Raw genomic sequence first — 57,671 nt, forward strand, 5'->3', positions numbered from 1 at the left:
TATGAGTTTTCCAAATAATAGTCTTTAACACTGCCCGTAGCTCCACCAGTAGTGTATCCCACCTCATTGAATAGAGCATTAAATTCAGCTTGAGTTTTTACAAAAGGTCTATCGGTATATCCAATTAGTATGCATATTAATTTACGGTCTCCAGTCGTTGGGAATGCTCTACTTGACTTTTCCTCTTCGGCTTTTCTAATTGCAATTGCCTGTTGTACGATTGACATTTGGCTTTCGCTATAGAACATTTTTGTTTCTAAAGTCGATAAAAACAGTTGTTCAGCTTGCGATCTTAATTCGGGGTTGTGTGCAATCACTTCTGATAAAACTAAATCGCCATAGGAATCTTTTACCATATAAACGTAGTCTCCAATAGCATTGCGTTTTATTGTATAGTCATCTGTAGTTCTTGCCCAGCTAAAATACTCATCTCCATACAGATAATAATTTAAAGTTGTGCCATCTGACTGAGTTTGCTGTATTATACCCGGATATGCAGGCACAGCCTTTAGTGTACTGAGAGTCGATACTCCAACAAATGTCAAGAGTAACAGTTTAATTAATCGTTGCATAATTATATTAGTTATTTGTTTTTATATTTTTAAAATCGCTCGTAAATATACTTTAATTTTACATCTTTTCAATGTTGCTGCGTAAGATACCGCAATTTTTAAACCATATTGGAATTTGTCATGATTAAAAAGCAGATAAGGTCAAAAATAGAGACAAAACACATTCTGTCCATAGCGTACAATATTTGCAAATCCGTTAAATAAGTGTTCTACAACAATATAGCACAAAAAAAGGGGATCATATCGTTTTAAAATAACCCCCTTTATTATTTTCTCAATACATTTGGTTATTGCTTAATAAACTTGTGTGTAGTAGTGTTATTAACTCCTATTATTCTTACAAAATAAGAACCTGAACTTAACATTTCAACATCCATATTAGTAGTAACATCCTCAGTTTTCATTGTACTGATTAATGCCCCACTACTGTTGTATAGTTCAATAACAACTTCGTTGCTATTGTTGCGCTCAATTGTCAATGTGTTTCCAACCGGATTAGGATAAAGTCGTACGTAACTATCAACAAATCCGCCAATGCCTGGAATCATCGATAAATTAACTGTCTGATCGGCATTATCAACAACTAATGATCCTTCTACATCATTATATCCTGACTTAACAGCTTTGTAAGTGTAACTTCCGTTAACTAACTGTGCTATAGCATTACCTTGAGCATTAGTCGTCAATACTTTACCATCAACAAGAATTGTTACTCCTTGCAATGGTGCTCCATCGTGATCTACATGGAAAGTAATTGCAAATGGAGCTAGTTCCATACTAACAGCTTCATTAACCTCAGCATTAAATACCTCAAATGAACCTGTAACGTCAGCGTATCCTAATTTCGTTACTGTATAGGTGTACTCACCATTAGCCAAGTTAATTGTTGCTACTCCCGAAGCATCAGTTGTAATCTCTTGGCTATTAACAGTTACTACAGCACCTTCAAGAGGTTGCTCGTCACATGTTACAGTAAATGTTACTGCAAAATCTGGTGGATAAACTGTAATAGGATTTGAATAAACTATTGAAGATGAGCCTGCAGTATATACTGACTGAACACCTATAGTATGATCACCAACAGGTATATCGGTAACTGTGTATTGGTTTTCTGTTAAACCTGAAGCAACTTCCTGATCATTTAGATATACTTTATACCCTACAAAATCTTTAGAGTCGTTAGATTTAGAACCTCCAATAAAGATGTCATCAATCATTAGAACGAACGAGTCATCTGATACGCAATTAATAGCTAGGTAAACATCCTGTCCTGCATATGCATCTAAATTATATGTGTATTGTGTCCATGCATCAGGTGGTGCAACATAGCCTGATCCTGTTATGAACGTAAAGTCAGCAGGTTCTGTACCTGTTGTCGAAACACCTATTTTAAAACGATCTGGTCCATAAGAAACTGTTAAGGATCTTGCCCAGAAAGAGAAGTTCATTCCAGGAAGGATTGACACCTGATGTGTAATTAACCAGTCGTTATTTGGACCCGATGTCGCAGCAAAACAGGCTAAATATTTACTTCCACTGTGTGGAGTCCAATTGTCTGATAATGCCGGAGTAGCACCGGATGGATTAAATACAATATATGAACCAGTATAACCACTGTTCGGGAATGTAACGTTTTGAATTCCATATGATGGTGAACCATCTACGTCAACAAGAGTATAATTACCAATATTTGCAATTATGAAATCTTCGTAACTTTCAATGCTGTCAACAAAACTCTCTGGATAAGTGTTCCAAGTTACTAATGCTTGATTATTATTAACAACTGCAGCTGTTACGTTGAATGGAGGTTCAATTTCAAAATTAGCTGTTATAGTTTCAGTTGCTACAACAACATGTAAATATGTTGCTGATGTAGACAGAACTTCGTTTGCTTCATTTGTCCAGTTTACAAATGAATAATCAGCATTTGGAGTTGCCACTAACTCAATTTCTGTTCCCTGAAGATATTCTCCTCCTCCTGAAACAGTACCACCTTCAGTCGGATTAGCTACCAATGTAACTGTACTCTTTTGACCAATAATAATCTCGTCAACAAAAATGTTGGTTCCCCAGTCGCTTGTGGCTAAAAAAACAACGTAAGAGAGGTTTGAAACATATTCTGCTGGTATTTCAAAATCATAATCGTACCAGCCTTGCTCAGTAACAACTGGTTCGTAATCTGTATATCTATAAATAGTACCTAACAGGGTTCCACCTGTTGTGTCTGGCGATGTATTTGCATAAACATCAACTCTGTCATGTGCATTAGAATATGTACTATAGTTGTCTCGAAACATTTTAAATCCAACACTATAATTTCCTGTGCCCATATTTAAACGACGAGTTACAAGGGTACCTTGATTACCAGAACTTATACTAAAACAATTATATCTTATCATACCTACACCAAATGGATCACATGAGGGATTTGTACCATTTGTAACTCTATCCCATGGACGAGTGCCTAAGCTTAGCCAACCTAGTGGTGGAAACAGATCCTCATCAAATGTTTCAATAAATGGGAATTGTGTAACTGTTAGATCAATTGCATTACCATTTATCGCTATAGTTTTAGAACCTGCAGTACTGTTAACATTTATTGTTGCTGTTTTTTCTCCAACTGTAGTTGGATTAAATACCACAGTAAAGGTTGCTGTTTCGCCAAGACCTAAAGTATCAGGATTTTCAATAGTTGTTAAAGTAAATAGATCTGCATTTGTTCCCGTAATTGTAATATCCGATGGATTAACTATAAGTTCTCCTGCTCCGATATTTTGAATTGTAAAGGTTTGTGGAGCAGATGACATATCAATATGTGTATCCGGGAAAGTAAAAGTATCAGGTGTAACTTCTAAAATCGGTGGAGCAAGAGTCATCGTTACATCAACGGTCATATCTGTAGTTGTAACAACAAGTGACACGTCATTTTGTGGGTTGTAACCAACAGCAGTAACAGAGTAAGTGTAGTTACCGGCAGCTGTATATATTTCAGCTAACCCTGACGCATTACTTTCGGCTGTTCCAATAACAGTTTCTCCCTGCTTAACTGTTACAGTAGCACCTTCAATAGGATTTGTTCCATCTGAAACATTAAAAGCAACAATAGTTTTTGGAGTTAAGTCCATTCTTAAGCTTATATGACCAAAACCTAATATCTTAGCACTAAATTTTGCAGGATTAGCTTCATTATTAGCTCTAAGAATATAGCCATGTTCTGCATTGTCATATGCTATAGCAATATTAGTAGTAGTGGTCTGTTTCATAGCCAAAACATATAATCCTTGCTGAATGACAGTAGGACGAACCGGAATATTCATAGTTTGACCTGCTTGCGATTGATCACGCTGATATGTATCTGTTTGAAATATGGGAGGATTTTGAACATTCAAATCAGCAGTACTATCCACCCTATATAACGCTAACTGATATGAAGCCGTTGCTTCGGAAAGTAAAGCTGGCCACACAAATTGAACTCCAGTTACAGTTGCTGCGCTTTCAATTGCGTATAGATTACCAAAAGTTATTCTTGAAGAAGATCCAACTCCATTTTCGGCAAACACACCTACATCACGTGCATAGATATAATCGTTTACCGAGAAATTAAAGCTATCGGTATTGTCGGTTGGATCGGCATCTGCAGCATAATCAGCAGTATGCGTATATGAGTAATCACCAACTGGTAAGGTTGTTGCATCAAAAGGCGTAGCTGCCGAGACAGTTTGAGTTGCACCATAGTTTAGCCCTGTCAAAACATCTGTCGTGGTAAACACCGTTTCGTTACTTGCATTTTTAACAGCTGCTATTACGTTAACATTTTCTGTAAGATCTACACCTTTATTTGTAACAATTGTATTAAGAGTTAACGCGCTATTTAGCTGAGATAAAGGTATCAACCTATAATCTTTATTACCTCCTGTAACTGCAAGGTTTGTTGGAGGTATATAAACTTCTGGTCCAACAAAATCATCAACATACAGATAGTACGCATTTAATGAAGTTGCTTGAACAGCAAAATAGACCGTATCACCATGATATGCACTCAAGCTGTACGCAAAAGTTTGAGCAGCTGATGTTGTAGAAATAGGACCAGCAAGCTGGGTAAAATCTTCCTTGTTATTACCTGTATTTGATACCCACACATAGAATTCTTCTGGGTAAGAGGATCTGTGCTTTGCACTAAATGAAATGCTGTCATTTCCTGCTACAGGCAATAAAGGAGGAGTAATTAGCCAGTCATCATGTGCAACACTACTATGGTACCTAATACCGGCACTGGCGGTACCTGATATAATATAAGAATCCGCAAATCTATCCCAGGTATAAGTATCGCCATCATTAATAACTTTCCATCCAATTGGAGGAAAATCAGTACCTTCAAAACCTTCGTTTAAAGCTCCTCTTACAGAAGAGTTTTCAACAATTTGGCTTGTGCTAAAGTCGGATAAATCAATAACCGTTTTTTCGTTAATATCCATAAAGAGCTCTTTTTCTGGAGCTTTTTGTCCCATTGACCATGTTACTGTCAATATCGACAAAAGGACTAAAAGTAAATTTTTCTTCATAAGTGTAAGTTTTAATTAAACAAAATATTATTTCTAAATTCTAATATCCAGCTAAGATAATGAAATAAATTAGAATATTAAATATCTAACAAAATAAAAATTTGTAAAATAATTAGCAATTATTAACTAACTGACTAAAAATCAGTAAAAATACCACTTTATAATATCTCTATTTTAAAATGGAAATAACAACGGTAGTACAAAAATCATAATTATCATTAAAATTGTTTGTAATGGAAGTCCCACTTTAACATAATCCATAAACTTATATCTACCTGCCGACATAACTAAGGCATTGGGTGGAGTGGAAAATGGACTTGCAAAACACATACTGGCGGCTACCGTTACCGCAAAAAGGAAAGGATATGGGCTTACACCCAATGTTAGAGCTGTTTGCATGGCAATAGGTGCAAAAAGCACAGCTGTAGCTGTATTGCTAATAAACATAGTTAAAAACGATGTTGCTAAATATATTCCCGCCATAACCAACACAGGACCGTAGGGATTAAGAGCGCCCACAATCCCGCCCGAGATAGCCGCAGAGGCTCCTGTCTTTTCCATAGCAATAGCAAGCGGAATCATAGCTGCAAAAAGAAAAATACTCTCCCAATTAATAGTGCGGTAAGCTGCTTCTACGTTTCTGAAACATCCTGTAAGAATCATAGCCAACGCAGCCAACAGAGTTGCAATAACGGGTTCGAGGATGTTAAAAGACATAGTTATTACCATCAAAATCATTATTGTAGCAGCTATAGGTGCTTTGTGGTCAAGCAGAACTTTAGACGCTTCCGTTTCGGGCTGTCCAACTACAACAATATCAGATTCCTCGCGATTCAGTCTGGCTATATCTCTCCAGTCGCCTTGTACAAGCAACACGTCGCCGGATTGTATAACCACATCTTTGATATTTTTATAAATAAAGCTGTCTCTGCGTCTGATACTTAGTACGTTTACATAGTAGTTTTTCCTAAATCCAGTCTCTCTTACACTTTTGTTAACATGCTTTGAGTTGGACATAACAACTACTTCGGCAATTCCAATTTCACTAAATTTAAATTTCCCCGAGAAAATGGGACGCTGTTTTTCTCGTGCATCTACAAAGCGAAGATTGTAGTCGAGAACGAATTTTTGGACATTCTCAAAATTACCGAAAATATACAGATAATCACCATCTTCAATAATACTTTCAGGCCTAGCCATTTTTTGCTCATCTATATGATTAAATGGTCTTCTTTTGTTATAAGAAGGCAACTTTCTTATTTCAATGACAGATATATCATACTCTTGAGTTACAGTAAGTTCGTTGAGTTTTTTATTAAGTATAGATGTGTCTTTTAACACCTCTACGCGAAAAAGATTTTCAGCTATCTGATATTCGTTTATAAGTTGCTGCGGTGATTTTACTCCGCTTTCGTCATCTCCTCTTTTATTTTTTCTATCTGTTTTATCAAGAACTTTGGTTAGAAACCACATGGAACCAACTCCTACGACTACCGTAATAATTCCCACCGGAGTAAATGAAAAGAAAGATAATGGTTCAAAACCGTTTTCTGCTAATGTGTTGCTAATAATCATGTTGGGAGGTGTACCTATCAGTGTCATCATTCCTCCCATGCTGCTGGCAAAAGCCATAGGCATTAGCAAACGACGAGAGTTCACCTCAGCCATTTTTGCCATGCTGATAACAACTGGCATTAGCAACGCCACGGTACCAGTATTGCTTACAAATGACCCAAAAAGAGCCGTGACAAGCATAATAAGAAAAAATATTTTTATTTTGCTTTTACCTGCAAATTGCAGTAGGTACGTGCTCACTGATTTAGCCAATCCTGTCTGAAAAATGGCTCCACCGACTATAAACAGAGCCACCATCATGATAACAATAGGATTTGAAAAACCTGTAAGCGCCTCAGATGGCGTGAGAATCCCCAGCAATACGAGTGATACCAGGGAACATAGCGCAACAATATCGGATCGAATTTTCCCCCAGACGAATAGTGCGGCTGTAATAAAGAGGACGATAAAAACTGTGGACATAATAGTAACGTAGGTGTGTTTAAAAATTCTTATACAAACTTAAGGGTTTATTTTCAATTAACAATTAGCAATTATTAATAAACAATTAGAACACGGATAACACTGATGTGACGGATTAAATATATATTTTTTTATCTGTGAAAATCTGTTTAATCCCTTTTTTCTGTGTGCTATTGTGCAATAAATTAAAATAAAATTACTATATTTAACTGCCGTTCAGTGCAAAAAAGGATATTTTATTCTTAAAACAAACTGTTATATAACATATATTTATATAAACATTTATGTATCTGTGCATTATGATTTATATTTATGAATATATACGGCACTGTTTTTGTTATTTGTCCAATTCAAAATAATAAAATGAACATTTACCTTTATTTTTTGCCAAAAAAATCTTAAATTCGCTGTGAATTTTTAAAACATATTAATTAACAATAACATAAAAATTAAAAGACATGAGAAAACACATTTTCAATGCAGGACCTTGCAAATTGCCAGATGTAACATTAAAGAACACTTCAAAAGCTATTCTTGAGCTAGAAAGCTGTGGTCAATCAATTATGGAAGTATCACATAGAAGCAAAGACTTCCAAGCAGTAATGGACGAAACTGTTGCTTTATTCAAAGAGGTTTTGAACATTCCTGAAAATTACCATGTTCTGTTTTTAGGCGGTGGCGCAAGCACTCAATTTGCAATGATACCATTCAACTTCCTGAAAAAGAAAGCTGCTTATGTTAACAGCGGTGTTTGGTCAACAACAGCCATTAAAGAGGCTAAATTATTTGGAGAGGTTGAAATAATTGCTTCATCAGAAGACAAAAATCACACCTACTATCCAAAAGGATTCAAAATTCCTAAAGATGTAGATTACTTGCATATTACAAGCAATAACACTATATATGGTACTGAAATTTTCGAAGATCTCGACAGCCCGGTACCCCTTATTGCAGATATGTCATCAGATATTTTGAGCCGTCCATTAAACGTTTCAAAATACTCTCTAATTTATGGTGGAGCACAGAAAAACCTTGGACCCGCAGGCGTGACATTTGTTATTATAAAAGACGAATTGATGCAGAAAGTTGTTGCTGACAGACCAATTCCTACAATGCTTAAATATGAAACACACATCAAAAAAGGTTCAATGCACAACACACCTCCTTGCGTTAACATCTTTGCACTACGCGAAACATTGAAATGGATTAAAGCTAACGGTGGCGTAAAAGCAATGGAAAAACTTGCAAAAGAGCGCGCTGATTTGCTTTATGCTGAAATTGACAGAAATAAAATGTTTACAGCTCCGGTTGAAAAAGGTTCTCGTTCAAGAATGAACATTGTTTTCACAATCAAACCTGAATACAAAGAGTTTGAAGAAGAGTTTTTAAAATTATGTGCAAGCAAAAACATTGTAGGTGTTAAAGGACACCGCAACGTTGGAGGATTCCGAGCATCAACCTATAATGCATGTACAATTGAAGATGTAAAAGCTTTAATTGCTGCAATGCAAGAGTTTGAAAAACAAAAAGCATAACATAATTATTTAAGGGTTGGATATGTATTGTCCAACCCTTAATATTAAAACAAACCACAATGCTCAGGAAGATTTGCCAAAAACCATGTTGGCATTTTTTGTGATTATGAGCAGGTAACTTAACATGGTACTTTTTATTAAAAATCAATCATTAACTATTAATTCAAAATATTATGACTAAAGTATTAGTAGCAACTGAAAAACCATTTGCAAAAGTTGCAGTTGACGGAATTAGAAAAATTGTCGAAGATGCTGGATTTACCCTTGCTCTTCTTGAAAACTATAAAAGCCAAGACGACTTAATTAAAGCTGTAGCTGACGCTGACGCTTTAATAGTTCGTAGCGATAAAGTTACAAAAGAGGTTGTTGATGCAGCCAAAAAACTTAAAATTGTTGTACGCGCAGGTGCAGGATATGACAACTTAGACCTAGCTGCATGTACAGCAAAAGGAGTTGTAGCAATGAACACTCCCGGACAAAACTCAAATGCTGTTGCCGAACTTGCTTTTCAAATGATGCTTTTCCACGCACGTAAAGGTTTCGCAGGAGCTTCCGGCACAGAACTTAGAGGTAAAACTCTTGGTATTCAAGCATATGGTAATATCGGAAGATATATGGCAAAAATAGCTCAAGGTTTTGGCATGAATATTATATCATTCTCACGTAGCGTATCAGCCGAACAAATGAAAGCAGACGGCGTTACAAAAGTTAATACTCTTGAAGAGTTGTACAAAAAAGCCCAATATGTGTCAACTCATATACCTGCAAACGATCAAACCAAAAAATCAATTAATTATGGTCTATTATCGTTAATGCCTAAAAATGCTGTTTTAATCAACACTGCACGTAAAGAGATTATCAACGAAGAGGATTTGTTGAAACTTATGAATGAGCGTTCAGACTTTTCTTACCTAACTGACGTAGCACCTGATGCACACGATAAGTTTAAAAAATTCGAAGGAAGATATATCGCTACAGAAAAGAAAATGGGAGCGCAAACAGCAGAAGCAAATATTAATGCAGGATTAGCAGCTGCAAATCAAATTGTTAACTTTATTAAAAAAGGAGACAAAACTTTCCAAGTAAACAAATAATTTTGTAAAGTTAAACAACTAATAACGAAGGATTTAAATTATGAGAATAAAACCATTCCAAGGAGTACGCCCTCCAAAAGAATTAGCTAAAGAGGTTGCAGCACGTCCATACGACGTAATGAACTCTAAAGAAGCCAAAAAGGAAGCTGGCGAAAAATCATTATTACATATTACCAGACCCGAAATTGATTTTGACCCCTTTATTGATGAACACTCACAAGAAGCTTATGATAAGGCTGTTGAAAACTATAAAAAGTGGAAGAAAAATGGTTGGTTAGTAAAAGATAGTAAAGAGAAATACTATATCTACGCTCAAACCATGGACGGAAGAACACAGTACGGTTTAGTTGCAGCTTGCCATTTCGAAGATTATATGGACGGCAAAATATTGAAACACGAGCTTACACGAGTTGACAAAGAGGAAGACAGAATGATTCACGTTCGTAACCAAAATGCCAATATCGAACCTGTTTTCTTCTCGTACCGTGCTGTAAAAGAGATGGACGATCTTGTAAGCAATTTTGTTAAAAACAACAAGCCTGTTTACGATTTTGTTGCAGAAGACGGTTTTGGACATATTTTCTGGGTAGTTGACGATACAGCAACAATTAATAAAATTACCGAAATATTTTCAAAAATACCTGCTCTTTACGTAGCAGACGGACATCACAGAACTGCGGCTGCTGCACGTGTTGGTCAAGAGAAAAAGAAAAATAATCCAAAACACACTGGAAAAGAAGAGTACAACTACTTTTTGGCAGTTATTTTCCCTGATAATCAGCTGAAAATTATCGACTATAACCGTGTTGTAAAAGATTTAAACGGCTTGACAACTCAACAGTTTATCGAGAAACTAAAAGTTGATTTTGAAGTTAAAGAGATGGGTACAGAAATTTACAAACCAAACAAACTTCACAACTTTAGTATGTATATTGATGGGAAATGGTACTCGTTAACAGCTAAGCCCGGTACTTATAACGATAACGATCCTATTGGAGTTTTAGACGTTACCGTTTTATCTAATTTAATATTAGACAAAATATTAGGTATCAAAGATTTAAGAACATCAAATAGAGTTGATTTTGTAGGTGGTATCCGCGGTTTAGGTGAGCTTAAAAAACGTGTTGATAGTGGCGAAATGAAAGCTGCTTTTGCTCTATACGCAGTGACAATGAAACAGTTAATTGACATTGCTGATACAGGCAACATTATGCCTCCAAAAACTACATGGTTTGAACCTAAACTACGTAGTGGCTTAGTAATACACGAATTAGAATAAACTTTTTCATAAAAAAGGGCGATAACAGAAAACTGATTATCGCCCTTTTTTCTGTGTCGTAAACAGGCTCACTTTACATTGCCTCAATTGACTTGGTCAACCAAATAACAATATTTTCCAGATTATCATACTCTATTTTGTCTGGTGTATCCTTGGAGGTGTGATAATCATCATGCAGACCTGTGTATAAGACAACTGCTGGTATATCTTTTTTATAAAAATTGAAGTGATCGGAAGAGAAAAAATAGATAATTCTTGAAACCAAAGGCACTCTCTTTACTGTTCGCAAACCTTCAACTTTCTGCGATTTCATCGGTTTTTTCATAAACTTGGTGCCGCTGCCCATAAACTGCACATATACATATTTACCATTAAATTTATTTGGATTTGGTCGCCCAATCATATCCATATTTATCATGCCTTTTACATTTTTTGGCATCTCTTTACTATCAGCAAAGTAGTTAGAACCCAACAAGCCAAGCTCCTCTGCACTAAAAGCGACAAACATTAGATTATAATCTAACTTTTCATCTAAATTGGCAATATTTTTTGCTAAAACCATAAGTGCCGCAGTACCTGAAGCATTATCGTCCGCACCATGATTAATATTTTTTCCTCTTATCCCAAGGTGATCGTAATGTGCACCGACAATCAACCAAGGACTGTCAGCACTTTTCCCTTGAACAACAGATATAACGTTCTCTGTCTCTTTTACATTTCTTTCTAATTGACCCGAAACTGATAGTCTTAAGCTATTGACAAAGTTTAACTCTTTTTTGCCTTTTTGGATTTCTGGTTCGACTGCTATATTACGTTCTAAAATTTCATTATATGAAAGCAGTAGAAATTCTCTGGAATCTGCGTGGGAGAATCGTTCTGTCAACAGATTAACTGTTTGTAAATACGGTCGAATTGTTTTAATAAACATTGCATCTAACGTTGAGTCTTTCAATACATAATTATCATTGTTAAGTACTGATTGGTAGCTGTAGTATAAATCATCTGGTAACAAAACTAATATAGGATTGCCCTTTGGTGATAAGGTGTCAGCAAAATTTCTTAGTTTTCTATCGCTTTCTGTAATAACAACTGTCGCGGAATTGAAATAAAACTCTCTTGTCTGATTTACAGATTTGAAAGCATATGCCTTATTAACTTTTAAAGAATCTTCACCTATAATTGTATATACTACTGTATTCTGTTTAAATTCAATTAAACTAAAATGTTGCATATAGTCAATGGAGTCATAATTGCGATTAAAATTTTGCACCCCATTGTTTTTAAAATAGTTAGCTATATATCCTGCTGCATGTTTTTGTCCTATATCACAAGTACCCCTGCCTCTTAATTCGGGTGAAGAAAGATGATAGACTATCTCTTTTAACTCCTCTTTATATTGACAACTTGCTCTGAATGGCAACAGAGCCGCAATCAACACTGCATAATAAAGTAACGTTGTCTTCATTTATGTTTTTTTATAAAAAATTAATACTGGTTTGCTGTTTAATCCTTCGTAAATAAATGCTGTATGACAATCATTATGCATTTATATCTCAATAAACTTTAAGTCGATATCATCTATGACGATAACAACTCAAATTTGTTACATTTTACGCAAAATTATTATATATCTGCCATTAATTTTCTATACCTGAAGCGCTCTTCGGCTTTGTCTCCAAGACGTTGTCTCTTATTTTCGATATACTCAGAGTAACTGCCCTCAAAAAAGTACCAATTTGCCGGGCTTTCCCATGCCAAAATATGTGTGGCAACTCTATCAAGAAACCAACGGTCATGTGATATTACTACTGCACATCCTGCAAAATTCTCTAAGCCCTCCTCTAATGCTCTTAAAGTATTAATATCTAAGTCGTTAGTAGGCTCGTCCAACAAAAGTACATTTCCTTCAGATTTTAACGCCAACGCTAATTGTAGGCGATTTCTTTCGCCTCCTGACAGTGTTCCGCACTTTTTTTGCTGGTCTGCACCTGTAAAATTAAATCGTGAAATGTAGGCTCTTGCATTTATTTCACGTCCGCCCAACGTCATTAGCTCATCACCGCCACTTATTATTTCATAGATAGTTTTTTCCGGGTCTAACACTTCATGCAACTGATCGACATACGCCAGTTTTACCGTTTCGCCAACATCAAATGTGCCTGAGTCCGGTTTTTCCAATCCCATAATCATTCTGAAGAGAGTGGTTTTTCCTGCACCATTTGGTCCTATTATTCCTACAATACCTGCCGGTGGTAGCTGAAAACTCAATCCATCGAACAGCTTATTGTTTCCGTATGCTTTTACTAAGTTGTTGGAATATATCACTTTATCCCCTAAACGTGGACCGTTGGGGATCATGATTTCGAGTTTGTCGATTTTCTCTTTAACGTCCTCATTAAGCATTTTATCGTATGCCGAAAGTCGTGCTTTGCTTTTTGCATGGCGAGCCTTTGGCGACATACGTACCCACTCCAACTCCCTTTCCAGTGTTTTACGACGTTTGCTGTCCGATTTCTCTTCTTGCTCTAAACGTTTTGTTTTTTGTTCAAGCCACGAGCTGTAATTGCCTTTCCATGGTATTCCCTCTCCCCTATCAAGTTCTAAAATCCAACCTGCTACATTATCAAGAAAATATCTATCGTGAGTAATTGCTATTACAGTTCCTTTATATTGCTGTAAATGAGCTTCAATCCATTGAACTGTTTGAGCATCAAGGTGGTTTGTAGGTTCATCGAGCAATAAAATATCGGGGTTCTGCAACAGCAATCTACAAAGCGCAACCCTGCGCCGCTCGCCTCCTGAAAGATGTTTTATAAGAGCATCTTCGGGCGGACATTGCAATGCATCCATTGCACGTTCGAGCATACTGTCGATTTCCCAACCACCTGCGGCATCAATAAGGTCAGTCAATTCACCTTGTCGTGCGATTAGTGCATTCATTTGGTCATCATCCATGGGTTCCATAAACTTATTGTTTACCTCCTCATACTCTTTCAAGATGTCAACTATCGACTGAACACCCTCCTCAACTATCTGACGGACAGTTTTTTCATCATCTAACACAGGATCTTGCGGCAAATAACCAACTGAATATCCCGGAGAAAAAACCACATTACCATCATAGTTTTTATCCTCGCCTGCGATAATGCGAAGTAGTGTTGACTTTCCCGAACCGTTAAGCCCAATAATTCCAATTTTTGCTCCGTAAAAGAATGAGAGATATATATTGTTTAATATTCGTTTTTGGGGAGGCACTGTTTTGCCTACTCCTACCATTGAAAAGATTATTTTTTTGTCGTCGCTCATCTGTTTTATTTTTATAAATCAAATCCATTAATAAAAATGGGTTCTATATTTTTGCAAATAGGCTATTCCCTCAATTACTGAGGAAATAGCCTATTTAATTTAATGTTTTGAGGTTTTATTTTGCTAATTTTTTAAAATCTTTAGCCGTTATACCTTGTGGTCTTTTACCTTTTTTGATGTAAAACCAGTTAAAATAGTATAATGCTGCATCGTCTGCTCCTAAGATAGTATTCCAACATCTTGCTTTTTTATGGTCTTTGCCGGGTGCTACCTGATGTAGAATAACAGCATTTGGATCCTTATTATCTATTATTTGTTCAATCTCTTCAGCTGTTGATATTTTTACATTATAGGGATATATCTTTTTTATCTTTGCTTCAGTGTTTACGTCCGGAGCAAGCTCTTCCTTCATTAAGTAAAGAGTTTTATTGTGAATTTGCTTCATATTATCAGCATAAAACCTCGCGGCTTTGCGTGATGAATTAATATTCGGATTTGCAAGTAGATTGTGAACGTGTTGCTCAATAAAACGTAAAATTAATCCTAACTTGTAATCATACGTACCCTCGTCCATATCGGCATAAGAGATTGGCATTCCTGAAATTATTGGCATTTCTCTTGCAGATTTATAATCGCCACCAAGAGTTACGTTAAGAAACTGGTAATAAGCAATTTCACGGTCTTTTTTATAATGCGACAAATCTAATGTAAGAAACGATAAGTTTGGGTCCGTTCTTAAAGAATCAAGTAACTCTTTACTGTACGTTCTAAATTCGTATGGAGTTATTGTCCAATGTTTTTTTGCTGTTTCTTGCATTTGCTCATTATAAGCCAAAAGCACGTTTGGTTCTAAAAAAATGATTGTTTTAGTTTTTGTAAACTGTTTTAACTGTTCTTGAGTAGGCACAACAATTTGTGCCTTTACAAAAGAGACGCAAAGAAAAAGTCCAATTAAAAATAGTGTTCTTTTCATAATAGTAATTGTTTTATTTTACTTTAATGGTTTATAATCATGGCATTACTTGAGGTTGTTAGCCCTAAATCATTGAAAGCAAATATAACATTATTTTAGATTAATTTCTACATGATTAAAATAAAAACACATTAGTTTTTTACGTTTATGAGTTGAGATGTATATAATTAGAAATATAAACATGTTTATATTTTCTAAAATATTAGTAATATACTTTGGATTATTCAGTAACTTTACGATCTAATATCATAGCCAAATTTTTAAGATTTTTTATAATGTCAAACAGAATTAATCCACAAATTGATGAGAGTTGGAAAACGGCTTTAGAAGATGAATTTAACAAGCCATATTTTCAAGAATTAAAGAGTTTCTTAGTTGCAGAAAAATCAAAATACACTGTATATCCGCCGGGTAGCAGAATATTCGCCGCTTTTGACGTGACTCCCTTTGACAGTGTCAAAGTTGTGATATTGGGACAAGATCCATATCACGGGGCGGGACAAGCACATGGTTTATGCTTTTCGGTGCCAAAAGGGATTCAGAAGCCACCCTCGCTACTAAATATTTGCAAGGAGCTGAATACAGATTTAGGAATACCAATTGCATCGCACGGAAATCTTGAAAAATGGGCAAAACAGGGGGTACTATTGCTAAACGCCACGCTTACTGTTAGAGCAAATATGGCAGGCTCACACCAAAACAGAGGTTGGGAAACTTTTACTAATGCGGCTATTGAAAAACTTTCTGAACAAAAATCGGGTCTGATTTTTATTCTTTGGGGTGCATATGCCCAAGCAAAGGAGCAAATAATTGACACATCGAAACACCATATACTAAAGGCACCACACCCCTCGCCTCTTTCAGTACATCGCGGATTTTTTGGGTGTAAGCATTTTTCTAAAACGAATGAACTATTGGTTAAGCAAGGAAAAACACCTATTGACTGGAACTTTGAGTGATTGGATTTCGGATGTCTGATTTTTGATTTTTGATTTCTAATTTCTAATTTTACTATATATTTGTAAAAAATTAAACTATTATGACTCGCATTATTATTATTCTAAACTTTTTTGGTTTTGTTTTTGTTTTAAACTCTTGCAAAAATGCAAGTACAGGTCAACAAACAGATAAAAATAATCCTAACAACTCAATACTTTGGGAAATATCAGGCAATGGATTAGAGCATAAATCTCACCTATACGGGACTATCCATATTCAGGATAAACGGGTTTTTCAATATGGAAAAACTGTCGAAGATATATTAAAAAACACATCAATAATAGCAGTTGAGATTGAACTTGACAACATTGAACCTATGGCAGCAATACAAGCTACCATGATGAAAGACAGCACTTTAGATCAACTTCTTTCTCCTGAAGAGTATGCTTTATTGGAAGAAAAATATACTGAGATTACTGGCGTATCATTAGCTACTGCACAACAATTGAAACCGTTTTTTTTAAGTGCTAATATTGTTCAAGCATTAGTGCCAAAAGATTTTCCTGTTCCCCTTGATATGCATTTTATACAATATGGAAGAAAGGAAAACAAGCGAGTGGTTGGTTTGGAGACATTTACCGAGCAAATGAATTTAGTTGACATGCTGTCCTATTCTGAACAGGCACGAATGTTACTGGAAAGTTTAACCGACACGGTGGACATTGCCGATATGTTTGACAAGTTGGTAAGTTCATATCTGAACATGGAAACAGACAGTTTAGTAGAACTAACAAAAGATCCATCTATCCCCGAAAAATTTATGGAAGTATTACTTAACAAACGCAATCATATAATGGCAGAGAGGGTAGAGCCTTTATTGAGAGAGGGTAGCGTATTTTGTGCTGTCGGTGCAGCTCACCTGTTTGGCGAAGAGGGGTTAATAGATTTACTTGAAGCTAAAGGATATACTCTAAAACCCGTTTTATTCAGTTTCGAAAATAAATAATTCTGGCTCAATAATGGGCTAATTTAGAAGTGATTGTTGTAGGATTATTTCGTCATTGACAAATAATGCTCTGCTTTTCACTTCGCCCTGTTCTGAAAATTCTGTCCAGATACCTTGACGGCGGTCGTTTACATATTTGCCCGACATTGAAGCATCTCCCGATGGGTAATAAAAAAACCATTCACCACGAGCTTTGCCGTTTTTATAATCACCTGACTGTTTAACTATTCCATTAGGGTGGTAAACAATCCAATTGCCGTGATACTCACCGTTATCGTACTGTCCCACAACGTATTTATTCCCATTCTCGTGAAAAACTTCCGCCGCTCCTTGTCGAACACCGTTTTTGTACTCAACTAATTCTCTTACATTTCCATTTTCATAATATGTAACCATCATGCCGTTTTCTTTGTCATCTGCGAAGTTTACTACAGATAAAGTATCTTTGCCGTTGGGGTGAAAAACTACCAAATCGCCATGAAGCTTACAATCGCGATAAAATCCAACTCTTTGCAGATTTCCCTCCTTGTTATACACCTCCAACTTATCGTGCCAGCAGTGATCGTACCGTTTCCCTTTGTAGTTTAACACTCCATTTTCATGATAATATTCACAAAATCCTTTTATTATGTCATTCTCGCGATAAGAAATTTCTCTCAAATTTCCGTTTATATAGTAGTATCTGCAATAGCCAAAAACCATATTGTTTTTGTATTGTTCAACCTTGTTTAAACTTCCGTCGCTATTGTAAACCAACAAACTATCTGATAGTTGACCAAAACTGTACGTTCCCGATTGGTATATTTGTTTGTTATCGTAGTAATGAGAGAAAGAACCATTTAAAACACCCATAAAGTATGTGTATTTTGATTTTATCTGACCATTCGGATAGTTTATGTCCCAAACAGAATCTAACTGATTGTTTTTAAAATTACCTGTTTGATATGGAATCCCATTTTGATAAAAAAAAGTATAATGTCCTGATTTAATGGTGTCTTTACCAACAATATTTACTGCGTAAACCTCCTTTATTCTACCATTTGGATAATAGTTGCGAACTGTATCCTGAGCAGCAGTAAAATTAGCACCACAAAAAAATATCAACAATAAAATTAAAATACGCACTCTATGGTATCTCAGAACTATCATTCGTTATTAAAAAACAACACAATCTTCTAATATTCAATTACAATTTGAGTGCCTTCAAGTGTTGATGTGCTTCCATAATCTAAAATTGCAGCTAGCGCATAAGTGCCTTTTTCAATGTTGGCAGGCAAATCAAACGAAACTCTTAGTGTGTGTTTGGGGTATGATTCAAATGTTTTCGCAGGATAGATTGTCTCTTGTCCTGTTAACATATTCGAGAGAATTAAATATGATTTACATTGAACTATAACATCGCTGTTGTTTGTTACCAAAGCAGTGAAAGTACGCTTAGTAGAATCATCAGATTCAATTTCTCTTAATTGGTCTATTTTTGCATTTAACTGACCTACTCCCTGCGATGTTTGAAATACGTCAACAAGAATTCTTGGACTAACTGTCATTCCGGCAGCCAAAGACTTATCTGCTTCGAATGTCATCTTCTCTACAGCTGTGCGAACATTAATAGTTCCCCAGCGAGAACCAAACTCATCGACAGGAGGCTGTATCGAAACACTTATTTGCTGTTCTCCATTGGGTGCTATCTCAAAAAAGGTTGGTGATATAGTCATCCAATTGCTTATACTGCGTTTATGTGAATTTGCAGGAGCGTATTCTCGTTGGCCTTCGCTATTTAAAGCAAAGTCACTTACACTTAACAAAAACGAATTTGTACTATTACTGTGATTCTTTACAACAATAGTTTTTACCTGAGACGAACCAGGTTCAGCGTTAAAAAAAAGCCTTACAGGAGAGACTTCAAAATCCTGTGAATAGGCCATAAACGAAATGAGCTGTATAGCTAGTATTGCAATAATTATTCTCATGTTGTTATTTATTCAATTTGTAATATAATGATAAATACTTTTGATTAAATTTTCAAATCTAAAGTCTTCACAAAAGTAACACTTTAAAGTTAATACGCAATAGATGAGCATAAAATTAACTTAATAAAGTATTTACTTAATATAATTCCAAATAACATACCAAAGTTTTCATCTTTTCAATTTATTTTATTCATATTTGCTATTAGAATAAAAGTAACTAACTTTGATACTAATATTTAAAAATACTACAAATGCAATTTAAAACTCTTAAATACTATCAATCTGACAATTACGGGATTTTAAGTCTTAATGTTCCCGAGCAAATGAACGCTATGTCGCCACAAATGCTTGGCGATTTATATTCATTTTTCAGTAGTAAACCACCTAAAAACGCAAGGTTTATTATTATTTCAGGTAATGGAGAATGCTTTGGCTCAGGTGGCAACCTGAAGTCTATGTTTAAAATGTGTGCAAAAGAGTCCGAAAAAATTTCAAAACTTACTCATAAGGCTTTTTCTCTGATAGAGAAATATCCTGTTCCTGTTGTTGCTGTTGTACACAAGTATGCCATTGGAGGTGGATTTGAATTAGCTTTGGCTTGCGATATGATTTTTGCAACATCTGACGCACAATTTTCCTTACCCGAACTGAAATTTAACATGCTTCCCGGTGGTGGCGGATCAGTCCGATTGCCTTTGGTTATAGGTAAACGCGAAGCTTTTTGGAACATTCTAACTGGCAATAAAATAACCGCAGAAAAAGCACAGCAAATGGGTATTGTGCAAAATATTGTAAATAACGAAAATTATATTGAAGAGAGTGTCAGTATACTAGAAAAAACTATATTACCAATTGAAAAGGAGGCAATAAAGGCATTAAAAGAGGTATTCTCATCTATAACAATGGAGACAAAAGACGCGTTTGGCAAAGAGGCTGAAGGATTTTCATATCTACTTGAAACATATGCCAAACAAAAAATCAAAGATTTTATTAAAAAAAATAAGGATGAGTAAAGCAATATTTTTCAGTGGTTTCGGTATCGCACACGGTAAGTACGGTATTAGCAACTCTGAAATTGAAAAGCATATAAATATCGGATTTATCGGCGATTTCGATGCCAATAGAGTCAAAAACAGTGATGATTACAAAAGCTACATAAAAAACGGCGGCAGCAAGAGCCCTTTTGATTTTTTTGCTACCGAAAAAATGGGATTTGAAACACGATATCATGTAGTTCCTTTTCCTCCTACAAAAGCGCGGTATAACCATGCGCAAAATTCGCTCGACTTGGGAGTAGCTTCAATGAAAATGGCTCTTGAAAATAGCAATATTGACCCCGAAGATATTGACTTGTGGCTTGCTGGTTGCGCCACACCACATGAACATGCTCCGGGCATTGCTGCAACAATAAAATGCCATTTCGTGGGATTTGAAAATCAGGCACCTGCAGCTACCATAAATTCGGCATGTGTTGGATTCAATATTAATTTAGAGCGTGCAATAGATTATTTTAACAATCATGCTGAGGCAAAGCACGTTGCTATTGTTCACACCGAAGTTATGAGTCGTTTGCTGACTAATGAAAAATCGTTTGTTCCGCACGTTACGTTTGCCGATGCCGCAGCATCAGTCATCCTTACGCGCGATGAAGTGCTTTCAGGTCAAGGAATAAGTTTCGTTCTCAACAACGAAGATATGCAGATGATAGATTTCCTTGGTGCCGACAAACACGGAGATTTATACATGAATCCAACAAAAGTAAGAATTCGGGCTACAAATAATATTGTAAATACAGTTAACAAACTGCTTGAGTTTACTAAATGGAAAATGGCTGACATTGACATGGTTGTACCTCATCAAACAGGAAATGCAATTGTAAAAGAGGCTGCAAAAATCCTTAACATCCCCGACAACAAACTGTATCAAGATGTTCAGTATCAATATGGTAATCTATCTGGCGCAAGTGTTCCATTTGGATTAGCACTAATGCATAGTGAAGGAAAGTTGCTGCCAAACAACAAAATAGTTACAGCCGTTTGCGGTTTAGGTGGTGAGTATGGCGGTTTTACATACGAAGTTCCAAAACTGAAGCAAAATAAACCTAAACCTATTAAACCTTTAAAAGGAAAAACTGCTTTAATAACAGGCGCAACAGGTGGCCTAGGAAGTCAAATAAGCCACAATTTAGCAGAAAAAGGGTGTAATCTGATTTTACAATATAACAGCAACCAAGCCAAAGCAGAGCAATTAAAAGCAGAATTAGCGAAATTTGATGTAGAGGTAACTCTAATACAAGCAAATTTTGAAAGTGTCTCGGCAATAGAGCTGATACACAATGAAGTAACAGAAGATATTGATTTCTTTGTTCACGCATCGGCAATTACAGGGAATCTGCTACGGGCAAGCGAAGTAACTCCAGAAGAGATGAAGTTAGCCGACAAAGTTAACTTCAATAACCCTATGGATTTAGCTGTTAAATTGTACAACAAAATCAAAGATTGTGTAATATTTATCGGCTCGGTTGCCGAAGATGCAATGTTTAGCGGGTCATCGACGTATGTCTCGAGCAAAAGAAAGCTTCATGCAAGTGCAGTAAGTTTTGCAAATATGGCAAACAAAAAAGGTATCCGTACTATTTACTATATGATTGGGCTTTTAGACAAAGGGATGGTCGATAAACTTAATAAAAAACAGCAGGTTGCTGCAATGAACAGCATTGGGCAAAAATCGTTGCTAAACACGGCGGATGTTGCCGATAGGATTGTTCGGTCACTGTATCTACCTAAGGTAATTGGGGTAAAACACTCGCGCGAGGGAGAGTTGATTGTGAGACGAGACGGGTTTTAGGCAATGTGCAATTAGCAATGTGCAATGAACAATTATCAATTAATGAGGTTATGTTTTCCTCGTTTGCCCCAAGGGTGAAAGTCGATTATTGATTGTCGGAGGTATTGATTATCAATGTGTGTGTAGATTTCGGTGGTTAGAATGGATTTGTGTCCCAACATCTCTTGTACTACACGCAAGTTGGCTCCGTTTTCAACTAAATGTGTAGCAAAGGTGTGTCTGAAAGTGTGTGGACTAATCTCTTTTTTTATGCCAGCGGCAGAAGCTAACTGTTTGATAATAATAAAAACCATTTCGCGTGTTAGATGTGCACCACGGCTATTTAGGAAAACGTAATCCTCCTCACCTTTTTTTATCGATAACTGCTTACGGTCGTAATTGACGTAAAGTAAAACCTGCCTTATCGACTCGGTACTTGCGGGAACTAATCTTTCAGTGTTGCCTTTCCCGATAATCCGCACATACTCTTGCTCGAAATAGAAATTTGAGAGTTTAAGATTAACTAACTCGCTTACCCTTAATCCCGAACCGTAAAGCATCTCGATAATAGCTCTATTGCGTTGCCCTGTTTTGGTCGATAGGTCAATTTGTGCAATCATGCTGTTTATCTCCTCGACTGATAGAACCACAGGGAGTTTTCGGGTTAATCGCGGTGTTTCAAGCAACTCTGCGGGATTTGTTTCAAGAATATCACTGTAGTTAAAAAACTTAAACCATGCCTTTATGCCACTTAATATCCTTGCTTGCGATGTTGACGACAAGCCAAGCTCGGCCACATAAACCAAAAAATCTAACAACTGTTTGGTTGTTATCTTTTCAATTGAATAACCGCCATACTCGGACATCAAATATGAGTGCAATTTGCCCACATCTAACAAATATGCCTCTATTGAGTTCTCTGAGAGCCCTTTGTCTAACGACAGAAATGCAGCAAATTCGCGCTTATATGGAAAATTGTCGTCTATTGTCATTATCTACAATCTTTTATAAATAGTTTTATGATATTTAATGCCTTTTGACGCCGTTCATTATTCAATCCTGAAACAATTCCGTATGTATATCCAAAATATTCAAGCTCAGACTTATAAATATCGAATAGTTGATTGCGTGCTTCGCCTCCATTCTCTCTAACCAAATCAGGGAACCATGGGATATCGGGGAAACAGAGCAAATATAAATCAAACTGCATATAGTACATACGTTTTATAAAATCGATGGGTAAGAGTTTATAAACCCATTCGTACCAAATTTTTGTAATAATAAGCTCTGTATCAAATACATGTATTCTGTTTTTCGATTTAAGCATAGTGTCGTACTGCTCGACTTGAAGTTGAGTGATTATATCTAAGTCAGATTTTTCATACTCTCTGCCCAAGTTTTCTATATAATCGCGGGCAAGCTCAGGATAATAATCTCCTTTGAGTTCATTGGCAAGCCAGAGTGACAATTCCGTTTTTCCTGTCGACTCTGGACCTATTACTGCTATCTTGAATTTATTGTCTGCTGTTCTCATTGTTTTTTTATTGCAGGCATAAAAGTAGTGACTTTTATTTATTCTATGCCTTTATTTCCCATTGTTTTATAGCTTTTAGAATAACAAGTTACTTTACATCAAAAGTCAGCTTTGATTTTTAACCTATTTGCACAAAAAAGAAAATAAAATGACTTTTGTCGCTTTTAGTAATCTTGATACTACGTAATTTTGCATAAAAAACAGAAGTATAAATATTATGGGAAAATTTATATCATACGAAAAACCTTTTACAAAGCGTTGGTTCGCTGCATACGGCAATATCCTTATTGGAACGTTTATTCTATCGTTGGGGTATGTCTTTTTTATCACGCCTCATAAAATTGTGCCTGGTGGTGTATATGGTATTTCCATAGTCTTACACCATACTCTGAATTTGCCTGTGGGTATGACTGCACTCTTTTTTAACATTCCTTTGGTGATAATTGGAACAAGACTTTTAGGTCCTCGCTTTGGCACTAAAACGATTGTTGGGTTTGTTTTAACTGCTGCTTTTGTTGATATTTTAGGATATTTATCTGAATATAAACCACTTATTGAAGGCGATGATCTTCTTGCATCAATTTTTGGAGGATTGCTTATGGGAATAGGTGTGGGCTTTATTTTCAGAGCACGCGCTTCAAGTGGAGGAACAGATGTTATTGCCATGATTATTGGCAAATATACACGTATGCCGTTGGGACAACTTATGATAATTGTCGATTCGTGCATTGTTATAATTGGTTTGGTTGCTTTCGGCGATTGGAAAGTACCTCTGTATTCATGGATTACCATTTTTATTATGGGCAAAGTTATTGACGTAGTCCTGCAAGGTATGAGCTACGATCGTACTCTGTTTATTATCAGCAATAAGCACGAAGAGATAAGGCGTAAAATTATAGAAGATTTAAACCGCGGTGGAACATTTATCACAGGCGAAGGCATGTATAATGGTGAGCAGAAAAAAATAATTTTCACATCGGTTAGCCGTCGCGAAGTTGCTCTATTAGAAGACTTTATTCACTCTGTTGACCCTGACGCTTTTATGACGGTTATTGAGGCGAATGAGATTCTTGGGAAAGGGTTTAAAAGCCTAACAGATAAAGTTAGAAATTAGAAATTATAAGATAGAATTAAAAGGTAGATTTCTAATTTCTACCTTCTAATTTCTTTTGGGCTTGCTCAATACTTGCAATGAACTGTTTTTCAACTTCTGATAACTCATCTGCTGATTTGCTTTTATAGGTTTCGTATTCTGCTAATGCTTTACTTTGGGCTATTTCTGCCGAAATTTTTCCTGCATGTGTCAAAACATCTTGACGACTCATTTTGATAAAACCGTCCAACACTTCAATCCACTCCTTCATGTACATTGGCTTACGTTGCATGGCGTTGATTTCTGCAATATCTAAGTATGCTGATACCAAGCGATTTAATACCGACAATTCCTCTTCGGTAAGGTAATTTTTAGCTACACTAACTTCCTGTTTTGTAGGTTTTCTTCCTTTAAAAGCTGTTAAGCCCATAAATGGCAACTGTGCATTGGCTCTTTGAAAAATAATTTCGGCAGCTGTGTGTCCGTGAGTTGCCCAATGTAGTTTGTTTTGAACTGTTTGGAAAAAGCGTTGAGTAATACTCGCTCTTGGGTCGTAGTCTATACTTGTGGCGTATATCTCAAGAACCTTTCTATAAAAAACTTTTTCTGATGAGCGAATATCTCGGATACGTTCGAGTAGCTCCTCAAAGTAGCCCCCACCACGCTTTAGTAAATCATCGTTCATTGTGAATCCTTTTATCAGGTACTCTCGTAAGCGTTCGGTTGCCCAAATGCGAAATTGGGTACCACGAAGGGACTTTACTCTGTAACCGACTGATATTATGACATCTAAATTGTAATGCTTTATACGGTAGTTTTTTCCATCAGTAGCAGTTGTCAAGTATTCCTTGACAACTGAATTTTCATCTAACTCTCCTTCGTCAAATATATTCTTAATGTGCAGACTTACATTTTGTTTTGAGGTTTGAAACAGCTCGACCATATCCGCTTGGGTAAGCCACACGGTTTCATTCTCTAAACGAACCTGAATTTTTAACTGTCCGTCTTCTGTTTGGTATAGTAAAATTTCACTGTTTGATTTCTCGGGTAACATTGTTTACTTCTTTATTAGGAATTATCGTTGCATTATTTGCGGCGAATAGGTGGCTTATTCGTTGCATGAAGATTTTTGTGCTTGCGAATGGTTTTTTGGGTGACATTTTTATTTTATTATTCACTGGGATTTACACAAAATTACTATCCGTTTCTATTATGTTTCTTAGTATACAATGCTAGAGACTGAAGTTGATTATTTTTGTATTTCTATAAGCAAATTAATTATCTCATCAAGGTTTTTATCATTCTCAACTTCAATTCGTGCACAAGGTCCATTATAAAATTTCTGAACGCTTTCAGTTAAGGATGATATTTCATGTTTCTTAATTTTCTCTCTTATTTTTTCCTCTTTCAACATTGCAACTATTCCAATTTTCTTTTTCCTTATTTTTAAGAAGGCAAAATTTCTTTTCTTTCGCAGAGAAATATAGTATCTCTGCGAATTAAATTGCAGCGTAGGTATTTTATCAATTAATGCTTCTTTAATCCTTATATAGATAGCTATCACCTTGTCGTCAACGCCTTCTAAATGAAAGCTTTCAGAATAAACTGATTTTGATTTCTCTTCATCTTTCTTCTCAGTAACAATATCGATGTTTTCAATATTCTCAAAGTCTGGAGATAATGTGAATATCGAATTACTATAATTTTCCATTGGAGAATATTCTTTTAATATAGCAACCTTCACCATTTTTCCCCATGTATCTGTATATGTTTCTATTATCTCAGGTAATTCTTTTTTCTCACCGTCAATAATTAAAAGAATATTCTGACTGTTTTCAATCGTATCTTTTACAAATTTAAATATTTCTTTACTACCGATTTTTGTTTTTAATTCTTTGCGTAATGGCTCGTCACTTTCAAATATCGTATATAACTTTTCAATCAACTTTCCTTGACTGGCAGGATTTTTGAAAAAAGCAAAAAACTTTGTTATTTGAGGAAATATATGATTAAAGAAGCTATGTTTAACTAATTCTACCTCAACTAAATAAAACTCTGGATTGTTTTTATCAGAAAAATCTATCAAAAAACCATCTGGAATTACACCACCCAAAGAGTCGTTGTCAATTTTCTTTTTCACATCAACAAATATTGTGTCTTCACCAAAAAATGTCTTAGAATTTTCAACAACCAACCTTTCAAAATCCGATTCAGTATTATATTGTTTTTCAACGTATCTAATTCCGTTTTGATAAATTACTGTTTCCATGTTCTCCATTCTTATATTACTAATCCCTTTTTAACCTTGACCATAACATACAACCTATTAAACAAAGATACAACATTCCTTAATAAAATACTAATAGAAATTTTTATCATACTAAGCTATTTAAAAACCTAATCTATTCCTGACTCATCCTCAGAATTATTATCAGAAATTAGTTATTCTGTATTTCTCATCATATCACGTCTCCAACTAAAATAGCCGATTACTGCAACAATTGTGTAAACTACATATAGTACCGTTGTAGCCCACAGCCCTTTATATACATAGAGAATAACGCTAACAGAATCTATTACTATCCAAAATAGCCAGTTTTCCAATAGTTTGCGTGCCAACATCCAGGTAGCTACAATTGCGGCAGCTGTAGTAAAAGCATCTCCTACAGGCACATCGGAATTGGTTAGTTTTAATATCTTGTAGATAACAAACCACAGAATAAACGAGGCTAATACGGTTCCAATAAGTACTTTGCCTGATGCTCTTGTGACTTTAACGCTCTTTTGGTCGCCACTCCCTTTGTTCCAGTGTACCCACCCGTAAATACTTATAACAACATAATAGGCTTGTAGCGACATATCGGCGTAAAAAAGTGATTTGTAATAGATATAGATATATAGTGCCGATGAAATAAGCCCAAATAGCCACAATAGAATGTTTTGGCGCACGGATAGATACATATAAATAAAGGAGAGTAGAACTGCGGCAACCTCAATCCAATTTTCAACAACCCATTGTAACACTACCATAATGACATAAATAAAGGCAAATCAAAACCAATAAAAAATTTTCGATTTGCCTACATAAAACTAATATTTTTTACCTATTTTTTATTAAGTATCTGATTATAAAGATTATCATTAGTAATAATCTCTACAGCAGCGTTGTATATAGGGTCAATTTCATTTATGATTTGATAAAAATGGTCCTGTTCAAACAAGTTTCGAGCAAACAGGGCTTTCAGTTGTAGTTCAATAGCTCGACCACTTATCTCTATATCTCCATCTTTTGGTTTAATATTACTTTTTTCGGCATGCTCAATCAACTCTTTCATAATGTTTTCATCGACTTTAAAGTCGGTCAAAAAATGTGAAAAATCGCTATACTTATTGGTAAGTTCTTCTCGATTTCTATCGATATAGTTTAATACAAATTGACTTTGAATGCCTCTTCTGTTCATTGCTTTCAAAAAATCTGAAGAGTATGATGTATCAATAGCCACGAACATATCGGGCATAATGCCACCACCGCCATAAACTGTGCGTTTTAACCTTAGAGTGCTATATTTAAGTGAATCGGGAAAATTTATGCTATCTGCCGAGAACATCTCTCCTCTTTGATATCTTTTTGAAAGGTCTTTATGATACTCTTTGTCGTTTTTGCCGTAAGGTCGCTGTATAACCCTTCCTGTTGGCGTATGATAACGTGCTACAGTCAAGCGGATTGCAGAGCCATCGTTAAGCGGATACTGTTTTTGAACCAATCCTTTGCCAAAAGTTCTTCGTCCTACGATTACACCTCGATCCCAATCTTGAATTGCCCCGGAAACGATTTCAGAAGCCGAAGCCGAGCCCTCGTCAACCATTACAACAATTTTACCTGTCTCCATGCTACCGCGAGAAGTTGAGTTCATTACCTCTTTTGGCGACTTTTCTCCCTCGGTATAAACAATTAGCTTGTCTTTGTCCAAATACTCATCAACTAATTGTGTTGACATATCTAAAAACCCACCGCCATTGTTAGTTAAATCGAGAATTAAATGCTTTGCACCTTGTTTCGTTAACTTCGACATTGCTTCTCGGTACTCTTTCATGGTGGTTGCAGAAAAACGGTTAAGCTTAACGTAGGCAGTGTTTTCGTTAATCATGTATGCAGCGTCGAGACTGTTAATAGGGATTTTATCACGTATAACAGTATAGGTTTCAACGCCTTGCACGCCTTTACGTTTGATTCCCAAATCCACTTTCGTGCCTTTTGGACCGCGCAGTAACTTAAAGACTTTATCGTTGTTAATACCAACTCCTGCAATGTTTTCCGAATCAACAGTTACAATTCTGTCTCCTGCCAAAATCCCAACTTTTTCAGAAGGTCCTCCGGTGATTGCTGATACAACCATCAAAGTGTCGTCCATTATATTAAACTGAACGCCAACACCTTCGAATGCTCCCGACATATCTTCGTTGACCTTCTGCAACTCCTCTTTTGTGATGTAAAAAGAGTGTGGGTCAAGCTCTTTTAACATTCCCACTACTGCAGCTTCGGTTATTTTATACTTGTTAACCGTATCGACGTAATTATTTTCGACTAAATTTAAAACACGCATAAGTTTTAAAATTTCTTCGGAGAGAAATTGGCTATGCGAAGCCATTGGAAATAAAATCAATAAGGAAATTATTAGTGCTAAAGTTTTGAAAAAATACCGCATAATTATAAAATTTTGATAATAGCTTAAAATTTAACAACGTCAAAGATAAGTTTTATTGACTTCAAAAAGTCGGTCTGACATCATATTTTATGAAAACATTAACATATCGCTAGTTAAAAGCACTTTCTTATAGCTCCTTTTAACTTTTACCTTTACAAAATTTACTTTACCTTGTAAAAAATTGCCACCTTTGTAGGTCAGTTGAAAAAATGAAACGCATAAAAACGATTATACTTTTTTTGCTATTGGTTGCGACATTTGTTCTAAACCTATCAGTTGGGTCGTCAAATATTGGATTTAGCAAGATTTGGCAAGCTATTTTTTCCGGCGACACGCAAGATATAGTTTATATTACTCTTTTCCAATATCGGTTACCAAAGGCACTAACCGCAATACTTGTTGGTATAGCCCTATCAGTCAGCGGGTTGATAATGCAAACTGTTTTTCGTAATCCTCTGGCAGGTCCATATATATTGGGTGTTAGTAGTGGTGCGAGCCTTGGAGTGGCATTGGTTATGCTTGGTGCTGGCTCATTTGGATTGGCATCTGCAGTCAATCAGCTAGGAAACGGCACGATAATAATATCAGCGGTGGCTGGAGCTATGGCAGTATTAATGCTTTTACTTGTGGTTTCATTCCGCATTAGAGATATTATGACGGTGCTTATTCTCGGCATTTTGTTTAGTAGCGGAATTTCGGCTTTTATTGGGATAATGCAATATTTTAGCCCCGACTCCATGCTAAAGGCTTATGTAATATGGACAATGGGTAGCTTAGGGGCGGTTGATATGCAGCAACTTGTGTGGCTTGCAGTTTCAGTTTTTGCAGGTGTTTTACTAAGCCTATTAAGCTCTAAACAGCTAAACGTAATGCTTTTAGGCGAAGATTATGCACGTACATCCGGTATGAATATTTTAAGGTTTCGTGTGTTGGTGTTTACCGCCACCGGACTTTTAGCAGGAAGCGTGACGGCATATTGCGGACCAATTGGTTTTATTGGGATTATGGTTCCACATTTAGCACGATTATTAACAAAAACCACTAACCATCAGACACTTATATTTTACTCATCTATTATAGGTGCTATTTTAATGCTTTTGTCCGATACAGTTTCTCAAATGCCGGGTTACACAGGAGTGTTGCCTATAAACAGCGTTACTGCATTTTTGGGTATTCCTGTAGTGATATGGATAGTTTTGAAAAACCATAAATTCAGTTCTTCATTTTAATTATTTTGGGAGATGGAAAATAAGTTACAATTAAGAATTGAAAACCTAACTATAGGATACGGAAAAGGCAAAACACGCAAGCCTGTATTAACAGACCTTAATATAACAACTGAATGCGGTTCGCTGATTGCACTTGTTGGCTCTAACGGTAAAGGGAAAAGCACTCTACTTAAAACCATAGCAGGATTGCTAAATCCACTGAAGGGCAACATCTATATCAACAACAGAGAGCTTTCAACCATTGACAGATTAAGTCGTGCAAAATTGATAAGCTACGTTGGGACATCTTATGAAATTAACAAAAGCCTTAAAGTCCGTGATTTAGTTGCTCTTGGTCGATATCCATACAGCAATATTTTTGGTCAACTCTCTGACGATGACTTGAAAATTATACATCGCGCAATGGTCGATACCAAAATTTTACATTTGAGGGATTCGCTCATAAGTGAAATTTCTGATGGTGAGCGACAACGTACCTTAATTGCCCGAAGTCTTGCGCAAAACACTCCCATTATCCTTTTAGACGAGCCTACGGCTTTCCTTGATATTGTAAACAAATTCGAGATGGTTAACCTTATGAGACAGCTGTCGCGACAGTTAGACAAAATCATTATATTTTCGTCACACGACTTGCCAACGGTATTGGGCAACGCCGACTATATGTGGTTAATTTTTGGACGCTCAATAATTGACTCTATCCCCGAAGAGCTTGTTATGACAAGGTTTCTTAACTCGATATTTGAAAATTCAGACGTTGTTTTCGATATAGAACAAAACGAATTTAGAATTGACACCAAGCCTACCAAATTTGTAAAGCTGTGTGGCGAGCCTTACCTCTGCAAATGGACAGAAAAAGCTCTAATGCGTTACGGCATAGGCTCTGACGATTATTCTAACAGCTTGATAATTAAAATAAAAACCGCCAACGAATCCCTGTTTTGGGAAGTTGTTGACGGTTCTGAAACAGAGACTTTCGAATCTTTAGAAGACCTACTTACTCATATTACTTCTATCTATTAATCTGTATTACAGATTGTTGAAAACAATTTTTTCTCCATCAAAGTCGATTTCAATTTCCGATGAACCTGTAATATTTCCCGATATAATCTCTTTTGCCATATCGTTCATTACCAATCTTTGAAGATTTCGTTTTACGGGCCTTGCTCCAAATACAGGATCGTAACTTATTGTTGCTATGTGATTTACAGCACTATCTGTAATTGATATGCTAATATTATTTTTTTCTAATGAACGTGCAAGCCTTCCAAACTGAATTCTTACAACCTCTTTTATAACCTCTGGCATTAACGGAGTAAAGACAATTATCTCATCAACGCGGTTAACAAACTCAGGTCTAATTGTTTGCAACAAAAGTTGCAATAATTCCGGTTGTAGCTCTTCACGCAATTCGTGCTGATTTGTAACGTTTAAGTTTTTGTATTTTTCTTGTATCAAATGGCTTCCCAGATTTGAAGTCATAATAATAATTGTATTTCTGAAATCGACTGTTCTGCCTCTGTTGTCGGTTAATCTACCATCATCTAAAACTTGCAAAAGTATATTAAATACGTCGGGGTGCGCCTTTTCTATTTCGTCTAACAAGATTACCGAATATGGCTTGCGTCTGACGGCTTCGGTAAGCTGTCCCCCCTCGTCGTAACCAACATATCCGGGAGGTGCACCAATCAAACGTGAAACAGAGTGGCGTTCCTGATATTCGCTCATATCGATTCTTGTCATACGGTCTTCATTATCAAAAAGTTGCTCAGCGAGAGCCTTTGCAAGCTCAGTTTTACCAACACCGCTCGGACCCATAAAAATAAATGAGCCTATTGGTCGGTTTGTATCTTGAAGCCCTGCCCTACTCCTGCGCACTGCATCGGCAACGGCAACGATTGCTTCATCTTGCCCTACTACACGCTTATGTAGTTCATCTTCAAGCTGTAGTAGTTTGTCACGCTCGGCACTAAGCATTCTTGCAACAGGAATTCCAGTCCACCTTGAGACCACTTCGGCTATATCGGCAGCATCGACCTCCTCTTTAATCATCGGGTTGTCTGATTGAGCCTCTTGCAACTTTTGTTGCAGCTGAACAATTTTGTCCTCAGCCTCTTTTATCCTACCGTAGCGGATTTCGGCAACTTTTCCAAAATCGCCTTCGCGCTCAGCTTTCTCCGACTCAAAGCGCAGTTGCTCAATGCTTTGCTTGCATGACTGTAGCTCCTCAATAATCTGCTTTTCGTGCTGCCAACGGCTTTTATGCTCTTTAAGCTCCTCGTTTAAGTTGGCGAGTCTGCCCTCAATCTCCTTTTGTTTATCCTTAATTCCCTCACGCTTAATAGCTTCTCGTTCAATCTCTAACTGCAATATTTGTCGCTCTAAATTGTCAATCTCCTCTGGCACGCTGTTTATCTCAATTCTAAGTTTCGATGCTGCTTCGTCCATCAAGTCAATTGCTTTATCGGGCAAAAAACGGTCGCTGATATATCTGTGGCTAAACTCTACGGCAGCCACAACAGCCTCGTCTTTAATCCTGACTTTATGGTGATTTTCGTATCTCTCTTTAAGTCCTCGTAAAATTGCCACAGCACTTGTAACATCGGGTTCATCGACCATAACGGTTTGAAAACGGCGTTCTAGAGCCTTATCTTTTTCAAAATATTTCTGATATTCGTCTAAGGTTGTCGCTCCAACGGCTCTAAGCTCGCCACGCGCCAAAGCTGGTTTTAAAATGTTGGCTGCATCCATTGCACCCTCGCTTTTTCCTGCGCCAACGAGAGTGTGTATTTCGTCTATAAACAAAATAATTGCTCCATCAGACTCAACCACCTCTTTTATAACGGCTTTTAAACGCTCCTCAAATTCCCCTTTGTACTTGGCTCCTGCAATAAGAGCTCCCATATCAAGCGAATAGACTTGTTTCGAGCGTAAGTTTTCGGGCACATCGCCTTTAACAATTCTTTGCGCTAAACCCTCAGCTATTGCGGTTTTACCAACACCGGGCTCACCTATTAGAATTGGGTTGTTTTTAGTTCTGCGGCTTAAAATCTGTAATATTCGGCGTATCTCCTCATCGCGCCCAATTACTGGATCGAGTTTTCCGTTGAGCGCAAGCTGATTAAGGTTTATTGCGTATTGATTTAAAGCATCATAAGTCTCCTCAGCTGTCTGAGAGGTAACTTTTGATCCTCTGCGCAAATCTTCTATAGCTTTTTCTAACGACTTTTCGTCAACTCCGTAATCAGACAACATCTTTGCAGCCTGACTCTTACCTTTTACTATTGCAAGCAAAATATGCTCAACCGATGTATATGTGTCCTGGTTTTTCTGAGCAATATTGGTTGCATTCAATAAAGTTTGCTGTGCTTCATTCGATAAATAGGGCTCAGCACCTGTTACTTTCGGGTAGCTTCTAACCATTGACTCAACAATCGGTAATATTTGTTGGCTATTAGCTCCTGATTTATCAATAAGTCTTGCGGCTACGCTATTTTCAATAGTCAATAGTCCATATAAAAGGTGAACAACCTCAATAGATTGCTGACCAAGTTCACGAACCTTAAACAAGGATTTCTCAACAGCCTCTTGTGCTTTTATTGTAAATTGATTTAAATTCATCATATAATTTTTTAATTTTTTTTTCAACAAATATTTCACATTATATTTCAAACTTTTTGCCGAAAAAATCACCTACACATTATCTGATAAAGGCATAGAACAATTAGCTTTTTATTAACATATGTATAACAATGAGAATCAGCATCTTAGAAACATGCTTTATTGTCTTAATAATAGATAATTCTTATTAAGATCTTATTTTACTAGTGTCAAATTGGCGTTTATTTTATTATTTATCTGTGTCATTTTGTCATGATTTTGTACACCTTTATACAAAATAACAACGGTTACTTATATTAAAAATGAGCACTTTCGTCAAAAAATAATTCAAAAGTTTGTATTGTATATTTTTAATATTATTTTTGTAACCGTAAAATATGTTGTGCTTCGTATCAACATAAAGTTTATTGCATGGGTAAAAGGTACATTTTAGATCCAGATACACTAACTTTCAAAGAGCATAAAACGACAAAGAAGCAGCTCTTTCGTAAAATTGGTCTCTTTACAGCTATAGGTGTAGTTTTAGGAGTACTGTTCTACATTGGAGCTATTTTTCTACATCATACCCCAACTGGTGTCTTTCTTAAATTTCAAAACAACAGATTGGTTTCTGGTCTTTTGAAGATGGAGTCAAGACTAGACAAAAAAGCAGAGATTCTATCTTCCATTGAAGAAAAGGATGACTATCTATATCGCAATTATGCCGAGTTAACTCCACTTCCTTCAACCATTAGACAAGCTGGTTTTGGTGGTGTTGACAGATACAAAAAGTTTGATGTGTTTAATCAAGGAAAACTTCTTGCACGAGTATTTAAAAAAGCCGATATTCTTGAAAATCAAATAAAAATACAGGAAAAATCTTTTGAAGAGGTGAGTCAACTAAGTCTTGAAAAGAAAAGGTTTTTTGCTTGCAAACCTGGTATAAGTCCACTATTAAAAAGTGACTACTTTAGAATTTCAGACTATTTTGGAAGAAGATACCACCCTGTTTTCAGACAGTGGAAAGAGCACACTGGTGTTGATTATGCGGCGATGTATGGCACACCTGTTTATGCTACAGGCGATGGTATTGTCGTAGCAACAGGTTGGGACAGTGGTTACGGAAATCGCGTAATAGTTAACCATGGATTTGGATACAAAACTGTATATGCTCACCTACAAAAATGTAGTGTGAAAGTTGGTGACAAGGTTAAAAGAGGAAAGCTTGTTGGGTTAGTTGGCAATACTGGAGTTTCCACAGGTCCACACCTACATTATGAGGTAAGAAAAAACAACAATCCTGTTAATCCTCTATATTACTACATTGACGATCTAACTGATGAACAATATAAAGCTATTGTTCATAAATAATTTCCTTATTAAACAATATTTATATCTCTTTAATTTTAAGCTATTTGGCTTAAGGCAATGTTGTGTAACAATTATAGCACACTTTACACAAAATCTTTAAAATGAAAAAGATACTCATAAAAACTGCTATTACACTCGCTTCCTTGTTTTTATTAGGAATCTCTATTTATGAGTTAAACAAACTTTATTATAATTCTAGAGAGCGACAGCAGTATGTTTCAGATTTAGCTTACTCAAATAACATCCGATTTGGTTTTTTAAATGTTGATAAATGGAAATCTACACTATCTGACATTATTATTAAAAAGGTCGATGAGCTTGAGTTTGACGACAACCTTAAACAGACAATGCATACCCAAATTGAAAAGGCATTGTATGAGCTTATTAATCAAATTGAGATATACTTAAATCAGGATAAACGGCAAGGGAACTGGCTCACACAAGCATTTAAGACTGTTGCATACGAGATTGTATTTGATTCCGAAAAGTTTAAAAAACAGGTTCCACAGTGGTCCGACGAAATTGTCAAATCTATTATTAGTGAGTCAAATAAGGTGGAGCTAAAAGACGCTATATTGCAAAAATTCAATGAGTTCATGGATCAAACCAACTCAACTGATAATGTAAATATTCAAGAAATTTTAGCGACAAAGTATGAATTTGACAATTACGATGATTGTGTAACGTGGTTAAATGAGCAAAACATTGAACTGACAACAATATCATGGCGTAGGACCTGGATTATATTAATTTGCATTACAGTTGTTTTTGTTTTCTATTTTCTTACTCCACAAAATTATAGAAACGGGTGTCAATATTATATTGGATTGCTTGGCGTTCTTACGTTACTCTTAGGGGGATTGCTAACGCCAATGATTGAAATTGATGCGCGAATTTCAGAAGTTAATTTTGAATTATTAGGCGAGAGCATCGTTTTTTATGATCAGGTACTATTTTTTGAAAGCAAAAGTGTTATTGACTTAGTGAAGATACTTATAGAACATGGCGACGTTCAAACAGCAGCTATCGGCGCATTAGTATTTACTTTCAGCATTATATTTCCTACATTAAAACTGATTGTATCGGTATTTGCTTATCCGTTTCCAGAACGAATATATAGAAATAAAATCACCCGCTTTTTTGCTTTGAAATCAGGAAAATGGTCAATGGCTGATGTTATGGTTGTTGCAATATTTATGTCTTATATTGGATTTAGAAGTTTGATTGGCAGTCAATTAGATCACTTAAGCAATATTAAAGAGCTAAATATGGTTTCAACACATGAACACACAGTATTACAAATAGGATTCTTTTTGTTTGCTGCTTTCTGCTTTAGCGGGATTGTGTTCGCTTATTACGTAAGCAAACACTTAAAACAGAACGGAATAGAATCAGAATAGATTTTATTTCTCTTTTGAGTAAATCTGCATTTTATATCTAAACCAGGCATCTGAGGCATCTATAAATATGGTATCTTGACAAGTATATTTTATCAAATGGCCGGCATCGGCATTGTAAACAATTGTGTCTTGGTTGGGAGTAATAACGCCATATCCGAAATTAAAAATAAAGCCAACTGGTGCTGAAAAATCTTTGCAAAAGAAATTGTTTCCTCGTTCCAACAGAGAGTCTCTCATTTTGAATTGTCGCAAAATGGAGTTTGGAATATCGGTTTGAGAAACATTTGAAAGATTTATCATATTTCTATACTTAGGGTAGAGTGCTCCTCCTGTAAATATCAATGGTATCCGATAATGGGCAGGCTCGTCCTGTGACACATTTACAGGCAAATAGTGTCCGTGATCCGAAACTATTATTAGCAGTGAATTTTTCCATAACTTTGTGTTTTTTAACTGATCGTAAAATGAACCTAAAACACTGTCAGTAAATGCTATACTGTTTAAATATTTACCTAATGTTGTTTCATCATCAAAACTGGAAGTATATGGCACCTCAAATGGCTCGTGAGAACTTAGTGTGAAGACACAGTAAAAAAATGGCTCGGTCGCAACAACAACATCATTAAAAAATCTCTCTAGAACAAGGTCATCCTGTACTCCCCACTTTGATGTACGCATATTGTAAGGAAAATTAGACTGTTCAATAATCTTCTCAAAACCATTGTTTATTAAAAAACCCTTAAAGTTGGCAAAATCTGAATTGCCTCCATAATAAAACTTAGTGCTATAACCCGCTTTTGTAAAATGACTCACTAAACGCCCGATATTTGAAAATTTCTCAGGAAACTGCATTATTGAACCTTGAGGGTGGGCTGTGACACCCGAAAAAATAGCTGATAATCCCTTATCACTTCTATTGCCTGTTGCATAACAGTTTGGAAAAAAATATCCCTCAGATGCTATTCTTTTTAAATTAGGAATAGCACTTTGACTATCAACTTCATAATCAAACAAATTAGCTGTAAAACTCTCTAATATTACAAGTATTACATTTGTTTTATTGGTTTTAAATACTTTTTCAACCGAATTACAATCGTACTCAAATCTATCTAAATGATGAATCAATGAATCATTCCACTCTACCGCTTTTTTGTTTTCAGGGAAAAAAAGTGTACTCATAAAATTCCATGAAGCATTGATAGCTGCATGGTTAAGCTCCTGTTTTTGAGAAAAATATGCACTACTTACATTAACTCCCGATACGTCAATGCTTCCCCTTGCAAACAGAAAGTAAACAGGCAGTATCAAAATAGCATTTAGTTGCCAAAAGTGATTTATTCTCAACTTAATACGTGGCATAATTTTTTTGACTATAACAACTACTGCCCAAACTAATAGCGCAATTAACAGAATAAATCCTATCAACTTTAATGTTGATAAAGATGCTACTGCTTCTTTTGGTGTTTTTAAATATTTAAGTACAGAAGAGTCTATTTTAAATCCCCAATAAGTATAAAGTTCGGCATCAATAATAGTTATTAACAATAATATAACTACTACTATGCTGTAAATTATACGGTAAATTAAAAAGCAGGTTTTATTTCCGAAAAGGAAAAGAGAAAATATTACTAGAACAATGCTCGTATAAGCCGTTATAGATAAATCTAAACGAAAACCGTAATAAAATGTCGACAGAACTTCGACTAGTGAATATTCAGAAAAATTAAAATTTCTTAAAATGAAAACCAGTCTGCATAAGGCAAAGAAAACGATGAATAACAACAAATTAATAAATTGATGTTTCCACCATTCAGCTGAGCCTAGAGTTATGTTTTTCGGATAGAAGGGTTTTTTGGACATTTAACAAGCCTTACAGTCTCTTTTTATTGTTTATATATTTCGTCAATGTGAGTATAAAACTGTGGGTCATCTCCGATAAATATACCTGTAACTTTACCTTCTGGATCAACAACTATTTTAGTTGGAAATGCTCGAATGCTGTACAATCTTAGAACATCTATTGGCTGCTCATTCAATGCGTTAACGTTTATCCAGTCTAAATTATCCTCTTCAATAGCACTTAACCATTCGTCATTATCCTTATCAGCTGCAATTCCTATTATCTGCAAGCCATTAGCCTTATATTTGTTCACTATCTCAACCAATTTAGGATTGCTTATACGACAAGGTTTGCACCAGCTTCCCCAGAAATCAATAATCAGACAATTTCCTTTAAAATCAGATAGTTGTACTCTTTTATTATCTTTGTCAATCAATGCAAAATCGGGGGCGTATTCGCCAATTGAAAGTTCTGGGGTCTCGTAAAAATCACCCGCTAAAAATTTGCCGTATGTTGTGTTTTTAACTCTGTCGGTTAACTGATTGTACAACTCTCTAACCTGACTGTTTTCATAAAACTGTGATATATACATTTTTATAATAAAAGGAGCAATATCAAAATCGTTGTTTTTTCTCACAAAATCAGCATAAATATCTATTAGCTTCATATATTCGATTTTGATCTGTTCGTTTAATTCAGGAGTATCTAATCCACCCATTTGCACATTGCGTTTTAAATCAATAACAGAATCGACTAATATTTGTTGTTGTTCAGCTGCACGTAACAAACTGTTTAACTGATCGTTCATTAAAGTGCCTTTCAGTTGACTTAAATGCATACGTTTAACATCTCCTTTGATTTTGATATCTCCTTTAGGCTCAATAAAAAACTGAACTGGCATTGCAGGAATAGGTCCTTCACTACTCATTTTCATATGCCTTGGATCGTCAACGGTAATCAATGCTATCCTTACAGTATCTATAGTTCCTGTAAATTTGATTTTGTCGGACGAAGCCTTAAGAGTATCTATTCTAAATCCTTGCGGAGAGGAAGGGTCTTCAATCATCATAACTACATCACTTCCACTTATCCCTTCTATTTCTGCATGCACCGTATAACCACCATTTTTTTGCGATTTGCAAGAAAAGAGCATTGAAGCAGTAATTGCCATTATAGCAACAAAAAAAACATTTCTCATAAGTTAATAATTTAAGATTGAATTCAAACTTACATGTCTTATTATATGATACTTACGTATCAAGTTAAATTAACACGTTCATTTCTATTGTTAAAATTGACAACAAAGATAATATTTTAGGCTGTCATTAAAAATTGAGATTGATTAATTATTATCTCTTATTTTTTTTATAACTTTGTTCAGATATTAGCGTTTACAATCAAATTGACATATTACCATGAAACCAACATTATTACTAACTATAGCTTTTATTTTCGCAAATTTTGCGATATATGCCCAAACACCATACACCGAAAGTGACTTTATCCAATGTGGTTCCTACTCGATTTATCAACAAACAAGTTTTATTGATAACCCACAGCCTATTGATAGTTTGACAAATAACGGTTGGAACTACAATTACCCCGAAACCTATACAATTGATACAACCTATGCATTATCAATTGAAGAACTTGGCTTAGAAAGCACTTTCCCCTATGCAAATTTATGTTTAAGAGAGTCTGATTATTATTTGGTTTTACAACATTTCAATAGTAAACTTTGGGTATTAGGCTTGGTCGCAACAATCTCAGAAAATATGGTACCAGTACCATTTCAGCAACCCATGGATATTATGCATTTTCCATTAAGTGTGGGCACTAATATTTCGCGACAACAATCTATACCACTGACATTTACACCAGAACAGCTAGGTTTAACGGCTGCCGATTTTGGAATTCCGGTAGAACCCGATAGTGTAAGAATAACTATTAGCATTACCGTTGAATCGTCTATTGCAGACTATAACATGTTTGGTAAATTCAACGAAGCGTATCTTGAAAATAGTAAATACATTATTGGATACACAGTAGCGGTTCTTTATTGGGGTTTTTGGAATGATATCAATTTTTTGGGAGATTCCAGAACATTTATCTTGAAAAGCTACTGGATGCCCGGATATGGTTTACCTGTCTGCAAAATTGGACTAAACAATGAAAACCAAGTTATTGATTTTAAGATACAACCCGATGTTATTGTTAGTATCGAACCTGTGGCAAACAAACAGGTAAAATGCTACCCAATACCGTTTTCCAACATACTTTACGTTGAAAGTAATATGCCTCAAAATATCCAACTGTACGATTATACAGGGAGATTGGTAGCAAACTACATATCTAAATGTGGAATAACTGAAATTTCAACCGAGCATCTTCAATCCGGCTTATATTTTATAAAAGTCGATGATGAGGTTGTAAAAATATTGAAACAATAGCCTGATGATTGTTTTTCCAAATTGCAAGATTAATCTTGGGCTACATGTTTTGCGAAAACGCACGGACGGTTACCACGATATAGAAACCGTAATGTATCCCGTGGAATTAAATGACGCTCTTGAGTTTATTCCCAACGAAAAAGACTCTTTAACGGTTACAGGTATTACTTTTGAGCAGAAAAATATAACTGACAATCTGGTTTACAAAGCGTTAGCAGTTATTAGAAGATACAGAGAGGTTCCTCCATTAAAGATTCACTTGCATAAAGCTATCCCTTCGGGTTTCGGACTTGGAGGAGGCTCGTCCAATGCCTCGTTTATGTTAACTGCTTTAAATAAGGAGTTTAACTTAGGTTTTTCAGTAGAAGAGTTGAAGCAATTTGCTTTAGAGATAGGCTCCGATTGTCCTTTCTTTATTTCAAATACTCCATCGCTATCCCAAGGGCGTGGCGAAGTGCTTACAGCTTTAAATGTCAATATTTCAAACTACTATATAATGATTGTATCTCCACAAATTCATATAAGCACCGCCGAAGCCTACTCGTTAATTAAACCTAACAACAGCAGAGATTCACTATCTCAAATAATTGAAAAACCAATTACCGAATGGTCAAAACTATTGGTAAACGACTTTGAGGAGCCGATTTTCAAAAAGCACCCAATATTAAAAGATATCAAAAGCCAATTGTACGAAAAAGGAGCTTTGTATTCCTCTATGAGCGGCTCAGGGTCAGCTATTTATGGAATATTTGAGACTAAACCCAATATTTCTGATTTAAGCGATAAGTATCGGGTAAATGTTATTGAGCCTTGACAGTGGCAAGGGGCAAGGAGCAAGGTAAAAGGAACAAGGGTATTGGGTATCGTCCTAAAAAAAGTTGACACATTTGTTATACATATTTTCCTTTTTCTGTTATAACAAAACCACTTTCTCCGCAAACACCTGCTCACCTGTTTGAATAACCACAAAATAAATTCCTGTAGGGGCAACATTACCTTTAGTACACTCTCTATTCCATTGAAAATCAAATGTACCCATGTTAGAGTTTTTAACGGTAGTTGAGAAAATTTGTTTGCCTTGTAGGTCTATTATTTTTATTGTTGCCTGCCCTTCTGGAGAAACGAAGTTTATATTTACTGTTTCGTTTGCAGGATTAGGATATATATTAATTTTCTTATCTACTAATTGTGGCTGTTCTTGAATGCCTACCTGGTTTTCAATAGCCAATTTTCTAATTTCTAAATATGAAAACTTATCGAAGATCTCAATGTTGCTAAGCAAATATAACAATGAGTCCTTTGCAATAAGTTTATTGAATATTGAATGTTTTGATTCTAAAATGGTATCTGTCCAATTATCGTTACTTTTTCTATAATATAGCAACATACTATTCTCGTTCCAAAAATTACCAACAATATGTTTTGTACCATTCTGCTCGACAAACAGAGATAGAAATCTACTAGCTCCATTGAAAAACTCCTCGAAATACCATTCATTATTCAAATAATAGCCATACTTCGTTGAACCATTGTGTAAACCAAAACTAACAACAAAGTGTGGAATAGACTCTTTATCTAACATAAAATCGTGACAGTAAAGACTGCCATTAATTAGATTAAAGGGTAGCCATTGTCCGTCAGTATAATAACAATAGCCAACCGTTTTATCACAGTAACCCGAATAATGTAAAACATCATTTTTATCAAATAAGGCTTTTTGAATATTAAATCTTTTAGTATAGTCTGTTGGACTTTGGATTACATTGAATTGATTATCAAAATAAGTAACAATCAAGGTGTTACTTAAGTTTGCATTGGGCCACAAAATATATGCTTTATCGTTACTGTCTATTGCTAATGAGTGTGTGTAAAACTGATAAGTATAATCATGCGAGCCGTTTACTGCAATCGAATCGCTCCATGTATCTCCTTCTAATTTTTTTAAAAATATTCTGGATTGTTCGACCTCTGCTTTTAGCGAAAAATATGACAATAAAACTGTATTATCGCTATACAACGCAAGTACAGGGTTATAAATCAGATACCCAAGTCCAAATATAACTTCTACAGGTTCTGTCCAATCCTGCCCTTGGTTTGTTGATTTAGTATATACCAATATGGAATTTGTTGTATTCTCAAAACGCTCAACCCACACAATATGCAACACTCCATTATTATCGATTATCATATCTGCTTGGTTGATATATTTTACATAACCCTGAGAAGTTATGTTAATCGGCTCGCTCCACTCTTGTGCTTTTGCTTTTTGGGGAATTATTAGAATAGCGAACAGTAGTAAACTGTAAAAGGCAAGGGGTAAATTAAATATCCTATAGCACATGGTGTTTGTTTTTTATCTATTCTGTTATTACTATTGTTTCTGTTTTCATCTGTTTATCTGACACTGCTTTAACTAAATATATTCCTGGCGGTACTTTTTTATAGTTTGATGTTTCCTTGTTCCATTCTATTGTATTTTGTGATGGATGAACAGTTGTCTTAAAAACTAAAAAACCACTTATATTATAAATCTGCACTTGAACAGCACTTGTTGATTTTGTTTCAATTTTTATTCCTTGACTAATTGTAGAAGGATTTGGAAAAACACGTAAATGAAAATCATTTAATTTTGCTGTTTGTTCTATGCTGTTTTGATTTTCAATTTTAAGTTTTCTTATCGAAACACGAGATTCTTTATAGTATAGGAGAGGGTAATGCAAGAATATAAGGTACAATGATGTATCTTTAGCAATAAGTTTATGATCATTAAAACCTTTCTCTTCAAATTCAATTATTTGAGATGTCCAGGTACCATTTTTAAGTACATAATGCATCTGATTGTGTCCTGTTTCAGTTTTCTCGCTTTGTACAATATGCACAGTGCCATTTTTCTCAATAATCATTGAATGCTCGGTACTATATTTAGGTGTAAGTATAGATGTTTGCCACTGATCGTTAATTTGTGTTGTGTAATATGTTGTATCTATATAATTTGTCCTTGAAACCCAAACAATATGTGGTTCATTGCTTTTTCCGATAGCCATACTCATGCTAGCCCAAAATGGTTTACATACGGAATCAGGATTTGTCCAATCATTATCTACTTTTTTTAAATAAGTCATGTATGTTGTAGATTGCGTTGTTTCATATGCCGTCATATGTATATTATTTTGTTCGCTTAACTGAATGCAACAAATAGTAACACTGTTATTGTTAGGATATGGATTAGAAATAGGACTAAAACTACCATTCGAATAAGTTCTGTATCGGAGTCTCCTTTCTTGAAAATTATGCCAAAATATGTGTAGTATCCCACTTTTATCCATTATTAAATTGCTGTGAATAAATATACCTACATTTTCGCTTACTAATACCGGCTCGCTCCATGTCTCTCCATCAAATATTTGCATATGTATTAAAGCTGCAACTTGTGAATTTGTATTATAGTCATACGTAACATATAGCTTATTATCGGGTCCAGTAACTATCTTAGGATTGCACATCCAAAGAGCGGGATTCTTAACGATATCATAAGGCTCACTCCATGTCTCTCCTTGATCGGTAGATTTTGAATAAAGTATTTTCCAAAAATTATCTCCTACTTTGTATTCCCATACAACATGTATGTGATTATTATTGTCAATTGTGATATCCACATCTCTGCTGGTAGAAGTTCCTTGAAATATGGTTATGGGTTCACTCCACTCTTGCGCCTTTGTGGTTTTTGGAGCTATTAAAATAGCAAATAACAGTAGGCAGTATAAGGTTAGTGATATGTTGGGTATTCTGCTTTTCATATACTCTCAAAAAATGAAGTTATAATATTCCCTTTCTTGCGAATATAACAAATAAAAATTCATTTATCAAGTGATTCATTAAAAAAAGAATGCAAGAGGTTTATAATGTGCAATTAGCAATGCGATGCACTGAGCGAAGCCGAAGTGTGCAATGAACAAAGTGTAAAAGTGGAAAGTTGCGGAAGATTTTTCCGCAACTTGCGGAGTATTTATACCGATTGGACAGCTACTATAGTCCAAACTTCACTACGTTTGTTTGGACTATGCATCTGTAACATCAGTATTTACAATTGTAATTTAAAAAGATTGGACAGTTTTTTAATTACAATTGGTATTAAAAGTCTGTAAACTACACTGCTCTATTCCCCACTTGTACCTTGCTCCTTGTACCTTACTTATTCACTAACAGCCTCTAACATGCTCTGTTTCTGCAACTTCTGAGTTCCTTTGCCGTCCGTCAGAATATTTTCGGCAACCAACTCTGCAATATCTTTAACATCTGCCATGCGGGTTTGTGCAAAGGTTTTCTTACACAATGGGCAACTTGTTACTAACGTATTTGTTTCCCCGTTTGTGATTTGCTGGATTGCGTCGTAGGCTATAGATAGTTTTTGTTGCGAGTTTAGGGAGACTCCAGCTAAACCTCCTCCGCAACACAACCCTTGTGACTTAGTATCAGGGTTTTCGTATAGCACGGCTGCCGAGTTTATTACATCTCTCGGAGCTTGTTTTATTCCTAATCCATGCGCTAAATCGCATGGGTCGTGATATGCAACTACGGCTTCTGAGTTGTTAACCACAAGCTTTTTGCTCACAATTAGACGTTCAATATATTCGGAGTGGTGGATAACTTCGATTTTTAGATTATAATCATTTTTAAACGTTCTCAAACAAATGGGACAAGAGGTAACAAGGGTTTGTATTCCTAATGATTCTATTCTCTGCTTGTTTTTCTCTATAATATTTTCAGATTGTTTTAGTTGACCTGCTAAAAGAAGTGGTCTTCCACAACATATTCCTTTCTCCTCGTCTAAATGAAACAGGGTGTCGCCAGCTGCACTGCTTATTTGTTTCATTGAGTCGATAACGGTTGGGGTAAGTTTTCCCATACAGCCCGAAAAATATCCTATTGCACTGTTTGCAACAACGTTTATAGTTTCAATCTTATGATTTAACCCAAACTCTTTTGTATTTTCGTATCGGTTGCCTATTCTAAGGTCAACGGTTTTTACACCAACGGGGCAAGCATCTTCACACCTACCACATGCGAGACAGCTAAATAGGGCAAAATCGTTTTCGTGTCCTGCCCTGACATCGTAAATATAGTGTGCTGTAACTGTCTCATTCCTACCTCTATAAACAATATTCATTTGACAGCTATCAATACAAATTCCGCAACGTGAGCAGGAGTATAAATCAAACATTGTATAACCTGTTGGTTTACTGCATGATCTATATCCCAAACGACGAAGATAAATCAGAACCATTTCGGTTGGGATATGCGAATAGCGCGACCATGGTAGAGCTATAAAAAATACGCCTAACGAAAGGCTGTATGCCCACCACATAGAATATTCTAAATTAGCTACAGGTAAAAAGCTTCCGAAAAATTGCCCTACTGGTCCTGTTAAAAAGCTACCACTATCGTGAACGTACGCATTAAATGACTCTGCTATAAGTCTTAAAGGGAAAATTGACCAAAGTGAGTAAAGTGCGATTTTGTCTATTCCGCGCATTTTAGATGTTCGTTTCATTCCAAACAAACGCTTAGTAAGACGTTTGAGATACGCCAAAAAAACGCCCGACAATATTAACGCAAGGATAAACTCCATACCAAAAGAGAAAAAAGCATGACCTTTATACATGGAGCGTTCTGGAACGAAGAAATACAAAAATATAGAGAAATATGGTGGATTAAACGCATTGTCACTCACTGATTTAGCTTCAAAATGACCTAAAACTATAAGCAAAAACCAACCAAAAGCAATACTTGAGTGCATGAAACCCAACATTACGTTTTGTTTGAATATCTTTCTATGAAGCAGGCTTTCCATAAAAACTTCAACTGTTGCATCCCAAAGAGCTTTTATCCTTTGAAAACCTTTCAAGGGGGTTTGAGGTTTTGGCATTTGTCTAATCCATGAGACATATTTATATCCCATCACGACAAGGACAAACAGAAGACCAACACTAAAGGGTATTACAAAAGGATCGAATGGCATACTGCTTTACTTTATAAGTGATTAACAAATCATACTAAATATTTTCCCATAACAACCTAATAATATTGCGATTGTTAACACCTCTGGGACAAACCAACTGACATTTTCCACAAAACATACAGTTTTGCAACTCCTCTCTTATTTTGTCAGTCAAATTACGTTTTACATACAGATGTATATAGTGCATTCTTAGTTTTGCAAACTCTCCGCCTGTACAAGTTGCCGAACATGAACCACAAGAAATACACAGCCTGCTTGTTGGTTCATTTTCTTCAATAATATTCGCCAAATGGAACTCTTCCGGCTTATATTCGATTGTTGACGACTTAGATATACTAAAACCAAAACCTGACATAATACTATTTTCTGTTTAAATAATCGATAATCGACATTGCTGCTGCTTTCGCGTCTGCTGCACTCTCATGGATAGTTTTTGGTCCTGAGACGGTTCCACAACAAAAAATTCCAGGCTGTGATGTTTGATTTGGATTGTAAAATATATTTTCCGGTGCTACAAAACGGTTTGGCGCGAGTTTCAAATCAATAGATTTATCAAGATTGGGCAATTTAGCCGCCTCTTTCCCAACCATTAAAACCAACCAGTCAACGCTTACGTTCATTGGCAATCCCGTTAAAGTATCTTGCACTTTTAAAACTAAAGAGCCGTCTATATTTTCAGAACACTCTGACAATCTGCCTCTTATAAACTTAATTCCATGTTCTACCTGAGCTTCCATATACAACTCTTCGAAACCATTGTCGAACATTCTTAAATCAATGTAAAAACAGATTACTTCAGCGTCAGGAAATCTCTCTTTCAACTCTATTGACTGTTTGACTGCCGATACGCAACAAAGCTTACTGCAATGCAAGTTTCCAGCTTTTTCATCACGCGAACCGACACAATGAATTAAGCCTATACGTTTGGGTATAGTGATATTTGAATGCTCTTTTAATATTTTCTCAACCTCAACACTTGTTTTTACATTTGAGTATAAACCATAGCCATACTCCTCTTTTTTTGTGGGATCGAACGTGTTAAAACCTTGAGCTAACAGAACACTCTCCGCTTCGAAAGAGTGACCAGAACTAGTCTTTACAATATAATTATCATATATAGAGTCTATTGAGATAACCTCATCACTAGTAATGTTGTGTATTCTTTTATCATTTATTTCCGAAACGATATTTGATACAACTTCATCAGCATTTACAAACCCAGGGAATAGTTTATACCATTTATTTAAATGCCCACCCAAATTATCCTCTTTCTCGATAATTAAAACTCTTATTCCAAACTTATAGAGTTGTAGAGCGGCGGTCATTCCTGCGATACCACCACCTATTATAATTGTTTGATATTTAGTGTCGTATGCTCTCATAAAATATATTCGGGCTGTTTTGGAATTGAGAAAATTTTTCCTGATTTATCGGCAAACTTCTTGTCTTTATCATATTTGATTCCCATTTTATCTAATAGTGGTTCGGCACTTACCTGGTGCATCTGCAATCCCAAGTCCCAAGGGTCGTAGCCTAAAACAAGCCCAGCCAACTCCTCATACGTCAGAACGGGAATGCCCGTTTTGTCGGGACCAAATGTTTTGTGTTCCATCTCACTTATGGTGTATTGCCACTTGTCGATAAACATCGTACATCCGGGGCAATTCGCTATAATCATATCGGGCTTATAAGGCTCCATACTCTGAAGCTTTTTGTATGTGTTTGAAACTGAGTAACCTCTATTTGCTTGAACCAAATATTGACGGAAACCAAATCCGCAACAATGTCTCCGTTCTGGATAATCGACTGTTTGACCGCCCCATGACTCAATCATTCCTGTTAGAACTTGTGGAAATTCGGCTCCGCCCTCGCCATATTCTGGAAAGATTTTAGCATAATGACAGCCAATATGATCGACTATTTTAAGAGGTTCGCCTGTCTCTGCGTTAACAAGTCTATTTTTCCCCTTGTTTTTTATTTCTTCTCTGAATTTGTAAATTATATCTGAACAGTGAGCAATATTTTCGGGGATTTCAAACTCTCTTTTTGTTGCTTTATATAGGTTTTCTCTTGTTTTTTCAAGTTCTGAGGGGAACTCTTTCCAAGTTTCTAGTACTTCAGAGTATAACCCAAATGAAGTAACACACGATATTGCCACGTTTTTTAGTTTTGCTTCGGTCATCAATGCAAAATGCCTTGCAATAATAGTTTGTAAAGTATCAAAATTTACAACATCGCTGTGATATCCAATTCCCGAGCAAGTAGTATGTCGCGCATCTTCAACTACGTTTTTTCCAAGCTCGTTTCTTAAAATATGTAGAAACGCCTGCTCCGATGCAGGGAAAAAGTTTTGACGAATGCAACTTCTTACAAAAAAGAAATTATCGTCTCCAATGCTCTTCTGGTACTTCCGCCATATGTCTCTCTTCTCTTTACTCATCGTTGATGTTTTTTTTCGTTAACTGTAGTAATGTGCTTCATATATTCGCAATCATGGCTATCGTCAAACCCAAGTCCCATTTTTTCCGCTTGTTTCTCTGAATAGTTCTCAATTGTTTCAAAAAAATCGTTATTTCCAGTAATTTCAAATATTGCATCTAGTTCTTTAAGTGTCTCATTATCAATTTGTCGCAAAGCCCCTTCTCCAAGTTTATCTAAATTAGCTCCTAACCTATCATAAACTGCTTGACTGTTTTTATGAACCCACTCCCACACAGGACCTTGTTCGGGATGTTTCGATGGTGTAAGTTCTGCCGGATATATACAGTATCCATATTTTAACACATTATCTCCAACTGTTCGTTTTAGTGCCAGCTGTTGTCTTCCCTTTTCAGACTCGGTAAAATAGCCCATCTCTTGCGATAATTTTCTTAAAGCCATTATAACATATGCAGGGGTATTGTTACGCGGACACCGTGTTCGACACGACAAACATTGTCCACAATACCAAATTGTTTCGCTTTTCAACAAATCTATAATAGTTTCATCATCAGCCGTTTGTACTATGCTTACAATTCGTCGCGGATCGTAATCATAAAACTCTGCAGCAGGACATATTGCAGTACAGACACCGCAATTCATACATGCTTTAAGCCCCTCCTCAAATCTAACATCCTCAAACAATTTATCACGTAATTTCCCCATTGTTAATCAGATTAAACATCGAACAAAATGAAACAACTTTCCTGCAAGTTATCAAAAACAAAAGTAGCACTTCACATCAATTAAATCAATCATAAAAGGAGTACTACTTTATACGCACTTACACTAAGTATAAATACTACCCGAATATCAATTAACAATGTGCAATTACGAGTTACGAATTAATCAGGTTAATGTCAATGTGTTGTAGAGACGTCACATTGTGGCGTCTCTACTGAAAGAAATTGGAACTCAGATTAAACAGATTGTCGAAAACAATTTGCATTCTGTAATTGATATAAAATTAAATTATCGAAAAAGCTTTTTTAATTTTTGGTCGATTTTTTGTGATATTACAGTGAAACAACAGAAACACAACCACTTTTAAAATTATTCTTATATTTATCGGTGATAATTTGATTTAAAATAGTTGACTCAACTGCGTTTTGTGTATTCAAATTCAAAAAGATTTTATATTTTCGTTTTTTAAAAACACTACAATAATGGTTAAAAAGGCTGTTTTATTATTACTAACGATTTGTACATTTACTGCACAAGGGCGTAATACTGGCAATCTTGGACTTCCTTTTACAAAACAATTCAAATCGTCTGACTATGGTGCATCGCACCAAAACTGGGCTATTGCTCAGGGTCAAAATGGATATATGTACTTTGGCAATAATGACGGTTTGCTTGAATTCAATGGTCAAGAGTGGAAAACATATAGTATGCCTAATAATTCTGCGGTTAGATACATACACGTTTCTACCGACGATAAAATATATGTCGGAGCTTTCAATGAATTTGGATATTTTGAACGTGACGAATATGGCTCACTTATATACACCAGCCTTTCAAATGAGATAAAAGAGACTGACATCAAAACGGTTTGGAAAATAATTCCATATGAAGATGCAATATATTTTATTGCTGAACGACAAAATATATTCAAATATGACTTTATAAAAGTTAGTAAAATATATATCCCATCAGTAGTCTCTGAGTTTAGAGCCTTTTTAGTAAATAATGTTTTTTACATATTCGACAGTTATGCGGGCTTGGCTGTTCTAAAAAACGACACTGTATATCGTTATCAAAACGAAATTTTTGATAAAAAAATTGCTGTTTATTCTATTCTGCCGATTGAAGATGATTACATTCTGATAGGAACCAACACAAATGGATTTTTTAAAGTAGACACAAAAAAACTGTCGCCTATACCAAATGAACAAACTATTAATCTTGATAAAACTAAAAGAATAGTCATTAATAGTAAAACCTCACTCAAAGGACTCCTATTTTATGAAGAATTTAAGTCAGCTGTTAGCGAAGAGATCAAAAAGGGTAGAATCTATTATGGGATAAAGAATGATAACGACGAGTTCGTTTACGCCACACTCAAAGGAGGCATATTTATATTAAATAAAAAAGGCGATTTGATTGACCGTTACTTCGCAAACAAAGGTATCCCTGACAACAACGTATTCTGTGTTTATGAAGATATGGAATTTAACCTGTGGGCTACAACAGAAAAAGGAATAACTTTACTAGAACCTTATAGCGGATACAGAGTTTTTGATACACACTCCGCAATAAAAGGTAATATATTATCACTGTCATCCATAAACAGCAACATTTATATTGGAACTACCTCAGGGTTATATGCTATAGAGAGAGAACAAGACGCCGTTATATCGTTGCCAAGCAGGTACAATACCATTACTGATGACTATATTTATATAATGTCATTTCTAAAGAACCCATCTGATAATCAAAGTTTTTTATTTAGCTCTTTGTCAAATATACATGAATATAATATTCAAACTAAAGAGTTAAAAAACATTCACAGTGTTTATGCAGGTCAAAATATGATTTCTTACCCATTAGACAGTTCTGCTATTTTCATAGGTCATAGACCGGGTATTACTGTCATAAAAAGGGAAAACAACAAAAAATATAAGGTGATTGAAACATTTGAAGGTTTTACAGAACATGTGGGTAATATGACTTTCGACAAAGTGGGCAACTTATATATCTCCAATATTTCCGGTCTATTGATGATGAAATTCAATAGTCCAAATAATTTCAAGGACTACTCTATAGTGCGATACAATACTACTAATGGCTTGCCAACAGATGAGAAAAACCAATGGTTAATTATTGGTGACTCTATTGTTGTGTTAACAACCAATGGTATTTATCTGCCTGACAAACAGGAAAATATTGGCAAAACAGATCTTACTTTCAAAGAGTACAGCGAACTAAATCAGCAATTTGACAAAGAAGACTTACCTATTAGACAAATATTAGAGGCTAAAACCGGAGATTGGTTAATTAGAAGTGACAATGAAGTATCCTATTTCTTAACAGAACAAAAAAGACTCGTAAGGCAACCGTTTTTAAGGGATGGTGATTTAAAAATCAGCGATATGTGTATTGGTGATAATCAAAGGGTATGGATGTCATCATATGACAATTTGTACTGCTTCGATTTTAAAACCATGAAAAGTATTTCTCACAAACAAACATTATCTTTTACAAACATTACAATTGGACAAGATTCAACTATACCTATACGTATTAATAATAATGTAAAGGATATTGGAGATGTTAGTTTTAAATATAATTCCCTGAAAGTTGAAGTTACATACCCGTCATATAGGGACTTGAAAAACATCAAATACTCGTTTTTTTTAGATGGAATTGATAAGTCGTGGACACCTTGGACAAACATAGGGAGATACGCCATATCATACTTGCCCGTGGGTCAATATACGTTACACGCCAAAGCATTAGATAGTGATGGAAATGAAACAAATGAGATACAACTAATATTCTCAATCAAACCTCCATTCTATAGGACAATAACTGCTTTTATTATTTATACAATAGTTGTCATAGCTTTAGTATATGGCCTTATCAAGTTGAATACTCTTAGACTTAAACGTGAAAGGCAAAAACTTAGGGACACTATAAAAAAAGCTATTTCTACCGTAGAGAAACAAAAAGATGAATTAATAGAGCAAGCCAAAGAACTTGAAACAACCAATTTAGAACTTGATAAACTATCACTTGTTGCCCGATATACTGACAATGCGGTTGCAATAATGGACTCTAAAGGCAACTTTGAGTGGATAAATGAAGGGTTTACACGCATATATGGGTATGAACTTGAAGAGTTGTTAGATAGAACTTTAGATATAAAAATTGAAAAAAATTTCACACATAATATTAACAAATTACTAGAGACATGGTACCATGACCAAAAGCCCATTGTGTATGAATCATTAAACATGCATAAAAACGGTTCGGAAATTTGGGTGCAAACTACTTTAACTCCCATTCTGAACGAAAACAACGAAGTAACAAAGCTAGTAGCAATAGATGCAAATATTAGTAAATTAAAAAAAGCCGAAGAAGAGATAAAACTGCAAACTGACGAAGTACAAATACAACGCGATATAGCAATATTACAACGTGATGAAATATTACGACAAAAAGATGAAATAACAGATTCAATATTATACGCAGAAAGAATACAAGAAGCTATTCTGCACACTAATACTCATTTAAATAAGTTATACAGAGATAGTTTTGTGTTAAGTATTCCACGTAACATTGTAAGCGGCGATTTCTTCTGGTGTCACGCTAATGAAAACCACAAAGTAATAGCAGTTGCAGACTGCACTGGACACGGTGTTCCCGGAGCATTTATGAGCCTAATTGGAATTAGCTTTTTAAAAGAGATAGTTTCAACTCTTGGTTTTTACAAACCAGACGAAATACTAAAAATGCTACGTTACAACATAATATACGCATTAAATCAAAAATGTGATGATGGTTCTAATGGTTATAGTGGTAGTTTTAGCGAAAGCAAAGACAGCATGGATATGTCATTAGTTACTGTAGACATTCAAAATAATATATTGTATTATGCAGGCGCAAACTGCCCAATTTATATAATAAATGAAAATCAAATAACAGAGTATAAACCGGACAAAATGCCAATAGGCACGCATAGAAACAATCACTTACATTTTACATTACACACAATACCTATAAAAAAAGGTGACAGAATATATATGTTTACCAATGGTCTTATTGATCAATTTGGTGGAAAAGATGGAAAAAAACTAAAAAGAAATGGATTTAAAGAAAAAATAGTTGAATTACAAGAGTTCGATTTTAATGAACAGTGCAGTCGTCTAAAAAACTTCTACAAAATGTGGAGTGCTGGTATAGAACAAGTTGACGACATTTTAATAGTTGGGTTTGACACTGATTCCGGCACCTAACTTTGTTTATTAGCTAAACACCTAAAATGCATAAATTAAAACTCTATTTTATCTTACTTCTTCTGCTTCCATTAAGCACATTGGGACAGGGATTACCACTTATACAATCATACAAAGCCACCAAATACGGAGGAGGTGTTCAAAACTGGGATATATATATTGACAAGTCTAATATAGTATATTTTTCTCATAATGAAGGTGTAACCACATTCGACGGTAAAAAGTGGGAGCATTTTAGAAACTCAAACATTTCACACATTAGATGCATGTCAATGGGGGCAGGCAACAGATTGTACGCAGGAGGCTATTTTGAATTTGGATATTTTGAACCAAACATACTTGGAAAACTCGAATACACATCATTAATGGATAGATTTGTTGACACATCCCTACAATTTACTTATGTATGGAGCGTTGCAGCAACTTCTTCAAATACGGTTTTTACAATACGGGACCAAGTCTTACTGTATGATATGGATAGCATTAAAGTAATTAAATCAAATTGCAAACTATCAAGAGTATTTAATATTTTCGACAACACTATATTATTCTCTCGAGGCGAAGGAATATTAAAGCTATCAGGAACCGAATTTACACCACTACCTGGATTAGACATGTTTAAAGATGACACATATGTGCTAATTACAGAATTTTCTGATAACCAAATATTGTTATGTTCTGAGTTATCGGGTATATGGATATACAATTATGGCGCTGCATTAACCAATCAAAAACAACCATATTTAAGAAGAATTGAAACAAATATTGAAGAAGAAATATCCAGCGAATTATTAAGCGATATTGAGTATGATTCTTTAAGAAACACCATCCATATTTGCACAATGACAACATTATATTCAATTGATACTCTTGGGATTACAAAAAGTATTCTTGGTTTTGAACAAGGAATTGTTGGTAAATATGCAATTTCAATAAAATGTGACAGACTCGGTAATGTATGGGTTGGAACTGGAAATGGTGTTTCGTATGTACATATGGCAAGCCCACTAAGATTTATCGACAACCGATTGGGTAACCCCGAACATCCCTATGATATACTCTTCAATAGTGATTACTCATATCTTTCAACCATGGGCGGTTTATCTATCATAAAAACAGAAGACCTGTTAAAGTCTCCTGCAAAGCCTTTAACAGAAATGATTTCAGATCAAATTGGCGGATGGGAAATACATAATTTAGATAATAGAATTATCACTTCCGTAGGTTATAAGATAATTGAAATAGTTGCTGATAAAGTCAAAACAAAACTTTCAAAAGTCGATGCTTATTCAATTACAAATTATTCAAAAAAGGATCAAATTCTTTTTCTTGGTGGAGTTGATAATTCATACTTGCTAGATATGAAAAACAAAAACAGGACAACAAAAATGGAAAATTTAGCAGGTTCTGTTAAAAGAGCCGTTGCTGTTGGAGAATATCATATTTTAGCAGAGTTTTTTTCTGAAAACACGTTTAATATATATAGAGATAGTGCTGGAAAAGACGTATTTCAAATATTCGATAAAAACCTGGGATTCAACGCAAAATATGGTGTGCCAATAATATTAGATTCAAACGCTTATTTATGTACATCGAACGGTCTTTATAAAGTTCTTTTCAATAAAGACAAAAGTGTAGATACTGTGTTTTTAGATCGTGATTTCGAACAATTTAAAGAACTGAAAAACAATCTTTTATGGATTACGCTTGATACCGCTTCAGATGGTTACTGGGCAACAACAGAAAAAGATTTGATATTTATAAAAAAACATAAAAACAAACCTAATAAAGTTATAAAAAATCCTTTTAAAATAGTTCCAAGGACAGATGAAATATTCCTTTTTAAAAACTTTGTAGTAACCTTATACACCGAAGGAGTTTGTTTCTACGACAAAAACAAACCAACACTAGACACTACAATGTTTAATACAATATTTAGAGAAATAAAATTTGATAAAGAATACCTATTCAATGGGTACTATCCGTTTGACAGCAACTCAAATAATCATATTAAAATCAAACAGCCGATTAAATATGATAAAAATAATTTAAAAGTAAGTTTTATTTCTCCTTACTATTTTTATCAAGACTCAATTAAATACGAATGCATATTAGAGAACTTCGATAAAGAGTGGATCAATTTAGGTTCAAATACTGAAAAAGAGTACACAAATATTCCTCCTGGTAACTATTGCTTTAAAGTGCGAAGCATTAACGTGTTTGATAGCGTATCGGAAGTTGCTGAGTTACATTTTTCTATATCAACCCCTTGGTATCAAACAGCATGGATGATATCAATATACATTATTGTTGCAATTCTATTTGTGATATTAATAATAAAACTTAACACCCATAGGCTAAAAAAACAGAATGAACTCCTTGAACAGACTGTATTAAGCAGAACCAAAGAACTTCAACAAAAAGCACTAAATATAAGTGAACAGAATGAGAAAATAAAAGAGCAAAACGAACAAATAAAAGAACAATCTAGAGAAATTGAGTTCGCAAATAAACAACTATCTCAACTTTCAGTCGTAGCTCAACAAACTGACAACGGGGTTTTAATAATAAAATACCCTAATTCAATACGATACATAAATAACGGAATGTTGAAAATGCTTGAGATTGAAAACTTTAAACAATCCGATAACCAACAAAACAGAGAGATTTTACTTAGACTACAAAATCTAACAAAGGTCCTACAAGAGACACTTGAAACATCTGAACCTAACGTCTTTGAAGCAATAGTAACCACTTTTAAAAATCAAAAAAAATGGATGCAAATTACAGTGTCGCCTGTTTATGAGTTTGAATTACAAACAGAAAAGGTTGTGGTGGTATGCACCGACATATCAGATATTAAACTTGCAGAAGAGGAGATATCACAACAAAAAGAG

General features: G+C 35.3%; 40 protein-coding genes (1 of these 40 running past the window's edge). 16 read left to right on the top strand and 24 right to left on the bottom strand.

The annotated features are described in order from the left end of the window. The 3 genes from GX311_00865 to GX311_00875 all read right to left on the bottom strand — a co-directional run. Positions 1-572 (bottom strand): hypothetical protein (locus tag GX311_00865; protein NLK14929.1); only part of this gene is annotated, 572 nt, incomplete at its 3' end. A 287-nt stretch (positions 573-859) separates the two neighbouring features. Next, positions 860-5,134, bottom strand: a complete 4,275-nt coding sequence (locus GX311_00870) for a choice-of-anchor D domain-containing protein (GenBank protein ID NLK14930.1) — start codon at positions 5,132-5,134, stop codon at positions 860-862. Positions 5,135-5,308: 174 nt separating this feature from the next. After that, a complete protein-coding gene (locus tag GX311_00875) occupies positions 5,309-7,171 on the bottom strand; it encodes an SLC13 family permease (GenBank protein NLK14931.1) in 1,863 nt (620 codons plus the stop codon). A 458-nt stretch (positions 7,172-7,629) separates the two neighbouring features. On the opposite strand from GX311_00875, the gene serC reads away from it, so the two are divergent. The 3 genes from serC (at position 7,630) to GX311_00890 (ending at position 11,079) form a co-directional block, all read left to right on the top strand. Further along, entirely contained in the window at positions 7,630-8,706 is a 1,077-nt protein-coding gene (gene serC, locus GX311_00880) for a 3-phosphoserine/phosphohydroxythreonine transaminase (protein ID NLK14932.1), read from the top strand. Positions 8,707-8,879: 173 nt separating this feature from the next. Continuing rightward, positions 8,880-9,800, top strand: coding sequence for a 3-phosphoglycerate dehydrogenase (locus tag GX311_00885; GenBank protein ID NLK14933.1), 921 nt, complete (start codon positions 8,880-8,882; stop codon positions 9,798-9,800). A gap of 37 nt (positions 9,801-9,837) precedes the next feature. Next, a complete protein-coding gene (locus GX311_00890) occupies positions 9,838-11,079 on the top strand; it encodes a DUF1015 domain-containing protein (protein ID NLK14934.1) in 1,242 nt (413 codons plus the stop codon). A 73-nt stretch (positions 11,080-11,152) separates the two neighbouring features. Here the strand turns inward: GX311_00890 and GX311_00895 are convergent, their stop codons facing one another. The 3 genes from GX311_00895 to GX311_00905 form a co-directional block, all read right to left on the bottom strand. Next, positions 11,153-12,544, bottom strand: coding sequence for a M28 family peptidase (locus GX311_00895; protein NLK14935.1), 1,392 nt, complete (start codon positions 12,542-12,544; stop codon positions 11,153-11,155). 158 nt (positions 12,545-12,702) lie between these two features. After that, positions 12,703-14,385: an energy-dependent translational throttle protein EttA gene (ettA, locus tag GX311_00900; GenBank protein NLK14936.1), complete on the bottom strand. Its 1,683-nt coding sequence runs from the start codon at positions 14,383-14,385 to the stop codon at positions 12,703-12,705. A gap of 115 nt (positions 14,386-14,500) precedes the next feature. Continuing rightward, complete coding sequence (locus GX311_00905) at positions 14,501-15,358, bottom strand: hypothetical protein (protein ID NLK14937.1); 858 nt, start codon at positions 15,356-15,358, stop codon at positions 14,501-14,503. Positions 15,359-15,633: 275 nt separating this feature from the next. Here GX311_00905 and ung point away from each other — a divergent pair, with 275 nt between their 5' ends. After that, entirely contained in the window at positions 15,634-16,317 is a 684-nt protein-coding gene (gene ung, locus GX311_00910; protein ID NLK14938.1) for a uracil-DNA glycosylase, read from the top strand. An 80-nt stretch (positions 16,318-16,397) separates the two neighbouring features. Beyond that, positions 16,398-17,303, top strand: a complete 906-nt coding sequence (locus GX311_00915) for a TraB/GumN family protein (protein ID NLK14939.1) — start codon at positions 16,398-16,400, stop codon at positions 17,301-17,303. Between the two features lie 18 nt (positions 17,304-17,321). Here the strand turns inward: GX311_00915 and GX311_00920 are convergent, their stop codons facing one another. Together GX311_00920 and GX311_00925 are read right to left on the bottom strand one after the other, a co-directional pair. Continuing rightward, positions 17,322-18,452, bottom strand: a complete 1,131-nt coding sequence (locus GX311_00920; GenBank protein ID NLK14940.1) for a hypothetical protein — start codon at positions 18,450-18,452, stop codon at positions 17,322-17,324. Between the two features lie 26 nt (positions 18,453-18,478). Beyond that, positions 18,479-19,273, bottom strand: a complete 795-nt coding sequence (locus GX311_00925) for a hypothetical protein (protein ID NLK14941.1) — start codon at positions 19,271-19,273, stop codon at positions 18,479-18,481. A gap of 251 nt (positions 19,274-19,524) precedes the next feature. Between GX311_00925 and GX311_00930 the strand changes: the two genes are divergently transcribed. Together GX311_00930 and GX311_00935 are read left to right on the top strand one after the other, a co-directional pair. Continuing rightward, positions 19,525-20,286 carry an enoyl-CoA hydratase/isomerase family protein gene (locus tag GX311_00930; GenBank protein ID NLK14942.1) on the top strand — a complete coding sequence of 254 codons (762 nt, stop codon included), beginning with the start codon at positions 19,525-19,527 and terminating at the stop codon, positions 20,284-20,286. Then, the gene (locus GX311_00935; GenBank protein NLK14943.1) at positions 20,279-22,120 is read left to right on the top strand and encodes an SDR family NAD(P)-dependent oxidoreductase; all 1,842 of its coding nucleotides are present in this window, start codon (positions 20,279-20,281) and stop codon (positions 22,118-22,120) included. Before GX311_00930 ends, GX311_00935 begins: the two co-directional genes overlap by 8 nt. 35 nt (positions 22,121-22,155) lie before the next feature. Here GX311_00935 and GX311_00940 read toward each other — a convergent pair whose 3' ends face one another. Both GX311_00940 and GX311_00945 read right to left on the bottom strand, forming a co-directional pair. Further along, the gene (locus GX311_00940) at positions 22,156-23,091 is read right to left on the bottom strand and encodes a tyrosine recombinase XerD (GenBank protein NLK14944.1); all 936 of its coding nucleotides are present in this window, start codon (positions 23,089-23,091) and stop codon (positions 22,156-22,158) included. Further along, the gene (locus GX311_00945; GenBank protein NLK14945.1) at positions 23,091-23,633 is read right to left on the bottom strand and encodes an ATP-binding protein; all 543 of its coding nucleotides are present in this window, start codon (positions 23,631-23,633) and stop codon (positions 23,091-23,093) included. The genes GX311_00940 and GX311_00945 overlap by 1 nt, the downstream gene beginning before the upstream one ends. 217 nt (positions 23,634-23,850) lie before the next feature. Between GX311_00945 and GX311_00950 the strand changes: the two genes are divergently transcribed. Beyond that, positions 23,851-24,747 carry a YitT family protein gene (locus GX311_00950; protein NLK14946.1) on the top strand — a complete coding sequence of 299 codons (897 nt, stop codon included), beginning with the start codon at positions 23,851-23,853 and terminating at the stop codon, positions 24,745-24,747. Positions 24,748-24,778: 31 nt separating this feature from the next. Here the strand turns inward: GX311_00950 and GX311_00955 are convergent, their stop codons facing one another. The 4 genes from GX311_00955 to GX311_00970 form a co-directional block, all read right to left on the bottom strand. Then, positions 24,779-25,780 (bottom strand): virulence RhuM family protein, encoded by a 1,002-nt coding sequence (locus GX311_00955; GenBank protein NLK14947.1) that lies wholly within the window; start codon positions 25,778-25,780, stop codon positions 24,779-24,781. Between the two features lie 195 nt (positions 25,781-25,975). Further along, a complete protein-coding gene (locus GX311_00960) occupies positions 25,976-26,995 on the bottom strand; it encodes a hypothetical protein (protein NLK14948.1) in 1,020 nt (339 codons plus the stop codon). A 173-nt stretch (positions 26,996-27,168) separates the two neighbouring features. Beyond that, positions 27,169-27,756 carry a nicotinamide mononucleotide transporter gene (locus GX311_00965; protein ID NLK14949.1) on the bottom strand — a complete coding sequence of 196 codons (588 nt, stop codon included), beginning with the start codon at positions 27,754-27,756 and terminating at the stop codon, positions 27,169-27,171. Between the two features lie 74 nt (positions 27,757-27,830). Further along, on the bottom strand, positions 27,831-29,432 hold the full coding sequence (locus tag GX311_00970; protein NLK14950.1) for a S41 family peptidase: 1,602 nt from the start codon (positions 29,430-29,432) through the stop codon (positions 27,831-27,833). Positions 29,433-29,641: 209 nt separating this feature from the next. Here GX311_00970 and GX311_00975 point away from each other — a divergent pair, with 209 nt between their 5' ends. Next, the gene (locus GX311_00975; GenBank protein NLK14951.1) at positions 29,642-30,661 is read left to right on the top strand and encodes an iron ABC transporter permease; all 1,020 of its coding nucleotides are present in this window, start codon (positions 29,642-29,644) and stop codon (positions 30,659-30,661) included. 12 nt (positions 30,662-30,673) lie between these two features. Next, positions 30,674-31,681: an ABC transporter ATP-binding protein gene (locus GX311_00980; GenBank protein NLK14952.1), complete on the top strand. Its 1,008-nt coding sequence runs from the start codon at positions 30,674-30,676 to the stop codon at positions 31,679-31,681. A 6-nt stretch (positions 31,682-31,687) separates the two neighbouring features. On the opposite strand, the gene clpB is transcribed toward GX311_00980, so the two are convergent. Continuing rightward, positions 31,688-34,279 carry an ATP-dependent chaperone ClpB gene (gene clpB, locus GX311_00985; GenBank protein NLK14953.1) on the bottom strand — a complete coding sequence of 864 codons (2,592 nt, stop codon included), beginning with the start codon at positions 34,277-34,279 and terminating at the stop codon, positions 31,688-31,690. Between the two features lie 411 nt (positions 34,280-34,690). Here clpB and GX311_00990 point away from each other — a divergent pair, with 411 nt between their 5' ends. Beyond that, the gene (locus tag GX311_00990) at positions 34,691-35,629 is read left to right on the top strand and encodes a M23 family metallopeptidase (GenBank protein NLK14954.1); all 939 of its coding nucleotides are present in this window, start codon (positions 34,691-34,693) and stop codon (positions 35,627-35,629) included. Between the two features lie 101 nt (positions 35,630-35,730). Continuing rightward, positions 35,731-37,029 (top strand): paraquat-inducible protein A, encoded by a 1,299-nt coding sequence (locus GX311_00995; GenBank protein ID NLK14955.1) that lies wholly within the window; start codon positions 35,731-35,733, stop codon positions 37,027-37,029. Positions 37,030-37,032: 3 nt separating this feature from the next. On the opposite strand, the gene GX311_01000 is transcribed toward GX311_00995, so the two are convergent. Together GX311_01000 and GX311_01005 are read right to left on the bottom strand one after the other, a co-directional pair. After that, complete coding sequence (locus tag GX311_01000) at positions 37,033-38,574, bottom strand: LTA synthase family protein (GenBank protein ID NLK14956.1); 1,542 nt, start codon at positions 38,572-38,574, stop codon at positions 37,033-37,035. A 338-nt stretch (positions 38,575-38,912) separates the two neighbouring features. Then, entirely contained in the window at positions 38,913-40,067 is a 1,155-nt protein-coding gene (locus GX311_01005) for an AhpC/TSA family protein (protein ID NLK14957.1), read from the bottom strand. Positions 40,068-40,284: 217 nt separating this feature from the next. On the opposite strand from GX311_01005, the gene GX311_01010 reads away from it, so the two are divergent. Both GX311_01010 and GX311_01015 read left to right on the top strand, forming a co-directional pair. Further along, positions 40,285-41,319: a T9SS type A sorting domain-containing protein gene (locus tag GX311_01010; GenBank protein ID NLK14958.1), complete on the top strand. Its 1,035-nt coding sequence runs from the start codon at positions 40,285-40,287 to the stop codon at positions 41,317-41,319. A 4-nt stretch (positions 41,320-41,323) separates the two neighbouring features. Then, complete coding sequence (locus tag GX311_01015) at positions 41,324-42,133, top strand: 4-(cytidine 5'-diphospho)-2-C-methyl-D-erythritol kinase (protein ID NLK14959.1); 810 nt, start codon at positions 41,324-41,326, stop codon at positions 42,131-42,133. A 99-nt stretch (positions 42,134-42,232) separates the two neighbouring features. Here the strand turns inward: GX311_01015 and GX311_01020 are convergent, their stop codons facing one another. From GX311_01020 to GX311_01050, 7 genes are all read right to left on the bottom strand, one after another. Then, positions 42,233-43,660 (bottom strand): T9SS type A sorting domain-containing protein, encoded by a 1,428-nt coding sequence (locus GX311_01020; protein NLK14960.1) that lies wholly within the window; start codon positions 43,658-43,660, stop codon positions 42,233-42,235. Positions 43,661-43,676: 16 nt separating this feature from the next. Continuing rightward, positions 43,677-45,116, bottom strand: coding sequence for a T9SS type A sorting domain-containing protein (locus tag GX311_01025; GenBank protein NLK14961.1), 1,440 nt, complete (start codon positions 45,114-45,116; stop codon positions 43,677-43,679). A 395-nt stretch (positions 45,117-45,511) separates the two neighbouring features. Next, entirely contained in the window at positions 45,512-47,338 is a 1,827-nt protein-coding gene (locus GX311_01030) for a (Fe-S)-binding protein (protein ID NLK14962.1), read from the bottom strand. A gap of 34 nt (positions 47,339-47,372) precedes the next feature. Next, positions 47,373-47,693 carry a 4Fe-4S dicluster domain-containing protein gene (locus tag GX311_01035; GenBank protein ID NLK14963.1) on the bottom strand — a complete coding sequence of 107 codons (321 nt, stop codon included), beginning with the start codon at positions 47,691-47,693 and terminating at the stop codon, positions 47,373-47,375. Between the two features lie 4 nt (positions 47,694-47,697). Beyond that, complete coding sequence (locus GX311_01040) at positions 47,698-48,720, bottom strand: CoB--CoM heterodisulfide reductase iron-sulfur subunit A family protein (protein ID NLK14964.1); 1,023 nt, start codon at positions 48,718-48,720, stop codon at positions 47,698-47,700. Further along, positions 48,717-49,778: a heterodisulfide reductase subunit B gene (locus GX311_01045; protein NLK14965.1), complete on the bottom strand. Its 1,062-nt coding sequence runs from the start codon at positions 49,776-49,778 to the stop codon at positions 48,717-48,719. The genes GX311_01040 and GX311_01045 overlap by 4 nt, the downstream gene beginning before the upstream one ends. Next, entirely contained in the window at positions 49,775-50,482 is a 708-nt protein-coding gene (locus GX311_01050) for a 4Fe-4S dicluster domain-containing protein (GenBank protein ID NLK14966.1), read from the bottom strand. Before GX311_01050 ends, GX311_01045 begins: the two co-directional genes overlap by 4 nt. A 500-nt stretch (positions 50,483-50,982) precedes the next feature. Here GX311_01050 and GX311_01055 point away from each other — a divergent pair, with 500 nt between their 5' ends. Beyond that, the gene (locus GX311_01055) at positions 50,983-54,774 is read left to right on the top strand and encodes a PAS domain S-box protein (protein ID NLK14967.1); all 3,792 of its coding nucleotides are present in this window, start codon (positions 50,983-50,985) and stop codon (positions 54,772-54,774) included. A 26-nt stretch (positions 54,775-54,800) separates the two neighbouring features. Continuing rightward, positions 54,801-57,671, top strand: partial view of a SpoIIE family protein phosphatase gene (locus tag GX311_01060; GenBank protein ID NLK14968.1) — the 5' portion only. Its footprint extends 825 nt past the window's final position; the window shows 2,871 of its 3,696 coding nt (coding positions 1-2,871); it begins with the start codon at positions 54,801-54,803; its stop codon lies off the right edge, out of view.

This window comes from Bacteroidales bacterium (assembly GCA_012519055.1).
Taxonomy (GTDB): Bacteria; Bacteroidota; Bacteroidia; order Bacteroidales; family Salinivirgaceae; genus JAAYQU01.

Bases quoted from the DNA above. Each gene is read 5' to 3' on its own strand.
- GX311_01055 (NLK14967.1), top strand. From the start codon at position 50,983: ATGGTTAAAAAGGCTGTTTTATTATTACTAACGATTTGTACATTTACT.
- GX311_00905 (NLK14937.1), bottom strand. From the start codon at position 15,358: ATGAAAAGAACACTATTTTTAATTGGACTTTTTCTTTGCGTCTCTTTT.
- GX311_00935 (NLK14943.1), top strand. From the start codon at position 20,279: ATGAGTAAAGCAATATTTTTCAGTGGTTTCGGTATCGCACACGGTAAG.
- GX311_00995 (NLK14955.1), top strand. From the start codon at position 35,731: ATGAAAAAGATACTCATAAAAACTGCTATTACACTCGCTTCCTTGTTT.
- GX311_00915 (NLK14939.1), top strand. From the start codon at position 16,398: ATGACTCGCATTATTATTATTCTAAACTTTTTTGGTTTTGTTTTTGTT.
- GX311_00990 (NLK14954.1), top strand. From the start codon at position 34,691: ATGGGTAAAAGGTACATTTTAGATCCAGATACACTAACTTTCAAAGAG.
- GX311_01045 (NLK14965.1), bottom strand. From the start codon at position 49,778: ATGAGTAAAGAGAAGAGAGACATATGGCGGAAGTACCAGAAGAGCATT.
- GX311_00930 (NLK14942.1), top strand. From the start codon at position 19,525: ATGCAATTTAAAACTCTTAAATACTATCAATCTGACAATTACGGGATT.
- GX311_00920 (NLK14940.1), bottom strand. From the start codon at position 18,452: ATGATAGTTCTGAGATACCATAGAGTGCGTATTTTAATTTTATTGTTG.
- GX311_01005 (NLK14957.1), bottom strand. From the start codon at position 40,067: ATGAGAAATGTTTTTTTTGTTGCTATAATGGCAATTACTGCTTCAATG.
- GX311_00955 (NLK14947.1), bottom strand. From the start codon at position 25,780: ATGTTACCCGAGAAATCAAACAGTGAAATTTTACTATACCAAACAGAA.
- GX311_00885 (NLK14933.1), top strand. From the start codon at position 8,880: ATGACTAAAGTATTAGTAGCAACTGAAAAACCATTTGCAAAAGTTGCA.
- GX311_00965 (NLK14949.1), bottom strand. From the start codon at position 27,756: ATGGTAGTGTTACAATGGGTTGTTGAAAATTGGATTGAGGTTGCCGCA.
- GX311_00945 (NLK14945.1), bottom strand. From the start codon at position 23,633: ATGAGAACAGCAGACAATAAATTCAAGATAGCAGTAATAGGTCCAGAG.
- GX311_01025 (NLK14961.1), bottom strand. From the start codon at position 45,116: ATGAAAAGCAGAATACCCAACATATCACTAACCTTATACTGCCTACTG.
- GX311_00925 (NLK14941.1), bottom strand. From the start codon at position 19,273: ATGAGAATAATTATTGCAATACTAGCTATACAGCTCATTTCGTTTATG.
- GX311_00895 (NLK14935.1), bottom strand. From the start codon at position 12,544: ATGAAGACAACGTTACTTTATTATGCAGTGTTGATTGCGGCTCTGTTG.
- ung (NLK14938.1), top strand. From the start codon at position 15,634: ATGTCAAACAGAATTAATCCACAAATTGATGAGAGTTGGAAAACGGCT.
- GX311_00980 (NLK14952.1), top strand. From the start codon at position 30,674: ATGGAAAATAAGTTACAATTAAGAATTGAAAACCTAACTATAGGATAC.
- GX311_01035 (NLK14963.1), bottom strand. From the start codon at position 47,693: ATGTCAGGTTTTGGTTTTAGTATATCTAAGTCGTCAACAATCGAATAT.
- GX311_01020 (NLK14960.1), bottom strand. From the start codon at position 43,660: ATGTGCTATAGGATATTTAATTTACCCCTTGCCTTTTACAGTTTACTA.
- ettA (NLK14936.1), bottom strand. From the start codon at position 14,385: ATGAGCGACGACAAAAAAATAATCTTTTCAATGGTAGGAGTAGGCAAA.
- GX311_00970 (NLK14950.1), bottom strand. From the start codon at position 29,432: ATGCGGTATTTTTTCAAAACTTTAGCACTAATAATTTCCTTATTGATT.
- GX311_00940 (NLK14944.1), bottom strand. From the start codon at position 23,091: ATGACAATAGACGACAATTTTCCATATAAGCGCGAATTTGCTGCATTT.
- GX311_01015 (NLK14959.1), top strand. From the start codon at position 41,324: ATGATTGTTTTTCCAAATTGCAAGATTAATCTTGGGCTACATGTTTTG.
- GX311_00950 (NLK14946.1), top strand. From the start codon at position 23,851: ATGGGAAAATTTATATCATACGAAAAACCTTTTACAAAGCGTTGGTTC.
- GX311_00960 (NLK14948.1), bottom strand. From the start codon at position 26,995: ATGGAAACAGTAATTTATCAAAACGGAATTAGATACGTTGAAAAACAA.
- GX311_01050 (NLK14966.1), bottom strand. From the start codon at position 50,482: ATGGGGAAATTACGTGATAAATTGTTTGAGGATGTTAGATTTGAGGAG.
- GX311_00975 (NLK14951.1), top strand. From the start codon at position 29,642: ATGAAACGCATAAAAACGATTATACTTTTTTTGCTATTGGTTGCGACA.
- GX311_01030 (NLK14962.1), bottom strand. From the start codon at position 47,338: ATGCCATTCGATCCTTTTGTAATACCCTTTAGTGTTGGTCTTCTGTTT.
- serC (NLK14932.1), top strand. From the start codon at position 7,630: ATGAGAAAACACATTTTCAATGCAGGACCTTGCAAATTGCCAGATGTA.
- GX311_00870 (NLK14930.1), bottom strand. From the start codon at position 5,134: ATGAAGAAAAATTTACTTTTAGTCCTTTTGTCGATATTGACAGTAACA.
- GX311_01040 (NLK14964.1), bottom strand. From the start codon at position 48,720: ATGAGAGCATACGACACTAAATATCAAACAATTATAATAGGTGGTGGT.
- GX311_00875 (NLK14931.1), bottom strand. From the start codon at position 7,171: ATGTCCACAGTTTTTATCGTCCTCTTTATTACAGCCGCACTATTCGTC.
- clpB (NLK14953.1), bottom strand. From the start codon at position 34,279: ATGAATTTAAATCAATTTACAATAAAAGCACAAGAGGCTGTTGAGAAA.
- GX311_01010 (NLK14958.1), top strand. From the start codon at position 40,285: ATGAAACCAACATTATTACTAACTATAGCTTTTATTTTCGCAAATTTT.